Source organism: Bacteroides caecigallinarum (assembly GCF_021530995.1).
Classification (GTDB): domain Bacteria; phylum Bacteroidota; class Bacteroidia; order Bacteroidales; family Bacteroidaceae; genus Phocaeicola; species Phocaeicola faecigallinarum.
The window spans coordinates 1-41,182 of the sequence record NZ_JADYTF010000018.1 but is presented as its reverse complement, the minus strand read 5'-3'; the positions used below and the strand labels follow the sequence as shown (position 1 = coordinate 41,182).

The following is a 41,182-nucleotide window of genomic DNA, read 5'->3' as shown; positions in this document are numbered from 1 at the left end:
AGTTTGAGGCGATCAGCCTCACTCAATTCAAGCACTTTTATATGTTTCATGATTCAATTTCTAAAATATCATGAGACAATATTAATAATTTATGCTGAATATAAAAATATTTTAGATCACTTACTTATAAAAAAACGTGGGCAATTTTAAGGTAAAACGAACGCACGTTTTGACTTAAATGTGGGCACGTTTTAAAAAAATGTATAGGGCATGCAAAAAGTGTCGTTTTTTATCTCCATATTTGTAAATAAAATTCATCTGAAATGGAACATATAGCAGTATTCTGTTCTGCATCGCAGGACATTGATAATATCTATGCCGAAAAGGCACGCGAGCTTGGTGCCTGGATGGGAGACAACGGTAAAACTTTGGTTTACGGTGGTACAAGTTCGGGTCTGATGGAGGAGATTGCCGACGAGGCAAAGGCACACGGAGCTATGGTGATGGGAGTAGTGCCTACCATAGTGGAGGAGCGTGGAAAGACCAGTGACCTTTGCGACGTGGTTTTCCGTACGGATAACCTTAGTGAAAGGAAAGATGTGATGTTGCGCGAGTCGGAAGTGTCGATAGCACTTCCCGGAGGAGTAGGGACATTGGACGAGGTGTTCAGCGTGATGGCTTCGGCTACTATCGGATATCATCGCAAACAGGTGATTTTCTACAATATAAACGGATTTTGGAATGGGGTAATTGCTTTTCTGGACGGATTGGAGAGGCAGCACTTTGCACACTCGCCGCTGAAGAACTTTTATAAAGTGGCTAATTCGTTTGAAGAACTGGTGGGATTGATTAAATGAAATGAAAATATGAGAAAGATTATAGGAATAGGAGAGACGATACTCGATATACTTTTCAGAGACGGACAGCCACAGGCAGCTGTACCGGGAGGTTCGGTGTATAACGGTGTGGTATCGTTGGGAAGAATGGGTATGGACGTAACATTCATAAGCGAGACCGGTAACGACAGGGTAGGGCAGATTATCCTTGAGAATATGCGTGAAAACGGTGTGAAGACAGACAGTGTGAATGTGTTTCCTGACGGAAAATCGCCTGTGTCACTGGCTTTTCTGAATGAAAGAAATGATGCGGAATATATTTTCTACAAGGATTATCCTAAGTTGAGGCTGGACGTAAAGATGCCGGAAATCGGTAAGGATGATATACTGATTATAGGTTCGTATTATGCTATATCGCCTTTGCTCCGCGACAAGATCAAGGAGGTGATGGATATGGCCAAGGATAATGGCGCCATAATATATTATGACGTTAATTTCAGAAGTAATCATCTGTCGGAGGCTATAAAGCTGATGCCTACTGTGCTTGAGAACTTTGAGTATGCGGATATTCTGCGCGGTTCGACTGAGGATTTTCAGAATTTGTTTAAAATAAGTGATCCGGATAAGGTATATAAGAATAACGTAGGTTTTTATTGCAGGAACTTTATCTGTACTGATGCAGATAAGGATATACACCTCTATACGGGTAATTTCAATAAGACATACGGCGTTGAGCCTGTCCAAACGGTTAGTACCGTAGGTGCGGGTGATAATTTCAATGCCGGTGTGGTGTATGGGCTTATAAAGAACAATATCGGGAAAGATGATTTGTCCGGTCTTTCGGAAACCGATTGGGACAAGATAATACGCTGCGGCATTGACTTCAGCGCGGAAGTGTGCCGCAGTGTACACAATTCTGTATCTAAAGAGTTTGCTGCGTCATACCGCTGACAATCTTCTTCACTTCGTTCTGGAAGGCAATGAAACCGCCTCCCAGAACGCGGTTGCCGTCGTAGAACACGGCAGACTGTCCCGGTGTGATGGCCGATGCCTCGACGCAGAAATGCACCATCATGCGTCCGTCGTCTAGTAGGGTAGCGGTGCATGGAATAGGCTTGCTTCTGTAGCGTATTCTTACCGACAGTTCTGGACATGTAAGAATCTCGTTTATGTCGGCAGCGTTGATATCCTCCACCAGCATGTATTCTGTCTTTAGCTGCTCGGCGTCGCCCAGCATTACAGTATTCTTTGCAGGGTTTATTTTCAGTACGTAGGCAGGTTTTCCCAGTGCTATCTCCAGACCTTTGCGCTGTCCTATTGTGTAATAGGCAAAACCCTTATGCTGACCCAATTTCAGCCCCTTGCTGTCAACAAACCATCCCGGACCTATCTTCTCGTCTATGTCTGGGCAATGTTCTTTCAGGAAGTCTCTGTAGTCCTTGTCGATAAAGCATATCTCCATGCTTTCTCCTCCCTTGGCCTTGGCTTCGAATCCTTTCGATGCAAGGTATTCCCTTACTTCTACTTTAGTCATTCCACCGAGAGGGAACATCATTCTGCGGAGTATCTCCTGCGGGAGTTTCCAGAGGAAATACGACTGGTCTTTTGTACTGTCATCGCCTGTGAGGATATATCTGTTGCCGTTTCTTTCCTCCATGCGGCAGTAATGACCTGTAGCTATGTAGGCACAACCGGTCTTGTCTGCCCATTCGCACAGTATCTTTTCCTTGAAAAGCGGATTGCACATCACGCATGGGTTAGGGGTGCGGCCACGCATGTATTCGTCGATGAAATACTTCACTATCACCTGCTTGAATTCCTCGCGAACGTCTGCCACATGGTGTTCTATACCCAGTCTGGCTGCCAGTGCTCTTGCTTCGAGCACAAAGTTAGGCTCTTCCTGACCGGGGGTGGTGAACTGTGACGCTATGTCCCATGTGCGCATGGTTACGCCCACTACTTCATATCCTTTTTCCTGAAGCATGATGCATGTGGCAGAACTGTCTATTCCGCCGCTCATACCTACCAGTACTCTCTTTTCTCTGTCTTTCATTCTTAGTGTCGTTTTGTATTAAATAACAGCAGGTGTGGCGATGATGTTCATAAGATAGGGATTGCTTGTGGTTATTTTATGAACTTTTTGGCAACCTTATGATATGTATCGAGGTTTACTCCAAGCTTCTCGCCAAGGTCTATCATATCGAACAGCATTCCCTGTATCTCGGACTGATGTCCTCTGGCAATATCCTTCTGCATTGATGCCGTGCTGTGAGGGTCAAGCTTGTCTATAACCTTCAGATTATATTCTACAGGGTCTTCAGGGAATGATACTCCCAGGCGACGGCCTATCTCCGCACTTTCGGTTGATAGTCCCTTGAAGGTGTCGCGCACTTCGCCTTCGTGCTGCACTTCGCCCATTGGTACATCGTGATATGCTCCTGTGCAAGCCATGGCAGAAATGAATGCCCATTTGATGAATGTGTCACGGTTTATGTCGTCGGATACATCTACCTTAATACCGCATTTGCGCAGCGTATCGGCTATTTCTTCCAGTCTTTCATGGGCTACACCCTGCTCCGGACGTGCGCCGAATACGAGGCGGAAAATTGTTCCCATCTGGGTTATTTCGCCTTCGCCGGATACGAAACCTACTATGTAGATGCATCCGTCGAGTACTTTCACTGATGGTGCAAGACGGCCTATTCTGGGGCCTGTGCCATAAACATTAAGTATAGGAATAACCAGTGTGTCGGGTGTAGAAGCGCGCTCAAGGACATCTTTTATTGAATCGATGGAATATCCTTTCACGCATACGAAAATAACGTCAGCCTTGTCGTTGTATTCTTCGGATGTACAGGCTTTTACGCTCAGAAAGTGTTCCCCTTTAAGATCGGATTTCAGGTGCAGTCCGTTCTTGCGGATTGCCTCTAGGTGTGCGCCGCGTGCTATGCAGGTGACGTCCTCACCGTTTAATGCCAAAAAACCGGCGATGCTGCCTCCAACGCCGCCGGTTCCTATGATTAGATATTTCTTTTGCATATATAATTGAGATTATACATTGAATCTGAAGTGCATGATGTCGCCGTCCTGAACAATATAGTCCTTACCTTCTACATTCATCTTTCCAGCTTCTTTTACAGCTGCTTCAGAACCGTATTTGATGTAATCGTCGTATTTGATTACTTCGGCACGGATAAAGCCTTTTTCGAAGTCAGTGTGGATTACGCCGGCGCATTGTGGAGCCTTCCAGCCTTTGCGGTATGTCCATGCTCTTACTTCCTGCACTCCGGCTGTGAGGAATGTCTCAAGGTCAAGCAGTTTGTAGGCAGCCTTGATGAGTCGTGTAACGCCTGATTCTTCCAGACCTACTTCCTGAAGGAACATCTGGCGGTCCTCGTATGTCTCAAGTTCGGCGATGTCTGCTTCTGTCTTTGCTGCGACGATAAGGATTTCAGCATTCTCGTCTTTTACGGCTTCGCGAACCTGTTCAACGTATTTGTTTCCGTTCACAGCGCTTGCTTCATCCACATTGCATACATAAAGTACAGGCTTGCTTGTGATGAGGAACAATTCTCTTGCTATCTTCTGCTCGTCTTTTGTCTCGAACTGGACTGTACGTGCCGATTTTCCCTGTTCAAGGGCTTCCTTGTACTGTACAAGCACTTCGTATGTCTGTTTTGCAACCTTGTCACCACCTGTCTGTGCCTGTTTCTGCACTTTCTGTATGCGGCTTTCGATAGTCTCAAGGTCTTTCAACTGAAGTTCGGTATCGATAATCTCCTTGTCGCGTACAGGGTCAACGCTTCCGTCAACGTGAGTTACGTTATCATCGTCGAAGCAACGCAAAACGTGGATGATGGCATCTGTCTCGCGGATGTTTGCAAGGAATTTGTTACCAAGACCTTCACCCTTGCTGGCTCCTTTTACCAGACCGGCGATATCAACGATTTCTACTGTTGTAGGAACTATTCGGTTAGGATTTATAAGTTCTGCCAGTTTGTTAAGACGTTCGTCAGGTACAGTGATTACACCTACGTTAGGTTCGATTGTACAGAATGGGAAATTGGCTGCCTGAGCCTTTGCGTTTGATAAGCAATTGAAAAGTGTCGATTTGCCTACGTTAGGTAGGCCGACAATACCACATTGTAGAGCCATAAATATATTTAAGTTTTTTATTTTTAGATCTAAAACTCTGCAAAGTTACTTATTTCTAATAATATAACCAAAGAATGGTAGCCATATAGCAAAAAAAGGAGGTATCTTGGGGAAGATACCTCCTAAAATTTAGAGAGATTTATGTTTCTGATTTTATCTGCTTGTTTTTTTATTTATCCATTGTAACTGTCATGTCAGGAATAAGGATGAATTCACCTTTTTTGCTGTTCCATTTGTAATATTCTGTTGTGATGCTTTTGCTGTCGTATGTATAACAGATTTTCAAGTCGTTAACCCAACAGTTGTTTTCAGCATTCCATTTCTGTGACAGATTTTCAGTCATCTGATTGTTTTCATTATATTTATAATTGTACTTCATGTATTTAGTAAGCAGATTGTTGTCCATTTTATAGACTGTTTCTGCAACTTTCACTCCGTCGATTTCTTCTGCGTTGTAAATCAGGTTGTTATTCAACTTTGCAGCTGAAATAGTAGCATTAGCGATAAAAACTGTTACAATTACTAACAAGGTTTTGATAAAATTCATAGCTTTCATTTTTTTATTGTTTTAGGTTTAACTTACATTTTGTTCTTGATTGCGATGCAAATATAGATGTTATTTTGATATGTTGTATAGTTTAACCCCAAAAAATGACTATAAATTAGCAAAATGTTAGTTATTTAACTTCTGTTTACAATTCTGGTGTACTAGTGTGCTTCAAGCCAATTTTGACCCCAACCGCAGTCTGCAAGCAAAGGTACTTTCATTTTGTAAGCAGCCTCCATTTCGGAAATCACAATTTGCTGCACTTTTTCCTTTTCTTCTCTCAACACGCTGAAATTGAGTTCATCGTGTACCTGCAGTATCATTTTAGACTTGATACCTTCGTCCATGAATCGTTTGTATATTCTTATCATGGCTACTTTGATTATGTCGGCTGCACTACCCTGGATAGGTGCATTGATTGCATTTCGTTCGGCATAGCCTCTTACTACGGCATTTCTTGAGTTTATGTCAGGAAGATACCTTTTGCGCTTGAATATTGTCTCAATGTAACCTTTGTCCCTAGCAGAACGGATACTTTCGTCCATATAGGCTTTCACTTTAGGATAGTTTTCGAAATATCCGTCAATAAGTTCCTTGGCTTCTTTGCGGTCCACATTCAGGCGTTCCGCAAGTCCGAATACGGAAATACCGTATATAATACCGAAATTCGCAGTCTTTGCCTTGCTTCTTTGCTCTCTGCTTACCTCGTCTATATTTATCTTATATATTTTGGCTGCTGTTGCCGCATGAATATCCTGTTCTTCCCTGAAGGCTTCAATCATATTCTCGTCTTCACTCAGATGTGCCATTATTCTAAGTTCTATCTGAGAATAGTCGGCAGAAAAGAATTCGCATCCGTCGTCCGGAATGAATGCTTTTCTGATTTCTTTCCCGTCCTCGTTTCTGACAGGGATGTTCTGCAGGTTAGGATTGCTTGAGCTTAATCGTCCTGTAGCAGTTACGGTTTGATTGAAGGATGTATGTATCCTTCCCGTCTTTGGATTGATAAGTTCGGGAAGTGCGTCTATATATGTGCCGAGCAGTTTTTTCAGACCACGATGTTCCAATATCTTGCCTACAATCTCATGCTTGCCTTTCAGACTTTCCAGAACCTCTTCGGATGTGACGTACTGGCCTGTCTTGGTTTTCTTGGCTTTTTCTACTATCTTCAGTCTGTCGAAAAGTACTTCGCCTACCTGCTTCGGAGAAGAGACATTGAATTCCGTTTCTGCAAGCTTGTATATCTCTTCTTCTATTTCGCGCATTCTTATGGTGAAATGTCTGGAAGTTTCTTTCAGGGCTTCAGTATCTATTCTCACTCCGTTTCTTTCGATGTAAGCAAGTACTGGGACTAGCGGCATCTCTATTTCTTCGAACAGTTCTTTCACACCGTTAGTCTCAAGTTCCTTTTCAAGGATGTTCTTCAGTTTGAGCGTAACGTCCGCATCTTCGCATGCGTATTTATATATATCGGTAGGAGAGAGGTCGCGCATGTTGCGCTGGTTCTTTCCTTTTGCACCAATCAGCTCTTCTATCTTTATGGTGTCATATTTCAGATATACTTCTGCCAGGTAGTCCATGCCATGATGCAGTTCAGGCTGCAACACGTAATGAGCTATCATGGTGTCGAACATCTGTCCTTTAATGGCGACTCCGTAGTTGGCAAGGACAATCATGTCGTATTTTATGTTCTGTCCCACCTTTATGGATTTTTCATTCTCGAATACAGGTTTGAACTTATCGACGATTTTCTGGGCTTCTTCTCTGTCTTTCGGTACAGGAACATAAAAAGCCTGGTTTTCCGCATAGCTGAAGCTCATTCCTACCAGTTCTGCGCTCATTGCGTCAGTGTTTGTGGTCTCTGTATCCAGACTGATAATTTCCTTTGTAAGGATTATTCTTAAAAAATCGTTTATTTTATCCTCTGTATCAATGAGTTGATAGTCATAATCGGTGTCTTCAAGCCTTTTGAGACTTGAATTTTTCTGTTCTTCCGTATTGTCGTCGGCAAAAAATCCAAAGAGATCGCCTTGGAGTGCCTGTTTTTCGGGTGCCGGTTTTGCTGCCGGCTTTTTGTCGGATTTGAATACCCTTTCCAATAGTGTACGGAATTCCAGCTCCTCGAAAATGCTTCTAAGTTTTTCTTCATCCGGAGCTTCGCGTTTCAGAGAATCCATGTCAAGCTCGATGGGAACGTCAGTTTTTATAGTGGCGAGGAATTTTGAGAATTTTATCTTTTCGACATTCGATTCCACCTTTGTCTTTATTGCCCCTTTCAGCTGGTCAGTGTGTTCAAGCAGGTTTTCGATACTGCCGAACTCAGAAATAAGTTTCTGGGCCGTTTTCTCGCCAACGCCCGGACAGCCCGGTATATTGTCTGACGAGTCACCCATAAGTCCAAGCATATCGATTACCTGACTGGTGGATTCTATATTGAATTTTGCTTTTACCTCTTCTATACCCATTATGTCGAACTCCTTGTCGCCATACTTGGGTCTGTACATGAATACGTTCTCGCTTACCAGCTGGCCGTAGTCCTTGTCGGGAGTCATCATATATGTGGTGATACCCCTTTTGCCGGCCTCAGTGGCAAGTGTGCCGATAACGTCGTCAGCTTCGTAACCGGGAACCTCAAGTATCGGTATTCTGTATGCTCTGATGATATCCTTTATAATAGGTACTGACAATCGTATGGCTTCGGGAGTTTCCTCTCTCTGCGCTTTATATTCTTTGTATGCTTCGTGTCTGAATGTCGGACCCGAGGGGTCGAAAGCTACACCGATATGGGTAGGCGATTCTTTTTTCAATACATCTTCAAGTGTATTTACAAAACCCAGGATAGCCGATGTGTTGAATCCTTTCGAGTTTATTCTGGGACTTTTGATTAACGCGTAATATGCACGGTAGATTAATGCGTAGGCATCGAGTAGAAAAAGTTTATCCATATAGTGTGAATTAATAATGAAATTTCATGTAAAAGTACAAAAAAATACCGTATTCCCCGTTTTATTATTACTTTTGTACGCTAATTTATTCCCGATGAACACAGTAGATATAATAAAACAACCTATTACAAATGAGTTGGAGGCTTTCAGAGAGCTATTCGTTTCGTCATTAAAGAGTGATAATCCGCTTCTTGACAATGTGCTTGCATATATAAAGAAAAGGAGTGGCAAGATGATGAGACCGATATTGGTTATGCTTGTTGCCAAAGCTTATGGCGTTATAGATGATTCGGTAAGGCATGTAGCTCTGTCGCTTGAATTGCTTCATACGGCAAGTCTTGTTCATGATGATGTGGTGGATGAGAGTAGTGAACGAAGGGGACAGCAGTCTGTAAATGCTGTTTATAATAACAAGCTTTCGGTTCTGGTTGGCGATTATATCCTGGCTACTTGTTTGAAACATGCCTCATTGACCAAAAACATAAAGCTGGTTGAACTGGTGTCCGATCTTGGTCAGGATCTTTCTTTGGGTGAGGTGATACAGTTGGCCAATCTTTCGAACAAGGAATTTTCAGAAGAAGATTATTTCAATGTAATACGCAGAAAAACTGCGGCGTTGTTTGCCGCTGCTGCAGAGTGTGGAGCAGTTGCTGTAGGAGCATCGGAAAAAGAGGTTAAAAGTGCGGCATCATTCGGAGAGATGCTTGGTATTGCATTTCAGATAAAGGATGATATCTTTGATTATTTTGAAGATGAAAACATAGGAAAGCCTACCGGAAACGATATGGTTGAAGGAAAACTTACCCTGCCTGCAATATATGTCCTGAATAAGATGAATGATGAAGCCTTGAATGCTTTGGCCTTGCGCATAAGAGGAATGAATGCCACCAAAGACGAAATCCTGTCGTTTGTTGAGACGGTTAAAAAAGAGGGTGGGATAGAGTATGCCGATAAGGTTATGCGTGACTACAGGAACAAGGCGCTAGACTTATTGCCTGAATATATACCACAGGATATAAGGCTTGCATTGACTGCTTATATTGATTATGTAATTGACAGAAAGAAATAAAAAAAGGACGGGAAACCGTCCTTTTTCGTTTTATGTAGATTTATTTAGAAGAACTTGATGTCTTCACCTGTTATGTCCGAAAGCAAAAGGTTTGCAAGACGACTTGTTCCGATGCGGAATAGTCCATCGTTCAGCCATTCTTCTCCAAGTACTTCTTTGGCTATTGTATAATATTTCAAGGCATCTTCCACTGTATTGATACCTCCGGCAGCTTTAAAACCGATCTTTATTCCTGTTTCAAGGAAGTATTCCTTTATTGCCTTACACATTATAAAAGCAGCCTCTAGAGTTGCTCCTATGCTTTCCTTTCCGGTAGAAGTCTTGATGAAGTCAGCACCTGCATACATCGCCAGGATAGAAGCTTTCTTTATGTTTGAAGCGCTTCCCAGTACACCTGTTTCAAGTATAACTTTCAGAGTTTTGTCTCCACAAACAGCTTTCAGCTCCTCTATTTCGTCGCACATTCCCTCGTAATCTCCGCTAAGGAATTTGCCTACCGGCATAACGATATCTATCTCGTCGGCGCCTGCATGTATAGCCATGGCTGTTTCGGCTACTTTGACTTCGGTGAATGTCTGTGATGACGGGAAGCCTCCTGACACGCATGCTATCTTGACGTCGTCTGCCTCCAGAGCGTCGTTCACGATCTCTGCCATATTAGGGTAAACACAGATTGCGGCAACATTTTTCAGGTCGGGATACTTGTCCGCAAACTCGTTTACTTTCTCTGTAAATTTAAGTATGCTTTCTTCGCTGTCTGTACATTTCAGACTTGTAAGATCAATGCAATTGAATAAAAATTTCTTTACATCTTTTGTGTTGTTCTCATGAAGATATTTATTCAGAATATTATCCGTTGCATAGGTTATTTCATCGTCTTTTATGGCGGTGTTATACTTGTTCAGTGCCTCAGTGTATTTATCACCTGCAGGCATTTCATGTTCATGCTCGTGGTCATGTTCCTGTTCAAAATCGTAGATGTTTTCTTCGTTGTAACTCATAAGCATTATAGTTTTGGATTGTTTTTATGTCTGTCTTTATCTCTTGAAGTTTTTTTCTCGATGTTCTTTTTGAATGCTTCCGTAAGGTTCACCCCTGTCTGGTTTGCCAGACAGAGAAGTACCCAAAGAACATCGGCCATTTCGTCTGCCGGGTCCTGGTTTTCTCCTTCCTTGAATGACTGGTCACCGTATTTTCTTGACATCACTCTGGCGAGTTCACCTACTTCTTCAGTCAATACTGCCATGTTGGTAAGTTCGCTGAAGTACCTAACCCCGTATTCCTTAATCCAGTTGTCAACTGTCTTTTGAGCCTCTTCAAGTGTCATAATTATTCCTTATTTTTAGTGTCCATCCATATTGTTACTGGACCGTTGTTAAGCAGCTCTACTTTCATGTCTGCTCCGAATTCACCGGTACCTACTTCCTTGCCCAATGCCTTGCTTACTTCGCTGCAGAAGTATTCATAGAGTGGGATAGCGGTCTCATGTCCGGCAGCTCTTATGTACGACGGTCTGTTTCCTTTCTTTGTAGAAGCCATCAGTGTGAACTGGCTGACGATAAGAATTTCGCCGTTTACGTCCATTATGGATTTGTTCATTACTCCGTTCTCGTCGTCGAACACTCTAAGTCCGATAACCTTTTTGCACAGCCAGTCGGCATCCTCTTTTGTGTCGGCTTCCTCAATCCCTACGAGTATCATGAAACCCTCTTTGATAGCCGATTTGCAAACACCGTTTATGGTTACCGACGCATGGCTTACCCTCTGTATAACTAATCTCATATTCTGATAAAATTATTCCTTGTTTAATTCCTCTTTTACGGCCTTTGCAGAGGCTTCTCCCACCACTTTGGATAATTCCTCTATGCTGGCTTCCTTTATTCGTCTGACGCTCTTAAAAGCCTTCAGAAGCGCCGTTTTCTTTTTCTCTCCGATACCTTTGATGTTGTCCAGTGCCGATGCTATCTGGCTCTTGCTTCTCTTGTCGCGATGGAAGGTGATGGCAAATCTGTGCACTTCGTCCTGAATGTTCTCAAGCAGATGGAATAGGGGAGTTCCCTGCTTTATTCCTATGGTCTGCGGTGGAAATCCTGCAAGTACTTCAGATGTCCTGTGACGGTTATCTTTTGCCAGTCCCACAATTGGAATGCTGAGGTGAAGTTCGTCTTCTATCACTTGTCTTACAACCTCCATCTGTCCTTTTCCACCGTCTGTCAGAATAACGTCCGGCATTTCGCCTTGCTCGTTCAATATACGTGTATATCTTCGTCTCACTACTTCTTGCATCGAAGCATAATCGTCCGGCCCTTCTACGGTTTTTATTATGTATTTCCTGTAATCCTTTTTGCTCGGTTTTGCTTTCTTGAAAACCACACAGGCTGCTACAGCGTCCGAACCCTGAATATTCGAGTTATCGAAACATTCTATGTGGACAGGCATTTTCTCCAGATGAAGCTGCTCCTGAATTTCCTTCATCAGCCTTACGCTTCTCTGTTCCGGATTAAGCTTTTCTGCCTGTTTCAGGCGGTCTACCTTATACTGCTTTACGTTCAGTATAGACAGTTCCAGAAGATGTTTTTTGTCGCCTCTTTGTGGTACTGTGAATGTCACTCCGTTCATTTCCATATCCAGTTCGAACGGAACGATTATCTCTTTCGATTTACTCTGATATCTTTCGCGCATCTCCACAATGCCCAACTGCAGAAGTTCTTCCTTTGTTTCGTTCATTCGCACTTTATATTCGAATGTGAAGGCCTGGTTTATGCATCCGTTCGTGATGTGCAGATAGTTGATATATGCCACTCCCTCGTCAGTCTCTATAGAGAATACATCGATGTTGTGAAGTACCGAACTGACCACCTCGCTCTTCGATCTGTAGCTTTCCACAAGGTCGTATTTCAGCTTAATCTTATGCGCCTCTTCAAACTTAAGTTCGCTTGCCAGCTTCTGCATCTCGTCCATCAGCATATCGCTTATGATGCGCGTATTGCCCTTCAGAATCTCTTTTATCTCGGCTATCTGCTTCATGTATTCTTCATGGCTTTGGAGTCCTATACATGGTCCTTTGCAGTTCTTGATATGATATTCCAGACAAACCTTGAATTTACCTTGCGATATGTTTTCTGGTGTAAGAGCCAGATGGCATGTTCTCAGATTGTAGAGTTTCTTTATTAGCTCAAGTACAGCCATCATCGAAGGAACGTGGCTGTACGGACCGAAGTAGGTACCTTCTTTTCTGATTATCTTTCTTGTCTTGAAAACACGTGGAAAATACTCGTTGCTGATGCAGATAGAAGGGTAGCTCTTGTCGTCTTTAAGCAGTACGTTGTATCGTGGCTTATATTTTTTGATCAGGTTATTTTCCAGCAATAACGCATCCTCCTCAGAGTTTACCACGATATATTTAATATCCGCAATTTTGCTTACCAGAATCCTTGTCTTTGCCGATTGGTGTTCCTTTGCAAAATACGAATATACACGTCTCTTCAGATTCTTTGCCTTGCCCACATAAATGATAGTCCCCTCAGTATTCAGGTACTGATAAATCCCCGGACTGTCCGGCAGGTTCAAGACAATTCCTCTAAGATAATCGCTGGTTTTAAGTTCCTCTTTCGAATCCATTATTGCTAAGAAATGATTTAGAGTTCAAGTATCGTTGTGACGTCAACATCAGAAGGGAAGGCCTTTCTTCCTTTAAGATCTTTCAGCTCTATAACGAAGTTGATGTATGTCTCTTTTGCTCCAGCTTTCTTAACCAGTCTGTGTGTAGCTGCCATAGTTCCACCTGTTGCAAGAAGGTCGTCGTGAAGCAATACCACATCGTCTTCGCTGATGGCATCCTTATGAAGCTGGATTGTATCAGTTCCGTATTCCTTTTCGTAAGTTTCTTCTATTACTTCTGCCGGTAGCTTTCCAGGCTTGCGAGCCATGATAAAACCGGCACCAAGTCTTGCCGCCAGGGCACCGCCAAGGATAAATCCTCTTGATTCAATACCTATCACTTTTGTGATGCCTTTATCCTTATACATTTCGTACAGTTCATCTATCAGGCCGCTAAGGCACTCACTGTTCTTGAATAGGGTAGTTACGTCATAAAACAGAATTCCCGGCTTGGGAAAATCTGGAATCTCACGAAGGTTCTTTCTTAAAGTTTCTTTGTTCATTACTTTGTCTTTTTATTTGTTCAACCCTTAAAGTTTTACATTAAGTTTACTTTCGACTTTAAGGGTATATAGCTTTATTTACAGCGGTTTACAAGTATTCGTTAAACAAATTGTTTCACGTGAAACATAGCTTTATCGTCCCATCAGCACCAACAGCACGTTGATGTCGCTAGGGGATATACCCGGTATTCGGCTAGCCTGTGCCAATGTCTCAGGGTCTATCTTCTTTAGCTTCTGTCTAGCCTCTGTAGATAGAGACTGGAGTGTGTCATAGTCGAACTTACCCTTTATCTTGATTGACTCCAGACGGTGTATTTTGTCGGCTATCATTCTCTCGCGGTCTATGTATCCCTTGTACTTGATTTGTACTTCGGCAGCCTCAATAATCTCTTCCTTGCGGTCCTCTATTCTGTCGAGTACAGCCTTAAATGCAGGTACAAGAGGAGCGATGTTCTCTATCGTAATTTGTGGGCGACTTATCAGATCGATGAGCTTGCATCCGTGAACCAGTCTTGCTGTTCCTAATGCTTCCAGTCCGTCGTTTATCTTGTCGGCCTTGATAGAGTAGGTCTTAGTGAATTCTACAATCTTCTCTATCTCTTCACGCTTCTTGCAGAGGATGTCGTATCTGTCCTGTTTTGCAAGACCGAGCTTGTATGCTTTTTCTGTAAGCCTGAAGTCGGCATCATCCTGTCTCAGCAAGATTCTGTATTCTGCTCTCGAAGTAAACATACGGTAAGGCTCGTCCACTCCTTTTGTTACAAGGTCGTCTATAAGTACGCCGATATAAGCTTCGTCTCTTCCCAGAACGAAAGGCTCTCCGCCATGGCAGTTGATATGAGCATTAATACCTGCAATGATACCCTGACCGCCTGCTTCCTCGTAACCGGTAGTACCGTTCACCTGACCTGCAAAGAACAGGTTCTTGACAATCTTCGATTCGAGCGTATGCTTGAGTTGGGTAGGGTCGAAGTAGTCGTATTCTATGGCATAACCCGAGCGGTAAAGCACCACATCCTTAAAGCAAGGAATCTTCTTCAGAGCCTCAAGCTGGATGTCCATAGGTAGGGAAGAGGAGAACCCGTTGAGGTAAAGTTCCTGTGTTGTTTCTCCTTCCGGTTCCAGGAAAAGCTGATGCTGCGGTTTGTCCGGGAAAGTTACGATTTTCGTTTCTATACTCGGGCAGTAGCGAGGGCCTATACTCTGGATTTGTCCGTTGTAAAGAGGGGAGTCCGCCAGTCCGTTTCTCAGTGTGGCATGAACCTCTTCGTTAGTAAAACAAGTCCAGCACTGAAGTTGTTTAAGCTCTCTTGGTTTGCTGATGAATGAAAATCTGTGGAAATCATTCTCGCCGTCCTGCGGCTCCATGAGGTCGAAGTGTACGCTTCTTGCGTCAATTCTCACCGGTGTTCCTGTTTTCATTCTTCCGGCAGTGATACCATGTCTGGTTATAGACTCTGTAAGATGATAAGAAGCAGGCTCTGCGCAACGTCCTCCGGCAAGCATCTTGCGTCCTATGTGCATAAGTCCGTTGAGGAAAGTTCCTGCTGTGAGAACAATACATTTGGCATAGAATGTCACACCCCAACAAGTTGTCAGACCTTTAATTTCCCCGTTCTCGATTATAAGTTCTTCCACAGTGTCCTGCCATATATGCAGGTTAGGAATGTTCTCGAGAATTTCTCTCCATGCCCATATGAACTTACCTCTGTCGCACTGTGCGCGTGGGCTCCACATGGCAGGACCTTTCGAGCGGTTCAGCATACGGAACTGTATGGCAGTCTTGTCTGTCACCAATCCCATGTATCCGCCCAATGCGTCAATCTCTCTTACTATCTGTCCCTTTGCAATACCACCTACCGCAGGGTTGCAGCTCATCTGTGCAATCTTGTTCATGTCCATTGTTATAAGACATGTCTTGGATCCAAGATTGGCTGCTGCCGCAGCAGCTTCACAACCTGCATGACCGGCACCGATTACAATAACGTCGTACTTAAATTCCATTGAATTATGATGTTTATTACTGGTTGCAAAATTAGTGAAAATTATCGTTGTTTTTCCCCTCAACAAGTATCATTTAACAAATTAGGGCGAGAAATTCCCGCCCTAATTTGTTTGTCTTAATTGCCCATTTCTTTCAGCATATCCAGTGCCTTGTTTTCTGCCGCTTCCATTATCTCTCTTTCTCCCGGTCCCTTGTCGTTTATTCCGCACAGGTGCAGGATTCCGTGAATGATTACGCGATGGAGTTCCGTGTCATATTCCGCACCGAACTGTTCGGCATTCGTCCTTACGGTGTCAAGGCTGATGAACAGGTCACCTGCAATACGCTTTCCTTCACAGTAGTCGAATGTGATGATGTCAGTGTAATAATCATGCTGTAGATACTGTCTGTTCACCTCAAGAATCTTTTCGTCCGAACAGAAGATATAAGCAATCTCTCCTACACGCAATCCATACGATGCAGCTACGGCTTTTATCCATTCTGTGGTTTCTCTCTTTTTGATGTCGGGCATTTCAACCCCGTCTGTCTGATAAGTAATCATGGGTTATATAAGTTTTTAGTTTTTATCCGAAGAAAAGATAGCAGATAAATATGGATGATATTATACCTGCCAAGTCAGCCAATAGTCCGCAAGGAACGGCATGTCTTGTCTTGCTTATTCCTACACTTCCGAAATAAACGGCAAGAATATAGAAAGTGGTATCGGTTGATCCCTGGAAGATACACGCCATACGTCCTACGAACGAGTCGGCACCGTATGTTGTCATCGCATCAACCATAAGTCCGCGTGCACCGCTTCCGCTCAATGGTTTCATAATTGCTGTAGGAAGTGCAGCTACAAATTCGCTGTCTATTCCGCACCATCCGACCAGTGTGGCTACACCATTGATGATATAACCCATACTTCCCGAAGCGCGGAAGACCCCTATCGCTACAAGTATTGCAACCAGGTATGGTATGATTCTTACTGCTGTGGTAAATCCTTCTTTCGCACCGTCAACAAACGCATCGTAAACATTGACTTTCTTGCGTACTCCGGCAAGAATAAAACCGATAATAATCAGGAACAGGAATACATTTGCAGTCGTAGTGGAATATATATCAATCATCTCTCTTGAAAGCGTAGTGAAGAAATAGATTATTCCTGCGATGAACAGGCTGGCTCCACCAAGGAACAGCAGTATAGTCCTGTTCAGAAGATTGATTTTCTGATAAACGCTTACGGCGATAATACCTGCCAGAGTTGAAAAGAATGTAGCAAGCAGTATCGGTACGAATACGTCTGTAGGCTGTGCGGCTCCAAGTTGCGCTCTATACACCATTATACTTATAGGAATGATTGTAAGTCCGGAGGTATTCAGTACGAGGAACATTATCATCGGATTGCTGGCAGTGTCCTTTTTTGTGTTCAGCTCCTGAAGTCCTTCCATAGCTTTCAGTCCCAACGGAGTTGCGGCATTATCCAGTCCAAGCATATTGGCTGCAAGGTTCATGAATATGCTTCCTGTTACCGGATGTCCCTTGGGAATATCAGGAAAAAGTTTTGTGAACAGAGGACTCAGTACCCTTGAGAACATATTTATCACTCCCCCAAGTTCCCCAATTTTCATAATACCGAGCCATAATGACAACACTCCTGTGAGTCCCAGTGAGATGTCGAACGCTGTCTTAGCCGAGTCGAAAGTTGAATTGATGATAGCCGGAAAAACGCCTGTGTCGCCCATAAATACCAGTCTTACTGCTGCCACTACGAATGCGATAAGGAAAAATGCTATCCAGATGTAGTTCAATACCATAAATCGTTTATCGTTTTTTGGTTATAAATCAGTTAGAAAAATCTTTTACAAAAATAAGTATTTTAATCAGAAAAAGATAATTTTGCCGATACTTAAACTTAAAAACTCATCCGCTTATGTTCAAGTTTAAATATTTCCGTTGGACTATACTTCTGTTACTATTCCTGTTTGTCATTCTCTCGTCGATGAATGTCGGTGTCGCAGAGTTTTATTCACGTAGCATTTATCCGTCATTGTCATACGTGCTTTCTGCATTATCATCCGTTGTGCCGTTTTCTCTTGATGAAACAGGTATATTTCTGATGATATTGTCGGTCGTAGTATTTCCGTTCGTATGGCGGATACGCAGAAAGTTGAAATGGAGAACAATTCTTATTCGCGAAGTAGAAATGCTTTTATGGATATACGTATGGTTTTATATCGGTTGGGGAATAAACTATTATCGTGAGAGCTTTTTCACAAGAGCCGGTGTTTCCCCTGCTAAATATGATGAACAGCGTTTTAAAGATTTCCTGTATTCATATACCGACAGTCTGAACAGTTACTGTTGTGATATTGATACAGTCATTACGGAGCATGTTCATAATGAGATAAAATCATCTTACAGAAAAATATCAGATGTTTATGGTCTCACCACTCCCCGTTCGTTTCAGCATCCAAAGATACTTCTCTTCAACTCCCTTTATTCCGGTTCCGGTGTTCTTGGGTTTATGGGACCGTTCTTTGCAGAGTCGCATATCAATATGCAGATTACTCCGTTGGAATATTCTTTCACGTACGCTCACGAACTTTCCCATCTCTTGGGAATAAGCAGCGAGGCGGAAGCAAATCTTTGGGCATATCAGACCTGTCTCCTTTCTTCTGACCGGAAAATAAAGTATAGCGGATATTTCGGACTCTTTCCATACGTGCTGATGAATGCGCGGGGTCTGTTGAATGAAGAAGATTATAAAAAATGGATTTCCGTTGTTCGTCCGGAAGTGATAAACCAGTATAAAGAGAAACGCGAGCATTGGTCATCTCTCTATAATCCTTTGCTTGGAGAGATTCAGTCGGCAATGTATGAACTTTATCTGAAAGGAAACAGAATTTCGTCAGGACAGAAAAATTATGCTGAGGTAATTGGTCTTTTGTTGTCTTTACCTGATGAAGGTATAAAAATGCTTGCTGAGAATTAAAAAAATCGAGTATCAGTACGTGATGACTCTGATTTTTTAATTCTCGCAATCCTGTCAATAGCTGTATTATATAATAATTTGTAGCAATCTGTTAGTTAAATGCTCGTAATACAGCGTTAAATATAACATAAGTATTAATAAAGTTTGTATGTGGATGTCTTTTTGATATTGTTTGTTTGAAGATTTTTATTGATAATCTGGAGAAAATTCCTGATTTAGCCTTCCTGTTGCCCTTAAATACTCGGTTTCATAAATTTTATATTGCGTTTGTGCTTCGATAAGATTGCTTTTCGCCTGCTTCCACTGAGACTGTGCATCAAGCAGGTCAGTAAGCAGTGCCATCGAGACATTATATTTGTTATTGGTTACTCTCAAATTCTCTTCTGCCTGTTTAAGTCCAATCTCTGCCGTCCTGATAAGCCGGTAACCATCGTAAACATTTTTCAGAGCACTTTGAGCTTCCAAAGTCATAAGCCGTGAGTTCTTGCTTAATTCCAGTTCCGCATTCTTGAAATCAAGCTTTGCCTTTTTCACTTTCTTCAGATTTGCTCCCCACTCGAATATCGGAATTTTCACAGACAGCATTACTGCCCCTAACCCATCACGAAATTCCTGTGAGTGCGGCATCATGGTTCCGTTGCCTGCGTCAACCATACTGTTAAGCTTGATATTGCCGTAATAGGTATATCCTGCCACAAGTCCTACTGTCGGCAGCATGTTTGCGCGCGACATCTGTATTTGCTTTTGAGAGGCATCCATCTGATGCTTGAGCAGATTGAGCTCCGGACGTCCGTTAATGTCGGCAGTCAGCAGTCCCGGCTCGTTAACGTGTATCGTTGTGTCGGTAAGTTCAATTTCAGCATTTGAGTCTATGCCGGTAATTCTACATAGCGACATGCGGCATAAGTCCTCTCCGTTCTTGGCCTTCTGCATCTGATATAAAATATCACTCCTGCTTGCCTCTATCCTCAGAAGCTCATTCTCTGTGCTCAGTCCTGCTCCAACAGCGGTTTTCACTTGAGAGAACAGCGAATCCATCTGTTCTTTATAACTGTCCAGCATTTTTACCTTTTGCCTGACAGCAATCAGTGTCCAGTAGGCATTGTCAGCTTCCACCAGCACGTCCATCATTGTCATCCTTTTCTGTTCGGCTGCTATAGACTCTCCCAGTTTTGATAGTTTCTTTCCTGTCATTATCTTCCCTCCTGCATACAGTGGTTGCGTAAGGGTAATTCCTGCCATATACATTCCACGCATTCTGAGGTCCATACCCATCATGTCCATATCCGGGAATATGTATGTTCCGGTGGCTGAAGCCTCGAATTTCGGCAGGAAAGCCGAAGTAGCTATTTTATTGTCCAGTTGCGACTGCAGGTATTTGTGTTCAGCCTGTTGCAGAGACTCGCTTTGCGATAAAGCCATTTCCCGACACGAAGCCAGATTTAGCTTTATAGTCTCCTGTGCTTTTATATTTATATTATGGATAAAAATAAAAGCTGTTGTTGTAAATAATATTTGAAAAAATCTGTATCTCATTTTTATAAAGATTGATGTATGTAATTAAGCTTTCTTTATATTGAAAAGTACCGTATAGAAGATAGGCAACAATATCAATGTGATAAGTGTACCTACTGCCAGTCCTCCCATTATGGTGATAGCCATAGAGCTGTACATCGGGTCGGTAATGAGAGGTATCATGCCTACTATTGTGGTGAGTGATGCCATCAATACCGGGCGTACTCTGGATACGGTAGCTTCTATAACTGCGGTATATGGCGTTTTCTTTTCATCAGTCTGCAGTCTGTTTATTTCATCAACAAGTACAATCGCATTCTTGACCATCATGCCTATCAGTCCCATCATACCTATGATTGCCATAAATGTCATAGGCTGGTTTGTTATCAATAATGAAGGGACAATGCCGCAAAATACGAACGGGAAGCATATCAGAATGAGTATAACCTTTTTCCAGCTGTTGAATAGCAACAGAAGTATTGCAAGAATTATAAAAATAGTAAGCGGTACATATTTCAAAAGGTTTGCAATGGCATCGCCTTGCAACTCTCCTTCGCCTACCCATCTCATGGAATATCCTGCCGGTAGTTCGATCGCTTCTATGTCTTTTTTTATCGATTCCACCACTTTTGCCGGAGTCGCTTCATTAATTTCTGTATTCGGATCACATTCCGCTTCAATGACTCTTTGACCGTTCAGACGCATAACCACATCTTCGTTCCATTCCATAGTGATGCTTTCCGCTACCCTGCTAAGAGGTGTTGAACGGAAAATCTTGTCTTGAAGTTCGCTCATGCCTTTTCCTCCGGCAATGGCTGAGTTGAGTTCATCATTTGAAAGATGCAGGTTCATCATGCTCCATACAGGAATATCGTTCAGGTCGCTTATGCGGCTTCCGTCTTCGTTTCTGACCAGCATGTTTACAATTATAGTCCTGTCCTGTTCGTTTATTACTCCTACAGGCATCCCATCTGTAGCAGCCATAAGGGCGTTGGCTATGTCGCTCCTTCCCACACCTGAACGCAGTGCGTCCTGTTGTAAATATTTCGTGACGTAAGATTTTCCGTAAGGTTTCCAGTTGTTTTGTACTGAATAAGGATCAACATATTCGCATTTCCTCATTATATCTTCCGCCTTGCTGCTCAATTTTTTCAAGACAGCCGGATCCGGACCGGCGAATTCCACTTCAACCGTATGCGATGTAGATATAGAGAAATTATATTTCCTGCAGCGTATGTATGCGTCAGGATATTTCTCCCTCAAAATACGTCTTACTTCCGGTATTTGTTTCATGACGGTATTGTAGTCCTTGCAGTCTATAATCAGTTCACCGTAACAATCACCGCCGGACGTCATAGGTCTTACAAGGCAGTAATGCGCGGGTGCGCTTCCCTGGCTAACAGCAATTCTTTCTATGTCTGGACGCTCAGATAACAGATTACTCATGTCCAGAAGTTTGTCGCGTACAACATTCGGACTGGTGGCTGAAGGGAAAAAGCATTCTACTACATATTGTTTATAATCGAAATCAGGGAAGAACATGTTTTTTACTTTCCCCATTCCTAAAACACATACAACCAGTATTGTGACTGCTATACCTATAGTTATTTTCTTATGTCCTATCAGTTGTGATATGGCATTACGTACAAACTTGTGTATCGGTGAATTCATTACAGTATTTGTTGCGTCGCCTACTGCATGTTCCCTTACAGGAAGCCACGTCTTGGCACATACCGGAACCTGTACGAGGGCCAAAATCCAACTTGCCAGAAGGCTGACACATAATACAAGGAACAAGTCGCCTGCATATTCTCCCGCAGAGTCCGGCGAAAGGTAAACACACAAGAATGTGGAAGCAGCTATGACAGTAGCTCCAAGTAGCGGCATGGCTGTGTTGTTCCCTATCCTGTACAGGTAGTTCTTTGGTGACAGTCCGCGCTTCTTGTCTATAAGGATACCGTCCATTATCACTACAGCATTGTCCACAAGCATACCCATAGCTACTATGAATGCTCCCAATGATATTCGTTGTAGTGTGGTTCCGCATACTAATAATATAGGGAAAGATACTGCAACAGTAAGTATAAGACCAAAACCTATAATCAGACCGCTACGGAATCCCATGGTGAATATCAGTACCAATATTACTATGGCTACTGATTCTACAAGATTCCACATGAATGATGATATGGCATCTTCTACCTTGTCAGGCTGGAAAAATATCTTCTCTGTATTCATTCCGGCAGGAATGCTTCTCATAATTTCACTGAGACGTTTATCCACTGCCTTACCTACATCGGGCACTATGGCTGACGATTCCATCGCGATACAGATTGCAAGCGCTGGCTTGCCGTTGACGAAGAAACCGTTCCTTTGAGGCTCAGAGTATGTCTTTTCAATTTTTGCTATGTCTCCCAATCTTATCGTCTTGCCGTCTATAGTCTGTATCAGAAGATTCTTTATGTCGTTTTCATCCTTGCTTTCGGAGTCCACATAAATAGGAATAAGTTCGTTTCCGCCTTGATATTTCCCGGCATTTACTGTCTTGAAAGCACCTTGCAGAGTGGACATTATCTGTGTAGGTATTACCCCGTTCCTGGAAATCTGTTCTTTTGACAAAGTTATGTTTATAACCTCATCACGGTTACCTGCAATGTTTATTCTTTTTACTCCTTTTACACTTGACAGCTCACGTTTTATCAGTTTGGCGTATTTGTACATTTCAGGATAATCATATCCGTCGGCAGTAAATGCGTAAAAAATGCCATAGACGTCCATCATGTCGTCTATTACTATCGGGTCATAACATCCTTGAGGGAGTCTGGAAGAAGCATCGTTTACCTTGCGGCGCATCAGGTCGAAGTGCTGTTCAAGGTCTTTTGTAAGGACTGTCATCTGGAATTCTACGGTAAACATAGCCATTCCGTTCCGGCATTCTGTCTTTATCTTGTTTACGTTTGGAAGAGCTCGTAATTCTTCTTCCATCATGAGTGCCACTTTGAGTTCAACCTCGTGTGCACTTGCTCCCGGATATGGCACTATCACCATTGCCTGCTTGGCAGAGACCGCAGGGTCCTCAAGTTTTGGCATCTGTATGAATGACAGTATTCCGGCAATTATTATAGCTGTTACGAACGACCAGAATAGCATTGGTCGTTTCATAAAGTATTCTGTAATTCTTGTCATATCAGTCCTCCGACATTACTCTTTTCCGGTTCTTCTATTACTGTTACCTTTTCTCCCTCCAGCAATGAGTTCACTCCTGCACGTACAATCCTTTCTGTGCCGTTAAGTCCTTTTATTACTGTAACCTGCTCTCCTGAAAAGTTATTGTCGATGGTTATCACTCTTTTTTCTATTGTAGAGTCCTCTTTCAGAACCCATACGCAAGAGTTGCCATCGCTCTTGAATACTGAACATAGCGGTATATTAAAGTTTCCGGTACTATCAGTATTCTCATTTACAGTCAAACATACCTCTATGTTCATGCCCGGTGTAATTCGTTTTTTCGGGTCTTCTTTAAATTTCAGACATAGTTGGTATAACTGGTTCCCGTCTGCTTTTGGTGATACGCTTATGAAATCCATAGGATATGTTTGTGATTCTTTTTCTGACGAAACTCTGCAGTCATAACTTATCACGTTATTGATGACTTTAAATGTACTTGACGGTAAATCGGTATTGACCTCCAGATGCGAGACATCAAGGAATGTAAATAATGGTGTACCTGCATCAACCATCTCTGCAGGCGAGAAATTTACTGTCTGTATGTATCCGTCAGTTGGTGAGTATAGTTTTGTATATCCAAGCTTGTTTTTGTTTACTTGAAGTTGAATTCCAAGTTGTTTCAGCCCGGCATTAGCTTTTTCGTAATCATTTGCCGAAACGCTTTTCTGTTCAAACAGCTTTCTTGTTCTTGCCACTTCATCTTTCAACTGGTCATATTGGATTTGAAGAGCATCAACGCCTAATTTATAATCTGCATCGTCAAGCTCTGCAAGAAGCTCACCTTTCCTTACACGATCCCCTTCCTTTACGTGTATGTATTTTATCTGTCCGGCAGTTTTAAATCCTAAGCTGATTTCGTGTGCTTCACGGACTATTCCTGAATAACTTTTTGTAACAGTTTTACACGATGGTGAGGGACATGTTACTTCAACACTATGAACAGGTAAAGAGCTCTTTTGCGTTTTGCCGCATGAGCATAATATACATATTAATAATGTAGATGTACATACTAAATTCTTTTTTTTCATACTTAATATGTTTTTATGTTTATAATATACTCTTTTTATTGTGCAAAATTGCCGATTTATTTATTCCCTCATGTTATCAAAAAGGATGGCAAATTGGTCAAAAGGATTGATAAATGGTGCATAATCATTTAATTTGTATATATTTGTTCTTCAAAAGGTATAATATGATTTGTTATGAAAAACGATAATATTTTTTTGAACTTGAATCTCAGTGATTTGTCTGCATTGCCTGATGCCATTCACATTGACAATAAGTTCATACTTATTGATAATTTTGATGATACGGAAAATGATGAGAACACTAAAGGATTGTCGTTTGCCAATTATCCTATGAAATTATCTTTTACAATAGTTATACTTATTGTTTCAGGAGGAATAAAAGTCAAGATTAATCTGGAAGATTTTGAGGCGGGTGCGGGTGATGCCATTACCGTATTCAAAGGGAATATAGGTGAATTCTGCAGCCTGTTGCCAAATACTCGTATTGCAGTTATTGCCTTTTCTGATGAATTTTTCAATGTGATGAAGCATATTGGTACTGCCATTTCCATACAGCAGCAGATTTATACAAACCCGGTGTCGCACATTGAAAAGGGATTCTTTGAAGATTCGCTTGACATATATAAAAAAATGAAATCAAAATTGTCCGAAGTTGATAATATATTTCGCGAAGGAGCTCTTCAGGGTTATACTCAGGTTTTGATGTTCAATGCCTACAATTATTTTACCAAAATGAAGAATAATGTGAATAGCTCTTCTGAATATAACAGGAACCAGGAAATCTATTCCCGTTTTATTCAGGCTGTTCAGAAGAATTACGTCCAAGAACGAAGTATAACGTATTATGCGGATTTGTTATGTATTTCGCCAAAATATCTTTCGCAGGTAATAAAGAATGTTACGGGAAGACTTGCCGGTGAGTGGATTTCCGATTATGTAATACTTGAAGCAAAAGCATTGCTGAAAAGTAATAAATATACGGTACAGCAGGTGTGTGATATGCTGAATTTTGCCAATCAGTCTTTCTTCGGAAAATATTTCAAAAAGAGAACCGGAATGTCCCCTAAGGCTTATATGAAAAGTTAAAAGAAACGGATAGAATTGTTTTTGCGCAATCCTGTCCGTTTCTTTATTTTCTGTTCTGTATATGTTATGGCATGAATGCATCCATTATTTCTGTTGGTCTGCCATCCTCTGTAAATGCGCCGAGACGGTATTTGTTAGGTTTGCATTCAGGTTCCCAATAGAATACACCTTTGCAAATGCCATCAGTGCTTTCAATACATTTTGTTATTAACTTTCTCAGCAGTTTGTAACCTTTATTCAGTGTTTCCTTGTTGGCTAAGTTGCCATTATCGTCCGCACATTCCATTCCGGTTTCTACTATCATCACATCACAATTATATCTCTCGTTTACGAGTCTTATATTCTCAATACAATCGTTTATGGTCTTTTCCGGAGTATATTCCGGTTTTTCCATCATTGTCCAGTAAGGATAGATAGACATTCCTATCATATCCCATTTGCCACCGTTTGCCTTCAGTTCATCGAAGAACCAGCGATACAGTTCTTTGTCGTATCCATTGTCAAGATGCACAATAACTGTAGAACCCGGAAAAACTGATTTTACTGCGTCATATCCAGAGTTAATAAGCTCTGCCAGGTTTTTCCAGTTCATTCTGAATTTTACAGCAGTTGATTTGCTTCCAGACTCTTTTACATCACATTCGCGGATATCATATGAAGCACCGCTTGTTTTCGGATTCTCATCCCAAAGCATACCCGGACGTATCTCATTGCCAACCTGTATCCATTTAGGAGTGATTCCTTCTGCTTTCAATGCTTCAAGAACTTCTTTAGTATGGTCTGCCATTGCTGTCTTCAGTTTGTTAAAGCTGAGATTTTTCCATGCTGCAGGCTTATGCTGTTGTCCCGGGTCTGCCCACCAGTCGCTGTAATGGAAATCCACCATCAGCTCCATTCCGTTTGCCTTGGCGCGGCGTGCCAGCTTAAGCATATCTTCCTTGCTGCTCCAGCCTTCTTTAGGATTAACCCATACACGAAGACGGATAGCATTAAGACCAAGTTCTTTCATCAGTGAGGTACATTCCTTTTCCTCTCCTTTATTATTGTAGAATTTGTGTCCCTGCGATTCCATTTCTGTAACCCAGCTGATGTCTGCACCCTTATAGAAAGGTTCATAATCTTCTTTTTCTGCCGAATATTCCGTTACAGGTATTTCAAACTCTCCTGTCTTCAATCCCTTGGCCGACGCGCGAAGACGAATCTTTCCAGGTTTCTCTCCTGCTTGTAGTATCACTGTCAGCATTCCGTTGAATGCATGCATCTCCGGTTTGTGGAACAAGTCAAGGCATGTAGGGTCACCATTGGCTGAGGCTCTGTACTTTCCGGCACCATCAACACGTAAGTTAACCAGACGTCCGTCTGTAGGACAGAGATTGCCGCCCTTGTCTTCAATGCGAAGAGTTACATAAGCCAAATCTTTACCATCGGCTTTAAGACTTGTGTAGTCTGAAACAAGTTTTATACGGTAAGGTTTTCCTGCGGTATGTATGGATTTTTCAGCGGCTTTACTACCGTCGCTGTTGTAAGCTATTACTTTCACTTCTCCCGGCTGATATTTCACATTATGCCACATCAGACGGTAGCGGTTCACTACTGTAGAGTCATTCTTTGTCCTTATTCCCTGGCTAACCCCGTTTACGAACAGTTCAGCCGAAGGATAATTGGTATATACGAACACAGGCACATCCTTTCCTTCATGTCCTTCCCAGTTCCAGTGTGGCAGTATATGCAGAGTTTCAGCATCCTTGTTCCATACACTTCTGTAGAGATAATATCTGTCTTTAGGAATAGACGCAAGGTCAATTATACCGAACATGGAGCTATGGTTAGGCCATGCATCGGTGTCGTATGGGCTTGGCTCGCCAAGATAGTCGAATCCGGTCCATACGAACTGTCCTATAGTCCATTCATGGTCTTCTGCAAGTGCAAAATCTATATCAGGAATATTTGACCATGAACAGTATTCAAGGTCGTACGAAGAAGACTGGTGGTCGTCGTATTTAGCGTCTGCCTTGCTTTCAGCCGGAAATTTATATACCCCTCTTGAACTTACCGTAGAAGATGTTTCAGAGCCTAAGACTATGTTTTGAGGCAGTCTTTCATAGGCTTCCTCATAGCGGTGTGCACGATAGTTGAATCCCGGGATATCAAGCATAGCTGCAAATCCGTTGTTCAGTACACAGCTCACCTGGTCCATACCACATGTAACAGGGCGTGTAGGGTCTTCCCTATGGCAAATATCCTGTAGTAATTTTGCCACTTTATAACCCTCAGGACTACACTGTGTAGGCACTTCATTACCGATACTCCACATCACGACACATGCATTGTTACGATACTGTCTGAGCATGTTTACCATATCTTTTTCAGCCCATTCGTTGAAGAAACGATGATAGCCGTTGTCGCACTTGGCTATGTCCCATTCATCAAAAGGCTCAATCATCATCATAAAGCCCATTTCATCGCATAGCTTTACAAGTTCCGGAGCAGGCATATTGTGCGCAGTTCTGATAGCATCGCATCCCATGTCTTTCAGCAACTTCAACTGATGACGTAGAGCAGATACATTTACAGCTGCTCCAAGCGGACCTAAGTCATGGTGATTGCATACTCCCTGAAACTTACGGTGTTTTCCGTTAAGGAAGAAACCCTTGTCGGCTATATACTCTATTGTTCGTATTCCAAATGTTGTGGAGTATGTGTCCTGCAGAGTTCCGTCTGCGTAAATCTCTGAAACAGCTTTGTAAAGATTAGGTTCTTCAGGTGACCATAACAATGGATTGTTCACAACAAAATTCTGTGTGAACGGCTGTCCGTGATTTATAAATCCCTGGTTGTTCTTGATGGCAACAACCTTGCCTTCAGGGGAATATATTCTGGTGATTACTGTCAGTTTCTTTTTATCAGCATTTTTAATCTCTGTGCGAAGATTTACAGAAGCGTAATCCTTTCCTACATGAGGGGTAGTAATCTGTGTACCCCATACCGGAACATGTATCTTTTCTGTAGTTATTACATGCACATTTCTGTAAAGTCCGGCACCCGGATACCATCTTGAAGACTGAGGCCTGTTTTCAAGGCGTACGGCAAGGATGTTGTTTTTACCATCCTTGTTAATAAGGCTTGTAACGTCGCAGTGGAATGAGTTATATCCCAAAGGCCAGAAACATGCTTCCTGTCCGTTGACATATACACGAGCCTCACTCATTGCTCCATCGAATACGAGTGTAGTCTGTTTGTCATTGTCAACATTGAATGTGGTCCTATACCATCCCACACCTACATATGGCAGTCCTCCTGTACGTCCGGTTTTTACAGAAGCCTGTGTCTCAAAGTTCTGAGTGATAGCCACATTCTGCAAGTCATTGTTTCTGTCGAACGGACCGAATATAGCCCAGTCATGAGGAACTGTTACATTTTCCCATTTGCTGTCATTATAGTCAGATTCCTCAGCTCCGGAAGCCTCACCTTTAAAGAATTTCCATCCCTTTTCAAGGGTTTGAATGTTTCTTTGGGCATTTGCGTTGCCTGAGAATACAGGTACAAGAAAAAGTAATGCTGTTATTAATTTAGTCAGTTTCATTAAGTAAAAAGTTTATTATATTCAATAAGGTGTAAATAAAAAAGAAATAGATGATAAATGCCTTGTCGTTTTCTATAAATATAAGCTGTGTTTTTATATATATAACTTGTATTTATAAAAACATAAGTTGTGTTTATATATATACAGTCTGTATTTATAGAATATGTGCGTGCGGAATAAGTTTCTTTTCCGTTAGTAATGAAGATTTAAACAGCGCTTAAACACTGTTTAAACGCTGTTTAAATTTGTATTTGAATCTGATACCTATTGCATTATCTCTTGAAAGCGTTGAGTGAGTTCGTAGGATAGCCTTCATCATTGAACATACCTTTTTGGTATCCTTCCCATCCGGCATAGCATTGTGGTTCCCATGCGAACACTCCCAGGCATCCTTCAACTGCTTTAGCTTTCGTGATAAAATCTGTATAGAATGCTTCTGCTTCTTCGTAGTTCCATGGAATACCTATTTCACACATCATTACTTTAGTGTTGTATTTGCTTATTAGTGCTTGCATATTGGCTATGCAGTCATCATTCATCTTTTTCCAATCTTTTTTAGCCTCATTATCTCCATCCGGTTCCGGATAAAGTGACATTCCAATAATATCCCACTTAGCGCCATTTTCTTTTAATCCATCGAAAATCCAGTTATATCTGTTGGGATTATTACCTTCATCAATATGTATAATAACTTGTGCGTCTGGATATATTTCTTTTACAGCATTATATCCGCTTTTTACAAGTTCTGCAAAGTTTGCTGTATTTCCGTTTGATGCTTTTCCATCGTTCCAAAGCATACCAGTACGTGTTTCATTTCCAACTTGTACCCATTCTACATCAATTCCTTTATCTTTAAGTGCAGATAATACGTCTTTTGTATGTTCTGATACCGCATTTTTAAGTTCGTCAAAACTATAATTTTGCCATGCTGCCGGCTTTGTCTGATTTCCCGGATCAGCCCACGTATCACTATAGTGGAAGTTAATCATCAGTCTGTATCCTAGATTATGAGCTCTCCATGCTTTGATGATTACATCTTCTTTTGAGCACCATCCTTCTTCAGGGTCAACCCAGACACGCAGTCTTATGGCATTCATTCCGAGTTCACGAAGCAGTTCCATACATTCACGTTCTCTACCTTTTGAATCGTAGAATTTTCTGCCTGATGCCTCCATTTCTGTAAGCCAGCTTACGTCTGCTCCTCTTGCAAATCCGGTCATGTCATACCCATCTGTAGGATCATCTGTTCCTTCTGTTTCAGGGAATGTAGGTTTTTCATCATTGTTACATGATGTTGTCATGGCTCCGCATACTATTGCAAACGCCATGAATAAGTATTTAAGTTTTTTCATGATTTTATTCAGTTTATTCGGTTATTTCTTTATAACTCCATGTCATTGTATTTAAATCTACTGTTATTGAAATATTCAGTGTAACATTCCAATCATAACCATAAATCCAAAGGGCACCGGCACCTATAGATAATTCTTGTCCGTTAGGGTTGCTTTCACTCCATGTACTTCCGTATAAGGAATATGTGCTTTCATCTACGAATATGAAATCGAAATTATATAATCCATTGAATATACCTTTATAAACTCCTACTGACTCTTTGGATAATGTTATTATTTTTTCAGTGATGGTAGAGTTTGTCTTATCATACTTGTACATGGTTATTTCTTCTGGAAAATCTTCTTGATTATCTGTATAGCTCCATGTTCCTTCACTTAAATTTACTGTAATGGTTACGTTTACCGTATTACCGCCATTAAACCACATATCCCATTTATCTTCAGATGATGAGAGTTTAGTGTTGTCGTTGGGGGCACAACCATACCATACGGAGTTTGTTCTATCAATAATCTGGAAATCAAGTTTATCACCTGAATATGTACCAGTATAGATACCTTTGTCTTTATTTACCAGATTTAATGTCGTTAGAGCTACTTCACTGCCATCATCATTGTAATGTACTACATCAAGAGTCTGAGAATACGATGACGGTATGTCTGTTCCTCCAGCTTCAACATATACTTTTCTGTCGTTTGGATTTATTAAATCCAGTTTTATAGTACATTCTCCAGCCTCTGGTATTGTTACAGAAATATTTCCTGCGTTGTCAGCAAGTACAAGATTATTGTTTTCATTTGCAAATGCAACGTTTACAGGAATGCCTGCGCCGTCGTTTGTTCCGGTCTCTACATTCCATTGATCACCGTTTCCGGAGATTGTAATGGTCTTTTCTCCTGCCTCAGTAGCGGTGAATGATGCTATCCATAAATTGTTTTCCTTGTCCAAAGTCAGGTTGATAGGGTTTTCACCTAGTCCTGATATAGCTAGAGAAGATATATAAAGTGCATCCCAAGTAGCTTCCTTTGTATTGACATTTACGTAGTAGCAACCAGTACTTCCCGGGAACCACATATTTTGTCTGTTGTTTCCTGCGTCACTTGTTATGTGGAAAGCTCCTTCATCACCAGCTGTTCCCCACATCAATCCGTTTCCTTCCTTAAGGAAGTAATGATACCATCCGTATGGAGTAAACATGAAACCACTGTATATTCCATTAGCCTCTGGAGAATATAAGATTACACCTGTTTCTCCCAGGTTAGCATTGTCATTGTTAGACTCAACAACTATTCCCGTGTTCATATCTATAACATACGGTGTAATAGCAACTCTTACCACATTACTATAGGCATAAGGTATGTTTTCGCCTGTTGTGCTTCCGAGGCGGAAGAATACATTATTCGCTTCACCGACCTTTGCTCCAAGTTCGTTTACAATAGAGTTAAGTTCACCACCATTGTAAGCTATAGAGTTAGATGTAGTTTCATTTTTGTAAACCTGTCCGGAGAAATCCTCTGACAGTGAAATCTCCATATAGTTTTTTGCTTTTGCAGCTGTTCCTACAGTTGTGTCGCTTATCTGTACATCCTGTCCTTTCCACGCAAACGATAGAACAATTTTTTGTGACATTTCAGATGTTAGAACGACATTGTCTGTAGTAGCTATGAGTTCACCTGAACCTAAACTTTGGAGATAAATTTTGTCTCCATCCTTCTCGCAAGATATTAATGCAAAGATTGATGCGAGGGTTATAAATATTTTATTTAAAGTTTTCATGTAATTGAGTTTTTAAGTTTTTGAGTTTTTAAGTTTATTGGGTTAAGTATCTATAAACTGATAAACTTACCTACTTATAAACTAATACTAATACTCTTCATTTTTCAGATTTGGATTGGCTGTCAGTTCTGCCGATGGAATAGGATAGTAATTGTATTTACTGTCAACAGAAGTGCCGTTACTTGATCCTCCTTTGAACTCCCACATATAGTCAGCAGTAGTAAAGCGGTTGAAACGTATAAGGTCTGTACGTCTGCTGCATTCCCAGTAAAGCTCACGGGCACGTTCATCAAGGAAGAACTGGAAATTATTTTCTTTAAGGTCTGTTTCTGTTACGTCCTGACTGTTATTGCCGAAAGCGCGTCCTCTCAATTCGTTTACATATCCCACTGCAATAGCTATATTTCCATTTCCTCCACGTGCAGTTGCTTCAGCATACATCAGATACACATCTGCTAATCTGAATAATGGATAGTCTGTATTTACCCCTCCTATATCTGTATTTGAGGCTGCTTCTCCATTGTCGTTCAGATTTGTCCATTTTTCAACAAGCCATCCGGTTGAAGCATCTTCCAGAGAGGTTACTTCTTGTGTCTGTCCGTCTGTGTAGAAACATCCTCTGCTGTCACCCTCTTCAAATAGGTCTGAAACAGCCTGACATATCCTCATTGACCCCCATCCTTTAGTCACTCCATAATCAGCAGGTTTCTGTGTAGCTGATGTTTGGCTTATAGCCCCGCATACCATATATGTTGATGAACCCCAAGAAATGGTGGTATTTGCATCAACAGGAAGAGTAAAAATTATTTCGTTTGTACGCAGATGGTTGTCTGCATTGAAAAGTTTTTTGTAGTCAGATTCAAGTGAATATCCCTGTCCTATTGCGCTTTGGCATGCAGCTACACATTCGTCGTATCTTGTATCTCCAATATAAGTTTGAGCATTTAGATATAGCTTCGCAAGCAGTGTATATGCAGCACCTTTTGAAGCACGTCCGTAAGGACATTCGTCTTTGCTCAGAAGGTCATTTTCTATCGCTTTAAGTTCAGACTCGATGTATCCGAACATATCCTTTGCCATATAGCGTGGAGGAATATAGCTTCCGACAGGATCGTTTTCTGTTACGAAAGGAATATTTCTGAACAAATCCATTGCGTGATAATAGAAAAGGGCACGCATAAAACGTGCTTCTGCACGATAATGAACTATTTCGCTGCGTTCGCTTTCTGAAAAACCACTTATTTTCTCGTCTGTCGCATTACGCAGAAATTCGTTACATAACGCGATATTATAATATATACGGTAATACATGTCGGCGACCCAAGGATTGTTGGCGTCCCATGAAAGGTTGCTTATATCAGTCAGATTATCACCACTGAGCCAAGTATATGCCACTTCATCTGTTCCTACTTCCTGAAGATTGAAATAGCAACGTATGTAGTCTTGTCCGTAATTGCTGGAGAGGTCCAGATTTCCATCTTTACCTTGTCCGGTTGTTACCATTGATACATATATTTTTCCCAATACGCTTTTATAGTTTTGCAGGCTGGTATATACACTTTCCGATGTAATATCTTCATGTGGATACTGGTCAAGGTCGCCTATACAAGATGTCGCAAACATTGCGGCTGTACACACTGACAATATGTAGATATATTTTTTCATGATTCTGTATTTTTATAATTAGAAATTAAGACCGATGTTTAAAGAGAATGTTCTTGGACGAGGATAGAACGTATTGTCCATTCCGTTTGGAACTTCCGGATCTACTCCGCTGTATTTTGTTATGCAGAATACGTTCTGTATCATTGCGCTTACATTCAGATTGCATGTATTGAATATCTTTCCGAAATTGTATCCCAAAGTAAGGTTGTCCATTTTCAGGAATGATGCATTCTCTACATAATAATCTGACAAATGCTGGCGTGTCTGGAAACCTGTTTCAAGATAACTTGCCGACAGGTTGTTGAGCTGTGCTGCGTTGTAGCTCATAGTTTCCATAGCTCCTGTGTTCATTGCCATTCCGTTATATACATAGTTGCCTATGTTTGCTCTAAAACTCATACCTAGGCTCCAGTTTTTCCAATTGAGCGATGTACTTAATCCCATAATATAGTCAGGGGCAGGAGAGTGATAACGGTATAAGTCGTCTGAGTTTATCACACCGTCCTTGTTAAGGTCGGCATATGCACCTTCGATAGGCTTTCCGGTCTTTTCATCGTAAAGCTGCTTGTAGACGTAGAACATGTAAGGTTCATATCCTTCAGTAAGTGTCTGGAACTGGTAACCGTCTATTGAAGGACCTACAGGAGTATTTGTCACTTCTCCTCCTTCTACGATAGAAAGATTTTTAACCTTCATTTTCTGCCATGTCATATTGAAACTGATATCCCAGCTGAGATCCTTTGTCTTTATAGGAGTGGCATTCAGTGAGAATTCAATACCCTGGCTGTCAACATTACCTACGTTTGTAGTGATAGTCTTGTCGAATGTAGAACCAGCAGCTGCCGGAACAGTGGCAATAAGGTCTTTTGTCTGACGGGTATAATAATCGAAACTACCTGTGATACGGTCTTCAAGGAATCCGAAATCGAAACCATAGTTCCATGAAGTTGTAGTTTCCCATTTCAAGTCTGACACATATGCTTCAGGACGATAGGTATAGATGTATTCATTACCCATGATGGCTTGAGCACCATCCTGGCTCTGTGTATATATAGGCAGATAATTGTAGTTTCCTATACCGTCCTGCTGTCCTGTTACACCATAGCTGGCACGCAGTTTCAATGTACTGAGTACATTCTGGTTTTTCATGAATTCTTCTTCAGAAATTCTCCATCCCAAAGCTACAGAAGGGAATGTACCCCATCTCTGTTCTTTGGCAAAACGTGAAGTGGCATCACGGCGCACAGTAGCTGTGAGCATGTATTTTGAGCCGAATGAATAATTCAAACGTCCATAGTATGACAGAAGTACGTGTCTCTCGTCTGTAGCTTTATATGATGTCTGTATTTCACCTGCCGCGTTCATGCTTGCCGAAGCCGGATTTACGGATTTCCAGTACTGATAGTCATAACCTATTGTCGCATCGAAACTGCTGTTCAGTGACTCTACCATCTTGTTGTAGTTGGCATAGATTGTAAGAAGTCTGTTCTCATTTTGTTGAGGGCCGTATGGATAGTAGTAACCGCCTGTAGTATAATATTGGGCAGCTTCAGGATTTACATAGTCTGAACCTTCGCCTTGTGCATAGTCGTAACCTAATGTAGCATGGAGTTTCAATTCCGGAAGGAAATGCATACGATAGTCAACATCGAAGTTACCGATGAAACGTATAACCTTACTGTGCGCATCGCGCTGTTCCAATAAGCCTAGAGGATTCAATACGCCACCTGTTACAGGTTTTCCATCGCTTGCAAGTCCTTCGGTATATCCTCCGAATGCGTCATTTCCTGAATAAACCGGTATGGTAGGATTCATTGTAGAGGCTCCCCATATTGCACTTGTATTTGCAAACTGGTTTTTATTCATTGAAGCCTTTGCGTTGATGTTGAATTTCAGATGGTCGTCAAAGAATGACGGTGACAATGACAAGCTGCCTGTTACCCTGTTTGCGTTGTCGGTCTTGAGCAGACCGTCCTGATTGTAATATCCTACAGAAACACGTATTGGAAGATTAGGAAGCACCTTACCTGATAGGCTAAGGTTATTATCAGTGCCAAAGGCATTGTGATAAATATAGTCGTTCCAGTCAGTTCTTTCAGTACCTAACAATGCCTGTTGTGCTGCCGAGCCCTGAGTCTTTACTACATTCACAAATTCATCGTAGCTAAGCATATCAGCCATGCGCGTGCGTGTCTGTATTGAGTTAGTTGTACTGAATGTTACTTTCAATTTGTCCGAAGCACCTTTCTTGGTCGTTATAATGATAACACCGTTTGATGCACGAGAACCGTAGATTGCCGTAGAAGAAGCATCCTTAAGGATTGTCATGCTCTCGATGTCATTTGGATTGATGAGGCTTAGGAAATTACCGTCGTTACCGCTGATACCTCCCTGTTCCAAAGGTACACCATCGAGTACGATAAGCGGGTCGTTGCTGGCATTAAGTGAAGCACCTCCACGTACACGTATTGTGCTACCTGCAGTTGGCGAACCACTGTTTGACATAATCTGTACACCGGAAATCTTACCGTTGATAAGCTGTTCTGGAGAACTTACCAGACCTGTGTTGAAGTCTTCGCTTGAAACGTTTGTTACCGAACCTGTAAGGTCGCTCTTCCTTTGAGTTCCATATCCGATAACAACTACATCGCTAAGCATTTGTGTGTCCGGTACAAGTTTTATGTTTATGGTATTCTGGTTGGAGTCCATAACCTGTGTATTATATCCAATATATGAAAACTGGATATTGCTTCCTTTGGGAACTTCAAGTGTGAATTTTCCGTCGAAGTCTGTAATTGTACCGATTGTTGTGCCTACCGCAAGGACACTTGCCCCTATAAGCGGTTCGTTGTTTTCGTCTAAAACTGTACCTGTGATAATTACGTTTCCTGCTTGTTGCGCGAGGACTGCGAAAGTATTTCCGGTCCATATTACCGAGAGTAACAATACTTTCAGAAGAATTTTAATGTTGCCTTTCATATTACGTATTAATTTTTTGTTATCGCAAAAGTAAGGAACATGTTATTAGTTAAGGGAAAAATATTGGACATATGAAGACAGAAATAGGACAAAAAGCACAAATGTCCTATTTCTTGTCCTTTTTATTGCTTATGTTGTTTATTCTGTCTGTCCGTTACCGGCTGAGTATTGTTTTGGCGTTTTGCCGAATATACTTTGGAAACTTTTCGAGAAGTACGAAGGATTTGAATATCCTACCATGTACATAACTTCGGCCACAGAGAACTTCTTTTGCTGTAATAGCATTGCCGCTTTTTTCATCCTTATGGATTTTATATATTCCACTGGTGAAAAGCCTGTCAGTTGCTTTATTTTCCTGTATATTTGTTTGCTTCCTGTTCCTGACAGTTCGGAGAGGGCGTTTACGTTAAGATCGCTGTCGGCTATGTGGTCTTCTATTATTTTTGTTATGTTGATAAGGAACTTTTCATCGGCCGAGGCACTGTTTTCTACCTGTTTTGGTGAGCCTATTTTTTCTATTCTGGCCTGTGCCTCAAATGTCTCTTTCTTATGTATTAGCAACTCAACTTTTCCGGTCAGTATTTCAGCGTCGAAAGGCTTTTGTATGAATGCGTCTATTTGTAGCTTTATACTGTTTCTTATAGTCTCCGAGTCGTCTTTTGCTGAGAGCATGATTATAGGTATGGTGGCTGTTGGCATGTTTTTCTTCAATATTTTACACATCTCCAGCCCGTTCATTACCGGCATCATATAATCGGTTATAATAAGGTCTGGTTTGTTTGTGTTCAGTATTTCCAATGCCTGCTTTCCGTTTTGTGCATATATACATTTATATTTGTCGGATAATATATTTTTAATCAGATTGTAAACATCTTTGTTGTCATCCACTATCAGGATTGTTGGCAAATCTTGTTTGTCTGTTGCATCGTTTTCTTCGCATATTGTTTCATTGTCCGTATTTAATGCCTTGTCAATCGGGAATGTCAGCGAGAAAACCGTTTTCTCTTTGTTGGAGAATACATTTACCGTTCCATTGTGCAGTTCCGTATATGTTTTTACGAGATATAGTCCTATGCCTGTTCCTTCATAGTGTTTCTTTGTAGCCGACGACTGGAAGAATCTCTGGAAAATGTATGCCTGTTCGCTTTCAGGAATACCTATTCCGTTGTCTGAAACTTTTATATTAACTTCTCCTTTTTCGTCATTATAGATTATTCCTACAGATATTTCTCCTCCTGTTGGAGTATATTTCATGGCATTCGACAACAAGTTCCCTATTATCGATTCTAGTTTTATTACATCCATGTCAACAAACAGTTTATCCACATTCGCGGAAAAATTCCATATATGATTTCCTTCCGTTTCTGCGTCTTTCTGTTTTTCATATATCTCATGTATTGAAGATATAAGCTCTATTCTTGAGGTTATAAGTATATGCTCATTATCTTCCACCCTGTTCATTTCTATCAGTTTGTGGATTTTGGCGTTTAGGTTTACTGCATTCTTATAAACTAAGTTCAGCATTTCTTTCTGTTTCGGATCTTTTGTTTCCAGCAGCAGTTTGCTGACAGGTGTAACAATCATTCCTACCGGATTTTTCAGGTCATGCGAAAGGTTCGACATAAATCTTATCTTTTGTCGTGTCTGTTCCAGAATTTTCTTTTTCTCAAGTTTTTCAATGTGAAGCCTGTTTTTTACCACGAAGAAATTTATTATCCAGCATACCAGTCCTATTGCAAGCAATATATACAATACTTTAGCCTCTATTGACAGATATATAGGAGGCAATATTTTTATATTGGCTATTTTGTATTTGATATCGCTGTTTTCCATATGCTTTACATACAATTCAAAATTTCCGTAAGGCATATTGTTATATACAATTATGTTTGAATTGTTGTTTACGTAATGCCATTCCGAGTCAATTCCAGACATCATGTACATGAAACCGTTTCTTTGTGAAGTGTTGTACTGAAAGTCCGAGAACTCAAATTTAAGGTTATTCTCCTTATAGTTGAAAGTAAAATGTTGACTGGCTGTAATGCCTTTTGATATATGGTCATTGTTTACCGACAATGCTGTGAGGTATATCCTGCCGGCATTTCCTGTGTCGTTTATTATTTCTGGCTCGCAGTATCCTATACCGTCATAACTGCCCATATAGACTTTTCTGTTATCTTTATCATAATACAAGCTGCTGAATATTTTTCCGTTGATATTTATCTTTTTCACATCAAGCGTTTCCTTGTTTACATAAAACAGCCCTTTAGCGGATGAAATCCATATGTTACCGTCTATTTCTGCAAGATGAAGTACATTGTTTTCCTTCCACTCTGTTCCTGTTTTTGATATGATTCCGGAATTAGGGTCAATTCTGGAAATACTTTTGTTTGTGCTAATCCATATCATCCCTTTCGAGTCGCATATAAGGAATTCCGGGTATTCGTCATTCTCTGTACATACAGAATAATTATAAATTTTTCCGTTTTCGGAGTCTATTTTCTGTACTTCTTTTGTGTTATACATTACCACCCATGCATTACCTTTCTTGTCTGTTACGGTTTGTTTCACGAACATACTTTTCAGGCCGTTGGCTGTTGTATAGTTCTTGTCAGCTATACATATTCCGGAACTGCATTTACGCAATTTGTTTTTATTCACTACAAATATACCTCCAAGACAACTGCTAATCCATAGATTGTTGTCGTTGTCTTCTGAAATGTAATAAGCCCAGTTTGAGTTGTGTGTGTATGTGGAATCCATTATGGAATAGTGTATAAACTTGCCGAATTTGTCGTCATACCGTTCTATACTGCCGTCAGTAGCAATCCACAGGTCATTTGATTTATCCTCGAATATATGCCGTATTCTGTTGTGCGACAGTTCCGAGTTTTTCTCTCCAACTTTAAACCATCTGCTTTTCTCTATATTGTTTGTTCCTTCCGTCTGTAATAATCCGTCAGTACCTCCAAACCAGTATCTTCCCTTACTATCCTTAAGAATGGTATAAAACATATTACCGTCATTGGTATTGCTTAATTCCCAAACCGGAATGAATGTATATTTATTGCTATTGTCTGTATATGATATACCGTTATCTGTACCGAGCCAGATATTTTGTGCTTTGTCTGTAGTTATGCACCATATAATGTTGTTTGATATAGACTGGCTGTTCCTTGAGTCGTGGATATAGTGCTTTTGTGTCTGTCCATCGGAAGAATATACGTACAGTCCGTTGTCGGTACCTATCAGCAGGTTCTTTTCGGAATCGTAACTCAGAGATTTTATTGAATTTCCGGTAAAATACGGTATTAGTATTGTAGTTCCGTTATTAATGTCATGACGGAACAGATTTCCTTCTGTACCTATCCAGATTATTCCTTTTTCTTTATTTTCTAACAGAACGTTTACGAAGATGTTTTTCCATGTCCTGTCTGTTGGGATATTTATAGAAGTTATGTTGTTGGAGTTGTCTATTTTGCATAATCCGTTGTAAGTGCCTACATACATATTTCCGTCTGCGGCTTTTATTATGGAATATATGGTTTTATGTGGTAATTTGTCTGTAGGAAATTCATATGTCGTCTTTGTTTCTATGTTATAGCGGAACAGTCCGTCCAGGGTTCCTATCCATAGCTCATTTCCGGAGAGTGTGAAACATCTGATGTCTTTAATCTTCTCTTGTCTGTGGTCATAGTACGTCCCTTTGGGGGTATTGTATGAAAAAAGTCCGTTATCTGTTCCTATAAATATTGAGTCAGAATGTATAAGTCCACAATATATTCTGGTTTCATATTTTTCTTTTTCTGTATTATGCTGAAAGAATGAATATCCATCATAGCTGAAAAGTCCTTTATTTGTTCCTGCCCATATCATTCCCAAAGAATCCTGCATTATGCATCCAAAGACTGAGGCGTTTGTGTTTGTATGCATTCTGCTGAACTGCATGTATGACACAACTTGTCCTGAGAGTATAGAAAAATATGATATGAATAGGATTATTATGTATATGGTATTTTTCATTTAGTGTATGGATAGTATAGTTGTTTTATACAAAAATAGGGACTTTTCTTAAAAAACCATTTTAATGTATGTTCTTTTTTTATTTATAATCTCTCTTTTTTGCAGTTCGCCACTATATTCTGTACGTTTGCCACTATTCAAGGTAACGTCTGTTTTTCATCATTATATAATCATTAATTTTGTATCAGACGTGCGACAAGAAGTCGTACAAGTAATTGTTCAGCATGATGTCTGAACCTGTTGTTCCGTCAACAGTAGCCTAAAGAGGCGTGCTTTACGAGTAATTGTTTGGTGCGAAGCCCTCTTGACAATATG

General features: G+C 41.1%; 26 protein-coding genes and 2 pseudogenes. 5 read left to right on the top strand and 23 right to left on the bottom strand.

Going from position 1 to position 41,182, the window contains the following annotated elements:
* Positions 1-263 precede the first annotated feature (263 nt).
* Entirely contained in the window at positions 264-797 is a 534-nt protein-coding gene (locus I6E24_RS04430) for an LOG family protein (protein ID WP_235326575.1), read from the top strand.
* A 9-nt stretch (positions 798-806) separates the two neighbouring features.
* A complete protein-coding gene (locus I6E24_RS04425; protein WP_235326573.1) occupies positions 807-1,727 on the top strand; it encodes a carbohydrate kinase family protein in 921 nt (306 codons plus the stop codon).
* Here I6E24_RS04425 and mnmA read toward each other — a convergent pair.
* The 5 genes from mnmA to polA all read right to left on the bottom strand — a co-directional run bounded on the left by mnmA (position 1,699) and on the right by polA (position 8,423).
* Positions 1,699-2,829: a tRNA 2-thiouridine(34) synthase MnmA gene (gene mnmA, locus I6E24_RS04420; protein WP_235326571.1), complete on the bottom strand. Its 1,131-nt coding sequence runs from the start codon at positions 2,827-2,829 to the stop codon at positions 1,699-1,701. The genes I6E24_RS04425 and mnmA overlap by 29 nt on opposite strands.
* A gap of 71 nt (positions 2,830-2,900) precedes the next feature.
* A complete protein-coding gene (locus tag I6E24_RS04415; protein ID WP_235326569.1) occupies positions 2,901-3,815 on the bottom strand; it encodes a ketopantoate reductase family protein in 915 nt (304 codons plus the stop codon).
* A 12-nt stretch (positions 3,816-3,827) separates the two neighbouring features.
* Positions 3,828-4,931 carry a redox-regulated ATPase YchF gene (gene ychF, locus I6E24_RS04410; protein WP_204392884.1) on the bottom strand — a complete coding sequence of 368 codons (1,104 nt, stop codon included), beginning with the start codon at positions 4,929-4,931 and terminating at the stop codon, positions 3,828-3,830.
* 169 nt (positions 4,932-5,100) lie between these two features.
* On the bottom strand, positions 5,101-5,487 hold the full coding sequence (locus I6E24_RS04405; RefSeq protein ID WP_235326567.1) for a DUF3836 domain-containing protein: 387 nt from the start codon (positions 5,485-5,487) through the stop codon (positions 5,101-5,103).
* Between the two features lie 152 nt (positions 5,488-5,639).
* On the bottom strand, positions 5,640-8,423 hold the full coding sequence (polA, locus tag I6E24_RS04400; RefSeq protein ID WP_235326565.1) for a DNA polymerase I: 2,784 nt from the start codon (positions 8,421-8,423) through the stop codon (positions 5,640-5,642).
* A gap of 94 nt (positions 8,424-8,517) precedes the next feature.
* Between polA and I6E24_RS04395 the strand changes: the two genes are divergently transcribed.
* Positions 8,518-9,492 (top strand): polyprenyl synthetase family protein, encoded by a 975-nt coding sequence (locus I6E24_RS04395; RefSeq protein ID WP_235326563.1) that lies wholly within the window; start codon positions 8,518-8,520, stop codon positions 9,490-9,492.
* A gap of 44 nt (positions 9,493-9,536) precedes the next feature.
* Here the strand turns inward: I6E24_RS04395 and deoC are convergent, their stop codons facing one another.
* The 8 genes from deoC to I6E24_RS04355 all read right to left on the bottom strand — a co-directional run bounded on the left by deoC (position 9,537) and on the right by I6E24_RS04355 (position 17,456).
* Positions 9,537-10,427, bottom strand: a complete 891-nt coding sequence (gene deoC, locus I6E24_RS04390) for a deoxyribose-phosphate aldolase (protein WP_235326579.1) — start codon at positions 10,425-10,427, stop codon at positions 9,537-9,539.
* A 71-nt stretch (positions 10,428-10,498) separates the two neighbouring features.
* The gene (locus tag I6E24_RS04385) at positions 10,499-10,819 is read right to left on the bottom strand and encodes a nucleotide pyrophosphohydrolase (protein ID WP_235326561.1); all 321 of its coding nucleotides are present in this window, start codon (positions 10,817-10,819) and stop codon (positions 10,499-10,501) included.
* Positions 10,820-10,821: 2 nt separating this feature from the next.
* Positions 10,822-11,274 carry a D-aminoacyl-tRNA deacylase gene (dtd, locus tag I6E24_RS04380; RefSeq protein ID WP_235326559.1) on the bottom strand — a complete coding sequence of 151 codons (453 nt, stop codon included), beginning with the start codon at positions 11,272-11,274 and terminating at the stop codon, positions 10,822-10,824.
* Positions 11,275-11,286: 12 nt separating this feature from the next.
* Positions 11,287-13,113: an excinuclease ABC subunit UvrC gene (gene uvrC / locus I6E24_RS04375; protein WP_235326557.1), complete on the bottom strand. Its 1,827-nt coding sequence runs from the start codon at positions 13,111-13,113 to the stop codon at positions 11,287-11,289.
* A gap of 17 nt (positions 13,114-13,130) precedes the next feature.
* Complete coding sequence (locus I6E24_RS04370; RefSeq protein ID WP_235326555.1) at positions 13,131-13,655, bottom strand: adenine phosphoribosyltransferase; 525 nt, start codon at positions 13,653-13,655, stop codon at positions 13,131-13,133.
* Positions 13,656-13,787: 132 nt separating this feature from the next.
* A complete protein-coding gene (gene mnmG / locus I6E24_RS04365; protein WP_235326553.1) occupies positions 13,788-15,659 on the bottom strand; it encodes a tRNA uridine-5-carboxymethylaminomethyl(34) synthesis enzyme MnmG in 1,872 nt (623 codons plus the stop codon).
* A gap of 116 nt (positions 15,660-15,775) precedes the next feature.
* Entirely contained in the window at positions 15,776-16,201 is a 426-nt protein-coding gene (gene ybeY / locus I6E24_RS04360) for an rRNA maturation RNase YbeY (protein WP_235326551.1), read from the bottom strand.
* 22 nt (positions 16,202-16,223) lie between these two features.
* Positions 16,224-17,456 carry a nucleoside recognition domain-containing protein gene (locus tag I6E24_RS04355; protein WP_235326549.1) on the bottom strand — a complete coding sequence of 411 codons (1,233 nt, stop codon included), beginning with the start codon at positions 17,454-17,456 and terminating at the stop codon, positions 16,224-16,226.
* Between the two features lie 116 nt (positions 17,457-17,572).
* On the opposite strand from I6E24_RS04355, the gene I6E24_RS04350 reads away from it, so the two are divergent.
* Entirely contained in the window at positions 17,573-18,634 is a 1,062-nt protein-coding gene (locus tag I6E24_RS04350) for a DUF3810 domain-containing protein (RefSeq protein WP_235326547.1), read from the top strand.
* Positions 18,635-18,820: 186 nt separating this feature from the next.
* Here the strand turns inward: I6E24_RS04350 and I6E24_RS04345 are convergent, their stop codons facing one another.
* The 3 genes from I6E24_RS04345 to I6E24_RS04335 are packed head-to-tail and all read right to left on the bottom strand — an operon-like array spanning position 18,821 to position 24,405.
* On the bottom strand, positions 18,821-20,170 hold the full coding sequence (locus tag I6E24_RS04345) for a TolC family protein (protein WP_235326545.1): 1,350 nt from the start codon (positions 20,168-20,170) through the stop codon (positions 18,821-18,823).
* 24 nt (positions 20,171-20,194) lie between these two features.
* Entirely contained in the window at positions 20,195-23,311 is a 3,117-nt protein-coding gene (locus I6E24_RS04340) for an efflux RND transporter permease subunit (protein WP_235326543.1), read from the bottom strand.
* 20 nt (positions 23,312-23,331) lie between these two features.
* Positions 23,332-24,405, bottom strand: a complete 1,074-nt coding sequence (locus I6E24_RS04335; protein ID WP_235326541.1) for an efflux RND transporter periplasmic adaptor subunit — start codon at positions 24,403-24,405, stop codon at positions 23,332-23,334.
* A 174-nt stretch (positions 24,406-24,579) separates the two neighbouring features.
* On the opposite strand from I6E24_RS04335, the gene I6E24_RS04330 reads away from it, so the two are divergent.
* Entirely contained in the window at positions 24,580-25,491 is a 912-nt protein-coding gene (locus I6E24_RS04330; RefSeq protein ID WP_235326539.1) for a helix-turn-helix domain-containing protein, read from the top strand.
* A 64-nt stretch (positions 25,492-25,555) separates the two neighbouring features.
* Here the strand turns inward: I6E24_RS04330 and I6E24_RS04325 are convergent.
* From I6E24_RS04325 to I6E24_RS04295, 7 genes and pseudogenes are all read right to left on the bottom strand, one after another.
* Positions 25,556-26,584: pseudogene (locus tag I6E24_RS04325) on the bottom strand (glycoside hydrolase family 53 protein); the annotation flags it as partial.
* Positions 26,585-26,641: 57 nt separating this feature from the next.
* A pseudogene (locus tag I6E24_RS04320) lies at positions 26,642-29,074 on the bottom strand (glycoside hydrolase family 2 TIM barrel-domain containing protein); the annotation flags it as partial.
* A gap of 272 nt (positions 29,075-29,346) precedes the next feature.
* Positions 29,347-30,426, bottom strand: coding sequence for a glycoside hydrolase family 53 protein (locus I6E24_RS04315; protein ID WP_235326537.1), 1,080 nt, complete (start codon positions 30,424-30,426; stop codon positions 29,347-29,349).
* A gap of 13 nt (positions 30,427-30,439) precedes the next feature.
* Complete coding sequence (locus I6E24_RS04310) at positions 30,440-32,200, bottom strand: DUF5114 domain-containing protein (RefSeq protein ID WP_204507512.1); 1,761 nt, start codon at positions 32,198-32,200, stop codon at positions 30,440-30,442.
* Positions 32,201-32,287: 87 nt separating this feature from the next.
* The gene (locus tag I6E24_RS04305; RefSeq protein WP_235326535.1) at positions 32,288-33,865 is read right to left on the bottom strand and encodes a RagB/SusD family nutrient uptake outer membrane protein; all 1,578 of its coding nucleotides are present in this window, start codon (positions 33,863-33,865) and stop codon (positions 32,288-32,290) included.
* Between the two features lie 18 nt (positions 33,866-33,883).
* A complete protein-coding gene (locus I6E24_RS04300; protein WP_235326533.1) occupies positions 33,884-36,844 on the bottom strand; it encodes a SusC/RagA family TonB-linked outer membrane protein in 2,961 nt (986 codons plus the stop codon).
* Positions 36,845-36,982: 138 nt separating this feature from the next.
* The gene (locus I6E24_RS04295) at positions 36,983-40,792 is read right to left on the bottom strand and encodes a hybrid sensor histidine kinase/response regulator transcription factor (protein ID WP_235326531.1); all 3,810 of its coding nucleotides are present in this window, start codon (positions 40,790-40,792) and stop codon (positions 36,983-36,985) included.
* Between the last annotated feature and the right edge of the window lie 390 nt (positions 40,793-41,182).

What these genes read in the sequence shown, in the direction of transcription:
- polA (WP_235326565.1), bottom strand. Translation starts at nt 8,423, where the DNA reads ATGGATAAACTTTTTCTACTCGATGCCTACGCATTAATCTACCGTGCA.
- I6E24_RS04300 (WP_235326533.1), bottom strand. Translation starts at nt 36,844, where the DNA reads ATGAAAGGCAACATTAAAATTCTTCTGAAAGTATTGTTACTCTCGGTA.
- I6E24_RS04355 (WP_235326549.1), bottom strand. Translation starts at nt 17,456, where the DNA reads ATGGTATTGAACTACATCTGGATAGCATTTTTCCTTATCGCATTCGTA.
- uvrC (WP_235326557.1), bottom strand. Translation starts at nt 13,113, where the DNA reads ATGGATTCGAAAGAGGAACTTAAAACCAGCGATTATCTTAGAGGAATT.
- mnmG (WP_235326553.1), bottom strand. Translation starts at nt 15,659, where the DNA reads ATGGAATTTAAGTACGACGTTATTGTAATCGGTGCCGGTCATGCAGGT.
- I6E24_RS04430 (WP_235326575.1), top strand. Translation starts at nt 264, where the DNA reads ATGGAACATATAGCAGTATTCTGTTCTGCATCGCAGGACATTGATAAT.
- ychF (WP_204392884.1), bottom strand. Translation starts at nt 4,931, where the DNA reads ATGGCTCTACAATGTGGTATTGTCGGCCTACCTAACGTAGGCAAATCG.
- ybeY (WP_235326551.1), bottom strand. Translation starts at nt 16,201, where the DNA reads ATGATTACTTATCAGACAGACGGGGTTGAAATGCCCGACATCAAAAAG.
- I6E24_RS04415 (WP_235326569.1), bottom strand. Translation starts at nt 3,815, where the DNA reads ATGCAAAAGAAATATCTAATCATAGGAACCGGCGGCGTTGGAGGCAGC.
- I6E24_RS04385 (WP_235326561.1), bottom strand. Translation starts at nt 10,819, where the DNA reads ATGACACTTGAAGAGGCTCAAAAGACAGTTGACAACTGGATTAAGGAA.
- I6E24_RS04370 (WP_235326555.1), bottom strand. Translation starts at nt 13,655, where the DNA reads ATGAACAAAGAAACTTTAAGAAAGAACCTTCGTGAGATTCCAGATTTT.
- I6E24_RS04395 (WP_235326563.1), top strand. Translation starts at nt 8,518, where the DNA reads ATGAACACAGTAGATATAATAAAACAACCTATTACAAATGAGTTGGAG.
- I6E24_RS04305 (WP_235326535.1), bottom strand. Translation starts at nt 33,865, where the DNA reads ATGAAAAAATATATCTACATATTGTCAGTGTGTACAGCCGCAATGTTT.
- I6E24_RS04405 (WP_235326567.1), bottom strand. Translation starts at nt 5,487, where the DNA reads ATGAAAGCTATGAATTTTATCAAAACCTTGTTAGTAATTGTAACAGTT.
- mnmA (WP_235326571.1), bottom strand. Translation starts at nt 2,829, where the DNA reads ATGAAAGACAGAGAAAAGAGAGTACTGGTAGGTATGAGCGGCGGAATA.
- I6E24_RS04295 (WP_235326531.1), bottom strand. Translation starts at nt 40,792, where the DNA reads ATGCAGTTCAGCAGAATGCATACAAACACAAACGCCTCAGTCTTTGGA.
- I6E24_RS04330 (WP_235326539.1), top strand. Translation starts at nt 24,580, where the DNA reads ATGAAAAACGATAATATTTTTTTGAACTTGAATCTCAGTGATTTGTCT.
- dtd (WP_235326559.1), bottom strand. Translation starts at nt 11,274, where the DNA reads ATGAGATTAGTTATACAGAGGGTAAGCCATGCGTCGGTAACCATAAAC.
- I6E24_RS04335 (WP_235326541.1), bottom strand. Translation starts at nt 24,405, where the DNA reads ATGAAAAAAAAGAATTTAGTATGTACATCTACATTATTAATATGTATA.
- I6E24_RS04315 (WP_235326537.1), bottom strand. Translation starts at nt 30,426, where the DNA reads ATGAAAAAACTTAAATACTTATTCATGGCGTTTGCAATAGTATGCGGA.
- I6E24_RS04350 (WP_235326547.1), top strand. Translation starts at nt 17,573, where the DNA reads ATGTTCAAGTTTAAATATTTCCGTTGGACTATACTTCTGTTACTATTC.
- I6E24_RS04310 (WP_204507512.1), bottom strand. Translation starts at nt 32,200, where the DNA reads ATGAAAACTTTAAATAAAATATTTATAACCCTCGCATCAATCTTTGCA.
- I6E24_RS04425 (WP_235326573.1), top strand. Translation starts at nt 807, where the DNA reads ATGAGAAAGATTATAGGAATAGGAGAGACGATACTCGATATACTTTTC.
- I6E24_RS04345 (WP_235326545.1), bottom strand. Translation starts at nt 20,170, where the DNA reads ATGAGATACAGATTTTTTCAAATATTATTTACAACAACAGCTTTTATT.
- deoC (WP_235326579.1), bottom strand. Translation starts at nt 10,427, where the DNA reads ATGCCTGCAGGTGATAAATACACTGAGGCACTGAACAAGTATAACACC.
- I6E24_RS04340 (WP_235326543.1), bottom strand. Translation starts at nt 23,311, where the DNA reads ATGAAACGACCAATGCTATTCTGGTCGTTCGTAACAGCTATAATAATT.